Raw genomic sequence first — 54,635 nt, forward strand, 5'->3', positions numbered from 1 at the left:
ACCCACCCGGCGCGGCGCGGCGCGGACAGGAACGCGAAAGCGGTCTGCTCCGCCTCGCTCCGCGTCCTCGCCATGACAGACGCCACAGGGCCTCGCTCGTCCCCGTCCGGACCCGTCCGGACGCCGCCGCCGACGCGGACCCGCCCCCGTACGGCCCGACCCGACGGCAAGGAATCCGTACGGGACGGTGGCGGATATCTGCCGGGGCCGGAACAGATTTCCGGGGTGGCGAGGTTAGGGTTGGGGCCGCAGGGTGCCGTCGGGCGGACCGCGGGCCCGGTGGGCCGGCGGGGCCGGCGCGGGACCCTCACCCTGTCCCCCGACGACGAAGGCTTCATGTCCGCCGCGAACTCCCCGGCCCACAACCTCGACGACGACGACTACCCCGCCTACACCATGGGCCGGGCCGCCGACATCCTCGGAACCACGCCCGCCTTCCTCCGGGCGGTCGGGGAGGCGGAACTCATCACCCCGCTGCGCTCCCGGGGCGGCCACCGGCGCTACTCCCGCTACCAGCTGCGCGTCGCCGCCCGGGTCCGCGCCCTCGTCGACCGGGGCACCCCGGTGGAGGCCGCCTGCCGGATCGTCGTCCTGGAGGATCAGCTGGAGGAGGCGCTGCGGCGGAACGAGGAGATGCGCCGCGGACCGGACGACGGTCCGGCCGAGTGAATATCTGTCGCGGCGGCAGCAGAATTACAGGCCGGGCGTCGCAGGATTTCTTTATTCCCTTCGGGTGAGAATCGAAATGTGTCCCGGCGCTTCGAGTTCGACCGTGTTACCGTGATAGCCGTTGCAGTTTGATTGCCGGAGATTTTTCACGGTCTTCCACAGGGTGATCATCGCGCGACCCGGGATCCGCACGGTGTGGATTCCGGAACTGCCCCTCAGGGAGATTCATATGGCATCTGGCACCGTGAAGTGGTTCAACGCGGAAAAGGGCTTCGGCTTCATCGAGCAGGACGGCGGCGGCGCCGACGTGTTCGCGCACTACTCGAACATCGCCACCTCCGGCTTCCGCGAGCTTCAGGAGGGCCAGAAGGTGACCTTCGACGTCACGCAGGGCCAGAAGGGCCCGCAGGCGGAGAACATCGTTCCCGCCTGACGCTGACGCATACCACGGGCCGGGGCCCGCGCTCTCGGAGCGCGGGCCCCGGCTTTTGTGCGCGCGGGGCTCGGCGAGCGCCCACGGCCACCCCCTCGGCAACCGTCGGCCTCCGGCCTCGGCCGGCGACCGACGCCACCACCTCGGCCACCCCGGCCTCAGCGAGCGCCCGGCACCTCCTCCGTCACGCCGTTCAGCGGGGAGGACGGATCGCTTCCGTACGGGCGGGTGAGTACCTCCAGGCCGTGCCCTGCCGGGTCGCGGAAGTACACTCCGCGGCCCCCGTCGTTGCGGTTGATCCGGCCGGGGTGCCGGCCCGCCGGGTCGGCCTGGACCGGGACGCCGTCCGCCACCAGGCGGGCGAGCACGCCGTCGAACTCCTCTTCGGACACGAGGAACGCGTAGTGCTGCACGGGTACGGGGACGTCGGTGTCGACGGTCGCGAAATCCAGCGTGACGCCGTTCGCGGTCGTCACGGGCAGGAACATCCCGGCCGGTTCCCCGACCTCCAGCCCCAGGATCCCGGCGAGAAAACGGGCGGACCTCTCCCGGTCGTGGGAGAGAACGATGGTGTGGTTGAACTCGACTGACACGGGTCAATGCCTCCACGGGCATCTCCACGGCGCCTCCATGCCTCACCCGGCCGGTGACCGACACGCGATGCCGCGCCGTGGATCGTAGACACCGGCGCCCCGGGACGTCGAGCGGTTTCCGGACGGACGGCTCGCCTCAGGGGTGACCGGCCACCGGCTCGGGCCGGTCCGGCAGGACGTGGGCGGTGAGCCACCGTGCCACGGACGGCGGGAAGGGGGCCGGCAGGCCCAGCACGATGTGGCGGAAGCCGGCGGCGAGGGCCGCGTCGACGGCGTGGCGGGTGCCGGCCGGGTCGGCGTAGTCGACGGGGAGGTGGATCGAACGGGTGAGGGTCGCCGGGTCGCGGCCGATCTCGGCGCAGCAGCGGTCGAGGAGGGCACTGCGGCGGACGGCGTCGTCGATGTCGCCGCCGGGGATGTTCCACAGGTCGGCATGGGCGGCGGCCACCCGCAGGGTGGCCAGGGAGCGTCCGCCGACGAGGATCGGCGGGTGCGGGCGCTGCACGGGTTTCGGGTTGCCGAACGCGCCGGTGAGCCGCACGTGGTCGCCGTGGAAGTCGAAGGGCTCGGTCTCGGTCCACAGGCGCCGGATCACCGTGCACGCCTCCGCGAGGCTCGCCACCGCCCGCTCGGTGTCGTGGAACGGCAGACCGTGGGCCGCGTACTCCCGCCGGGCCAGGGGGTGGCCCGGGCGGGAGCCGACGCCGATGCCGAAGTCGAGCCGGCCGCCGGAGACGATGTCGACCGTCGTGGCGATCTTCGCCAGCATCGCGGGTGGCCGGAAACGGTTGCTGGTCACCAGCACGCCGAGCCGCAGCCGGCGCGTGTGGGCCGCGAGGGCCGACAGCAGGGTCCAGCCCTCGTACGTCGGGCCGTCCGGGTCGCCGCCGATCGGCATGAGGTGGTCGAACAGCCAGGCGTGGTCGATCCCGGGTGTGGCGTCGGCTTCCCGCCACACGCGCAGGACGTCCTGGTAGTCGACCTGGGAGGGGGCGGTGAGGATGCCGAACGTGGGTCGCTGGGCGGGGGGTGACATGGAGGTCGGTCCTTTCGGCGGGGTGCAGGCGGGTGTCAGGGGCGGCGACGGAGGGACGGCGTGAGGAGGGCGGGCGGGGTGTCGGACTTCTCGTGGGCGGCGAGGTCGGTTCCGGGGGCGACGATCGCGTCGACGGCGTCCAGGACGTCGGCGGACAGCACGGTGTCGGCCGCGGCGAGCTGGGCGTGCAGGTGGGCGAGGGTGCGCGGGCCGATGAGGGCGCTGGTCACCCCCGGGTGGGCGGTGACGAACCCGAGGGCCAGCTGGATCATCGTCAGGCCGGCCTCGTCGGCGACCCGGGCCAGCCGTTCCACGGCGTCGAGCCGGGCCTGGTTCGCGGGCACGGTGAGGTCGAACCGGTCGGGCAGGATCCGGGAGCGGTGGGTGTCGACGTCGCGGCCCGCGCGGACCGCGCCCGACAGCCAGCCCGACGCCAGCGGGCTCCACGCCAGCACCCCGAGCCCGTACTCCTCGGCGACCGGCAGGACGTGGGCCTCGATGCCCCGCTGCAGGATCGAGTAGCTGGGCTGTTCGGTGACGTAGCGGCTCAGGCGGTGCTCGCGGGCGGCCCACTGCGCCTGCACGATGCGGTACGCCGGGAAGGTGGAGGAGCCGAAGTAGCGGATCTTCCCGGCGCGCTGAAGGTCCGTCAGGGCCGACAGCGTCTCCTCGTCGCCGGTGGTCGGGTCCCACCGGTGGATCTGGTAGAGATCGACGTGGTCGACGCCGAGGCGGCGCAGGCTGTCGTCCAGGGCGGTGACCAGCCAACGGCGCGAGCTGCCCCGGTGGTTGCGCTCGTCGCCCATCGGCATGGTCGCCTTCGTGGCCAGCACGATGTCCTCGCGCCGCCCGGCGACCGCCTTGCCGACCATCCGCTCCGACTCGCCCTCGCCGTACATGTCGGCGGTGTCGATGAGGTTGATCCCCGCCTCCAGGGCCGCGTCGACGAGGGCCGTCGCCTCCTCCTGTGTGGTGCGGCCGATCGGGCCGAAGTTCATCGCGCCGAGCGCGAGCGAGCTGACCTGCACACCGGTGCGGCCCAAGGTGCGGTACTGCATGACTGTGGTCCTCTGGTCGTGGGGGTGTCTGGGTGTCCGGCGTCTGGGTGTCCGGCGTCTGGGAGAATGAGAAACGGAACGGTGTTCCGGTACGCCCGTCGAGGACGATACGGAACGCTGTTCCGTTTTGGCAAGCGGGTACGGCGGTGACAGGGAGAGGGTTCGACGTGAACGAGAGCGGCAAGGGCGCGGAACCCGCGGTTCCGGCTCCGGCCCGGCGCAAGGACGCCCGGCGCAACAAGGAGGCGCTCCTGGAGGCGGCCGCCACCGTCTTCGTACACAAGGGCGTGGACGCACCGGTGCGGGAGGTCGCGGCGGCGGCGGGCGTCGGCCTGGGCACGATCTACCGGCACTTCCCGACCCGCGCGGAACTCATCATCGCCGTCTACCGCCACCAGGTCGACGCCTGCGCCGACGCCGGCCCCGCGCTGCTGGCGACCGCCGCCAGCCCGTACGCGGCGCTGGCGCAGTGGATCGACCGGTTCGTGGACTTCCTCGTCACCAAACACGGGCTGGCAGGCGTGATGCAGTCCGACAGCGCCGGCTTCGAGGCGCTGCACACCTACTTCCTCGACCGTCTGGTGCCGGTCTGCGCGGCGCTCCTGGAGGCTGCCGCCGACGCCGGAGAGATCCGCGCCGACCTCGACTCCTACGAGCTGATGCGCGGCGTCGGCAACCTCTGCGTCGGCGCCGACACCGACCCCCGCTACGACGCGCGCCGCCTGGTCGCCCTCCTGGTGGCGGGGCTGCGCCGACCGCTCTGAAGCCGAGGTCCCGGCATACGGCGGCGCGACCGACCGCCGGCCGCCTCGCCGTACGGGGCGGATGTGCTCATCCTGGACAGGGGGTCACCCGGTCATCCAGTCACCCGACCGGACACCGGGCCGGACACCGGGCCGGTCATCCGGTACGACGACGAGGCGGCGGGCCATGGGCATCGACGTGACCGTGCGGCGGGAGATCGCGCTGCCGCCCGAGCGGGTGGCCGCGTACGCCATGGACTGGCGGCACGACGCCGAGTGGACGCAGGGCATCCGCCGGGCGGAGCTGACACGGGAGGCGGACGGGGGCGGTTTCGGGACGGGCGCGGAGGTCACCCGGGCCGCCCGGTTCCTCGGGCGCCGCATCGACTACGTCCTGCGCGTCACCGCGTACGACCCGCCGTGGGTGCTGGACATGGAGTCCGTGGTCGCCCCGATGCCGATGCGTGTCACCTACTCCTTCCAGCCGTACCCGGGCGGCACCCTGGCCGCCATCAGGGTGCGCGGCGGGCCGGCCGGGCCGGCCCGCGTACTCGCCGGGCCGATGGCCCGGCAGGTGCGGCGCGCGCTCGGCAAGGACCTGCGGGACCTGGAGCGGCGGCTCACTCGTGACCAGGCCCCTTGATCACGGGCGTCGTCGGCGGTCACCGCCCGCGGCCCGCCCGGGTGTGCCGGGCGGGGCAGGGCCGCGCGGCCGTCCGGCCCCGCTCGCCCTCACCGCCCGGTCACGTCAGCGGTGCTCGGGGTTCTGCGCGTCGGGGCGGCAGCCCGCGTCCCACTGGGTGCGCTGGTTGCCGTGGGCGGGGATGCCGCCGGCCCGCTTGAGCAGGGCCGCCACGTGCATGAGGTTCCAGGTCATGAAGGCGGTGTTGCGGTTGGTGAAGTCGTTCTCGGGACCCCCCGAGCCCGGGTCGAGGTACGACGGACCGGGGCCGGCCGGGCCGATCCAGCCGGCGTCGGCCTGGGGCGGGACGGTGTAGCCCAGGTGCTGGAGGCTGTAGAGGACGTTCATCGCGCAGTGCTTGACACCGTCCTCGTTGCCGGTGATCAGACAGCCGCCGGCCCGGCCGTAGTAGGCGTACTGCCCGGCCTCGTTCAGCAGGGCGGAGCAGGCGTAGAGCCGCTCGATCACCTTCTTCGTCACCGAGCTGTTGTCACCGAGCCAGATCGGGCCGCAGAGCACCAGGATGTCGGCGGCCATCACCTTCTCGTACAGCGCCGGCCAGGCATCGGTGGCGAAGCCGTGCTCGGTCATGTCCGGGTAGACGCCGGGCGGGATGTCGTGGTCCACGGCCCGGACCACCTCAGTGGCCACGCCCTGGCCGTCCATCAGCGCCCGGCTCTTGTCGATCAGCCCCTGGGTGTGGCTGAGCTGCGGCGACGGCTTCAGTGTGCAGTTGACGTAGAGGGCGGTGAGGTCGTCGAACCGGTAGGGGTCGGGGACGGGAACGGTCATGCGGCTGCTCCTTCAACGCGGTCGCTCGGCGCGGGTCTCGGCGCGGGTCTCGGCGCAGCTTCTCGCGCCGCGTCCCTTTTGTCATTGATTGCCCCGCCGTGGTCATCAAGACGTCATTTCTCTCGGCGCCCTTTCTCTCGGCGCCCTTCCTCTCGGCGTCGCTGCGCGGCCCTCACCCGGAGTCGTTTCGCGGCCCTCACCCGGCGTCGCTGCGCGGTCTTCCCCCGGCGGCCTTTCGCGGCCTTCCTCCGGCGCCCCTGTGCGGTTCGCACCGGCGCCGGCCGCCGGCCGCCGAGTCGGCGGCCGGGCCTCACATCCCGCCCATGGAGGACCCCGAGTCCCGCAGCCCCGGCAGCAGCCACTCCTGGAACGGCTCGAACGGCGCGAGCACGGCCAGCACCAGGAAGGCCACGCCCATGACACGGCCCAGCGCCGGGCCCCGGGACCACAGCTTCTCCAGAAAGATCACCACGGAGAGCCCCGCCATCGCCGCGAGGTTCATCATGCCCAGCGGCACCAGGACCACCATCAGCCCGGCGCAGCAGCCCACGCAGTACGCACCGTGGTGGACACCCACCCGCAGATCCCTGACCGGCGGCCGGAAGCCGGCGTAGTGCACCAGGTGGCCCATGGGGTTGCGGCAGTGCCGCAGGCAGACGTGCTTCAGCGGTCCCAGCTGGTAGAGGCCGGCCAGGAGGAAGGCCGCGGACCCGATCCACCGCCCGGCGTCCGGGTGGCCGGCCACCACGTCGCCGGTCAGCGCCAGCACGCCGTACGCGAGCACGCCGAAGGCCGACCAGGCGATCAGATAACCGGTGACGACCTCGCCGGTCCGCAGGGCCCGGCTCCAGCCGGCGGACTGCCGGCCGATCCCGCGCACCCAGGTGATGGCCACCGGCGCCATCGACGGCAGCATCATCGCCGCCATCATCGTGACCCACAGCAGCAGGAACAGCGGGAGCGCCATCCCCATCGTGCCCGGCTCGACCCCCATCTCCCGGGCCTGCCCGGCCGTGAGGACCCACGCGGGTACGGCGATCAGCGAGACGAGGACCCAGGCGACGGCGAGTTCCCGCCTGGGCAGCAGCCCGGCGCCGCCCGCGCTCGGCGCGGACTCTCGACTGGGACGCATGGCGTGCCTCCTACGAGCCTCTCCAGCACACCACGCCATCGGTGCCCCCGCGAATCGGCGGAGACCTCCTCGACGGAATACCCCAGGGGGGTATATGGTTCCTGCTCGTGAGGCCGGGAACACCGGGCTCGCGCACACCACACCGGATGGGGGACGCAGGTCATGGAACACACCGCGCAGCAGGGGACACACGAGAGCCACGAGAACCACGGCGGCCGTGAGGCTCACGCCGGTCGTGACACGCACGGCACCGGCGCGGGCCACGCCGGCCACGGAAGCCACGAGGGCCACGGCCACGACAGCCATGCCCACGCCGACACGCACGCCCACGCCCACGCCCACGCCGGCCATGGCGGCACCTCCTGGGCCATGGCGATGAGGGCCACCCTGCACTGCCTCACCGGGTGCGCCGTCGGCGAGATCCTCGGCATGGTGATCGGCACCGCGCTCGGGTGGGGCAACGCGTCCACCATGGTCCTGGCCGTCGTGCTGGCGTTCGTCTTCGGCTACTCCCTCACCCTGTACGCGGTGGCGCGCGGCGGCCTGGACCTCAGGTCGGCCGTCCGGATCGCGCTGGCCGCCGACACCGTCTCGATCGCCGTGATGGAGCTCGCCGACAACGGCATCATCGCCCTGATACCGGACGCCATGGACGCCCAGCTGTCCGACGCCCTCTTCTGGTGGGCCCTGCTCGCCGGCTTCGCCGTGGCCTTCGCGGTCACCACCCCGGTGAACAAGTGGATGATCGGCCGCGGCAAGGGCCACGCGGTGGCCCACGCCCACCACCACTGACCGCGCCCGGACGGAGAGAGGGCCCCCGCCCGGCACGGGTGACGGCGGGGGATCAGTGGTGACGCGAGGACGTGCCGGTGCCGGCCCCGCCCGCCGGGTGGTAGAGCTCCCGGGCGCGGGCCAGGTCGACCGGCCCGTCCTGCGGCAGATGCAGGAAGAAGCCCAGCTGCCACGCCTGCGCCGTGCCGGCCTGGCGGTTGGGCGGGGTCACCCAGGGCGGGTAGACGCGGAAGGCCCGTTTCCCTCCGGTGCCGTTCGCCGACACGACACCGTGCCGGCGGAGCGCGTCCGGGGGAAGGACGAACTGGCCGAAGTGGTGGTCGTCGCGGGTGCTGATGACGAAGAGGTCGACGGGGTCCGTGACGTCGAAGGGCTGGATGGGCCCGGCCGGGGACCTCTTCCAGACGGTGACGAACTGGCCGGCCTTGGTGGGGGTCGTCCTGGCCGCGCGATACCGGACCGCGAGGCCGTCCAGGGTGAACGTGTGTGCGGCGTACTCGGCGCTCTCGGCCTCGGGCACCGGCAGCGAGCAGACGAACCCGCAGGGGTCGTAGACGAGCGCCTTCGCCGCCATGAGGTCCTGGTGTGCCGGAGCGCCGTCCGACCACGGCTCGGGACGGGGTTCGGCTGGGCGTTCGTGGTCCGTGGTCATGCGCCCACCCTGTCACGACGACTTTCAGACCAGCGGCGCGTCCCGGGGCACCAGCATCACCCGGTGGCGGTTGCAGTGGGCCGCGGCCGAGCCGCTGGGGGCCGTGCCGGGCCGTTCCCCCCGCGGAGCCTGGTGGGCCGGAAGGTTCGGGTGGGCCTGGTGGGCCTGGAGGGCCATGCTCACCAGGCTCAGCAGCAGGTGCACATCGGCATCGCAGTCGAGGTGGACGGTCACCCAACGGGAGCCCGGCAGCAGCCGTATGGCCGTGGAGGCGCGCAGGTCGGCGGCGAAACGGTGGATCGCGGAACCGGTGAGGTGCAGATCGACCTCGTGGTCCGAGTGGAAGTGGACTATCTCGGCGTGCGGGGTGCTCAGCGCCCGGCCCGTGCCGCAGGAGGCCGGACCTTCGGTGAGGTCGCGCCAGGTTTCCAGGTGAGCCATGGCTCGCTCGGCCGGAGTCATGGCACCCATCGTCGCCGCATCACCCCGGCGACACCAGACATTGAGCGAACCGTAACTCGGACGTGAGGCTTCCGCTTAAGCTGTCCCAACCCCGCGCGGGGGAAAGCCTTTTCGGCCGCCTCAGGGTCTCCCCGACGTATCCGGCTCGGTGCCGGGCCCCGGTGCGCCGGTCGCCGGGCTGGGCGTGCCCCCGTGGGACGTCGGCGACCCGCTCCGCTGACGCGAGGGGGTCGGGGCGGTCGTGGGGACCTCGCTAGCGGACGGCGTGCCGGGCGTCGGGACCACCGACGGCGAGAGCGTGGGCCGGGGGGTGTCGACCCCGCCGGAGAACGAGGGCGGCGGGGCCAGCGGCGGTGCCGGAGACACGGGGACATCGGAGCCACGCCCCAGCAGTACCGGTACCGCGACCAGCACCGCCACCACGCAGCCGACCCCCGCCGCCACCGCCGTACGGGCCAGCCTGCGCCGGTGTGCGGCCCGCCGGATCGCCTCGTAGCGGCCGGGCGGCGCGCCCAGGAACTCGGGACGGGGGCGCAGGATCACCGCGAGGGGGTCGTCCCCGGCCGCGAGTTGCTCGGCCGAAGCACCGCCGGGGTGACTCCCCTCACGGAGAGCCGCGTCGGGCAGACCCAGGTCCCCGAAGCCCCCGTCCGGCATACCCCTGCCGGGAAGCCCACCGCCGCTGCCGCCGTCACCACCGAGCCCACCACCGCCGGCCCCACCGTGGCTGGACCTGCCCCCCTCGGCCCCGCCACCGTGGAGTCCGTCGTCGTCGAGGCCGTCATCGTCGAGTCCGTCGTCAAAGCGTGCGGTCAAGGTCTCTCCTCAGGTGTGCGCGGAGCAGTTCCCGGGCCGCGTGGAGGTCGGCCTTGACGGTTCCTTCCTTCCGGCCGGTCAGCACGGACACCTCCCGGATCGGCATGTCAGCGTAGTAGTGCAGGAGGATCGGCACACGCAGTCGCTCCGGCAGCGACCGCACCAGCAGCCGGACCGCGGGATCGGCCTCCTCGCCCTGCGCCCGCACCACCGCCTCGGACCCCGCCCGCCGCACCGCGCTGCGCTCGCGCTCCAGCTTGCGCCAGTGGTCCCGGACGAGGTTCGCCGCCGTGACGTAGAGGAAGCCTCGCGGTTCCTCGACGGATGTCCACCGGGCCCAGAGCCGGGTGAACGCCTCCGACGCGATCTCATGAGCCGTCTCGTCGTCGTCCACCAGCCGACGGCACCAGCCCGCCAGCCGGGGGTAGAGGGCGGCGAACAACTCGGACGCCGCCCTGTCACGGGACCGTTTCAACGTTCTCCAGAATCAACGGGGTTGCGGACCATACTGCTGTCAGGCGACCAGCGCGGCGAACACGATGACGTTGTCCCGGTAACCGACGCCTCCACCGGCCCCCTCGGCGCCACCGGCCCCGGCGCCGCCGGTACGCGTGCGCGGCCCGCCGCAGGTGATCAGGCGGAGCTCGGGCCGGGCCACGTCCCCGTAGACCTCCGCCGTCGGGAAGTCGGCCTTCGCGACCGTCCGGACGGCGGTGACGGCGAACTCCGGTGCGCCGCCGTCGTCCAGGCGGGGCAGGATCCGGTCCCCCGGGCGCAGCCGCCCGAGGTTCTTGAAGACGCCGTCGCCGTAGGCGCCCACCGTGACGTGGCCGAGGATGACGGAGGGGCCGGTCCGGCCCGGCACCGGCGAGTACCGGTACCAGCCCGCCCGGTCGTCGTCGGTGACCGGCGGCACCTCCACCGTGCCGTCCGCCGCGAGCCCGAGGCGCAGCAGCGGGGTGTCGACACCGATGGCGGGGATTCTCAGCCGCACCGGACGCACCGCGCCGGGGCCGCCGGTTGCCCGGTCCGCCCCGGGGGCGGCGGGCGCCGACGGGGACGCGCCGCCGCGCGCGGTCCGCCGGCGGGCCGACGGCTCGACCGTCCCACCGCCGCCGCACCCCGTCAGCAGCACGCCCACGGTTCCCGCCGCCGCGACACCCAACCCGCGCCGGGAGAGCGGGGTCATGCTCCGCTCTCGGACATCCGCCTGCGCCGCCGCACGACGAAGACCAGCGCCCCGCCGGCCGCGACCGCCGCCGCACCGCCGGCCACCGCCCCGCCGCGGGTTCCGTCCGCCGGCCCCTCCGTGGCGACCCCGGTGTCGGGCGCCCCGGACGGCACGACGGCCACCTGCCCCGAGGGGGTGGAGGGTACGGGCGTCGGCACGGCGGTCGGCGCCGTGGTGGGGACGGGGCTCGCCGCCGGGTTCGCCTCGGACGGCACCACGCTCGGCACTGCGCTCGGCACCGTGCTCGGCACCGGGGTGGGCGCCGTCTTCGCCGTCGTCCCCGCCTCCGCCGGGGCCGGCACCGGCCCCCCGTCCGCGACCGCGGTCCCGGCTCCGGCCCCCAGCGCCGCCATCGCCGCGCACACAGCCGCCGCCATTGCCCACGTGGTTCGCCTCATCGGCTCGTTCCCCTTCGCTCGTCTCGTTCCGGCCGCGCTGAACGGCGATCGGACCGACCGCGCTGATCGCGCTGATCACCCCGACCGCGCTGATCGCCGCGGTCGGACCGGCCGCGCCTGATCGCGCAGACCGAGCCCAGAGACGAGCGAGCCCCGAGCCGCGTTGCAAAGAGATGGCAAAGCCCCGCAGCTTGTTCACATAGCTGAATGCTGATCACGTACGCGTCTATTGACGCGGGCACGCCACCCCTCCTACTTTCCGGAGAAAGCGCTTTCCAAGAGCCATCGCGGCACGGCACCCGCATGCCCGCCACCACCCCCTGGAGACGAAGATGCACCTGCGAACGACGCCCCGGCGAACGGCCTGCCTCGCACCGGCCCTCGCGTCCACCGCCCTCCTGGCCGGCACCCTCGTCGCCCTCACCGGCACCACGGCCGAAGCCGCGACCACCGCCTACGAGGCCGAGTCGTCCGCCGCCGTCTGCACCGGCACCATCGACTCCGACTGGTCCGGATACTCCGGCAGCGGCTTCTGCAACGGCACCAACACCGTCGGCGCCTACGCCCAGTTCACGGTGAACGCCCCGGCGGCCGGCACGGCGCAGCTCACCTTCCGCTTCGCCAACGGCACCGCCGGCGCCCGTCCCGCCGACCTGATCGTCAACGGGTCCACGGTGCAGTCCCCGTCGTTCGAGCCCACCGGCGCCTGGTCCACCTGGGCCACGAAGACGGTGTCCGTGTCCCTGAACGCGGGCGGCAACACCATCCGCCTGAACCCCACCGGCTCCGCCGGTCTGCCCAACCTCGACCGCCTCGACGTCGAGACCGGCGGCACGACCACCCCGCCCACCGGCGGCGCGCTCTACGTCGCGCCGAACGGCACCGACGGGGCGGCCGGCACCCGGTCCGCGCCCACCACGCTCACCTCGGCGATCAGCCGGGTCGGCTCCGGCGGCACCATCTACCTGCGCGGCGGAAGGTACGACCACTCCTCCACGATCACCATCCCGCAGGGCAACGACGGCACCTCCGGCGCCCGCACCACCCTGGCCGCCTACCCCGGCGAGACGCCGGTGCTGAACTTCTCCGGCCAGAGCGAGAGTTCGTCGAACCGCGGGCTCCAGCTGATGGCCTCGTACTGGCACGTCCAGGGCATCGTCGTCGAGCGCGCCGGCGACAACGGCATCTACATCGGCGGCAGCCACAACGTCGTCGAGCGGACGATCACCCGCTACAACCGGGACACGGGGCTGCAGCTCGGCCGGATCTCCTCCTCCACGCCGAGCAGCCAGTGGCCGTCCGACAACCTGATCCTCAGCGCCGAGTCGCACGACAACGCCGACTCCGACGGCGAGGACGCGGACGGCTTCGCCGCGAAGCTCACCACCGGCCCGGGCAACGTCTTCCGGTACGCCGTCTCGCACAACAACATCGACGACGGCTGGGACCTCTACACCAAGACGGCCACCGGCCCCATCGGCCCGGTGACCATCGAGTACTCCCTGTCCTACGGCAACGGCACGCTCAGCGACGGCACCGTGAACGGCAACGGCGACCGCAACGGCTACAAGCTGGGCGGCGACGGCATCGCGGTCGACCACGTCGTCCGGCACAGCATGGCCTACAAGAACGGCAAGCACGGGTTCACCTGGAACAGCAACCCGGGCAGGATGGCCGTCTCCGCCAACCTCAGCATCGACAACGCCACCCGCAACTTCTCCTTCGACAACGGCAGCACCGCGGTGTACCGCGACAACACGTCGTGCCGGTTCACCGTCAGCGGCTCCAACGACAAGACGGTCGGCGACGCCGACGGCTCCAACCAGTTCTGGACCGGCTCCAACGGCTCCCGCTGCTCGGCGTACTCGGGTGCCCTCGGCTGGTCCTACGCCTCGGACGGCCACCTGGTCGTGACGCTCGGCGGCAGGCAGATCACGCTGTAGCCCCGCGCCCTCACTCCACCTCGGCCGGTCCCGGCGGCGGCGAAAAAGTCGCCACCCGATTGATCGGACCGGCCGCCGGATCCGTACTCTCCTGTGTTCCGGCCACGAGAACCGTCCCAGTGGAGGCCTGATGCCCGTCACACGCAAGCTGGCAGGATCCGTCCTGGTGGCGGGTGCGCTGACGTTGACCGTCGCATCGCTGGCGTACCCGACGATGCTCGGCGTGCAGAAGACGACGGCCAACAAGGACCGGATCGTCCGCGAAACCCCCTACGGGCCGCTCACCGAGGCCGACCGCGACTTCGTCGTCAAGGTGCGGGCGGCCGGGCTGTGGGAGTACCCGCTCGGGGAACTGGCGATGGAGAAGGGGTCCACGCCGCAGATGAAGGAGGCGGGGGCGCATCTCGTCGTGGGGCACGCGGGCCTCGACGACCTGTGCCGCAAGATCGCGCCCGAGCTGGACATCGACCTGCCCAACCAGGCGAGCCCCCAGCAGCAGCAGTTCGTGGCGACGTCCGCGGCGTTGTCGGGGCGGCAGTTCGACAGCACCGCCGCCAACATCATGCGCGTCACCCACGGCCAGATCTTCCCGGTCATCGCCAAGGTCCGCGCCAACACCGAGAACACCCTGGTCCGGCAGCTCGCCGACCTCGCCAACGACACGGTGCTGGACCACATCACCGTTCTGGAGAAGACCGGCGTCGTCAACTTCGACCAGGTCAACCTCCAGCAGACCAGCCCGCCCAACCTCCCCGCCGACCAGCTCACCCCGCCGCCGCCGCAGCCCGGCTCCCCCATCGTCGTCCTCACCGCGCGCCCGGACCTCAACGTCAACACCAGGTCCCCGGCCCCCACTCCGGCACCGTCGGCGGGCTGAACCCGGCCTCTGTCGACCGGTGTTCGCGGGTGTATCAGCCGGCGGTGCGGACCTCCGCCCCGTTCGTTCGCTCAGGACGCACGCGGCGCCCGTCAGCAGGGAGCAGGTCCTTGGCCCGGCGGTGGGGGAACGGACCGGCGGACCGTCGACCAGGGGGGCGGGTTCGCGGGGCACCGTCGGGCGCCCGCCCATGTCGACGCGCGCCATGAGTTCGGCCACCCGCGCCCACGGAAACGTCCCGCCCGCGCCCCCGCCCGTTGCGGAAGCGGGCGACGCCCTGACCGACGGCGGGCGTGCGCGGCCCGCCGGCTCCGGGATCGGCCCCGGCTCCCCCGGGTGTCGCCCGAGAGGCTTACGGAGTGGTGACGTGGTGTCGTGGCTCGGGGTGCCGGGGGCCGGGGCGGCCTAGCGTGGGGGGATGCGCGTACTGGTCACCGGCGGTGCCGGTTTCATCGGGTCACATGTGGTGGATGCCCTGCGGGAGCGGGGACATGAGGCGGTCGTGTACGACGTGCGGGGTGAGCCGGCGCGGGACGTGCGGGATCCCGCCGCCGTCGCGGAGGCGCTGGACGGCGTCGACGCGGTGTGTCACCAGGCGGCGATGGTCGGGCTCGGCAACGGGGTCGCGGACGCCGCCGAGTACGTCTCGCGCAACGACCTGGGCACGGCCGTACTGCTCGCCGCCATGGCCGACGCGGGCGTACGGCACCTCGTGCTGGCCGGGTCGATGGTCGTGTACGGGGAGGGGCGCTACGAGTGCCCCCGGCACGGTGTCGTCCGGCCTGGGCCGCGTGCCGTCGAGGAGCTGGACGCGGGACGGTTCGAGCCGCTGTGCCCGGAGTGCAAGGAGGACCTGGTGCCGGGGCTGGTCGGCGAGGACGCTCCCGCCGACCCGCGCAACGTGTACGCCACCACCAAGCTGGCCCAGGAGCACCTGGCCGCCGCGTGGGCCCGGTCGACCGACGGCAGCGCGGTCTCGCTGCGCTACCACAACGTGTACGGGCCGCGGATGCCCCGCGACACCCCGTACGCCGGTGTCGCCTCCTTCTTCCGCTCCTCCCTCGCCCACGGCCGCCCGCCCCGCGTGTACGAGGACGGCCGGCAGCGGCGCGACTTCGTGCACGTCCGGGACGTGGCCGCCGCCAACGTGGTCGCGCTGGAGGCGGGGGTCGCGGGCGAGACGCCCGGCGGGGTGCTCGCCGCCTACAACACGGGCAGCGGCGACCCGCACACCGTCGGCGAGATGGCCGAGGCGCTGGCCGCCGCCGCCGGTGGCCCCGCCCCGGCCGTCACCGGGGAGTACCGGCTGGGCGACGTACGGCACATCACCGCCGACTCCTCCCGGCTGCGCGCCGCCTTCGGCTGGCGGCCCGAGGTCGCCTTCGCGGACGGGATGCGGGAGTTCGCCCGGTCCGAGTGACCGGGAGGCGGCTCGTCCGAGTGACGGGGCCGCGCCTCACGCCCGCTGCGCCACCGGCAGGGTCACCTCGAAGCGGCAGCCGCCCGGGATGTTGCGGACGGTGGCGCTGCCCCGGTGGGCCTCCACGATGCCCCGCACGATGGCCAGGCCCAGTCCGGCTCCGGCCGGCGGGGTCCGTGCGTCGGTGCCCCGCCAGCCGGTGTCGAAGACACGGGGCAGGTCCTCGGCGGGGATGCCGCCGCAGCCGTCGGTGACCGACAGGACGACGCCCTCGTCGGAGCTCTCCGCGGCGATCATGACGGTGCCGTCGGCGGGGGTCCGGCGGATCGCGTTGACCAGCAGGTTCCCCAGGACCCGGCTCATCTCCTTGCCGTCCACCTCGACCGGCACCGGGTCCACCCGCTGCCCCACCAGCCGTACGCCGTACTCGCGGGCCAGCGGGTCGACGCCGGCGAGGGCGTCGCCGACCAGGTCGTACAGGGATATCCGGCTGGGGCTGAGCGGCAGGGTGCCCGCGTGGATGCGGGACAGTTCGAAGAGGTCGCCGACCATGTCGTTGAGGCGTTCCACCTCGGTGCGGATCTGGCGCAGATAGCGGTGCGGGTCGGCGGCGACGCCGTCCTCCAGCGCCTCCGACATGGCGCGCAGACCGGCCAGCGGGGTGCGCAGGTCGTGCGAGATCCAGGCGACCAGTTCCCGCCGGGACGTCTCCAGGGCCCGCTCCCGCTCCCGCGACTCGGCGAGCCTGGCGCTGGTCGCCGCCAGTTCCCGGCTGAGCGCGGCCAGTTCGGCGGTGGCGGGCGCGGCCGGCGCGGCGAACTCGCCGTCGCCGAACGACCGTGCCGCGACGGCGAGTTCGCGGCTGCTCGCCACCACCCAGCGGCCCAGCAGCAGCGCGGTGAGGAGAGAGACCACGGCCGCCATCGCCACCACGGTGGTGACGACGGTCAGGTCGTGCGGGGAGAGGAACATCGCCCAGGCGACGGCGAGGGTGCCCGCGAGCATGGCGGTCACGCCCACGGCCGCCACCACGGCCAGCGACGCGGTCAGCGAGCGGCGGCGGACCAGCCGCAGCACGGCCGCGCCGGCCAGACCGGTGGCGGCGGCCCCGGCGAACGCGTAGAGGGCGATGAGGAGGGTGTCGCGCATGCTCAGGCCGCCCCTTCCGCGCCGGCCGGGTCGAAGCGGTAGCCGACGCCCCACACCGTCTGGATGAGGCGGGGGCGGGCGGGATCGTCCTCGACCTTGCCGCGCAGCCGCCGCACGTGGACGGTGACGGTGGACAGGTCGCCGAAGTCCCAGCCCCACACCTCGCGCATCAGGTCCTCCCGGCTGTAGGCCTGTCCCGGGTGGCGCAGGAAGAACGCGAGGAGGTCGAACTCGCGCAGGGTGAGGGCGAGTTCGGTGCCGCGCTTGGTGGCGCGGCGGGCGGCCGGGTCGACGGTCAGGCCGGCCGCGCCCAGCGGCCGGGCGCCGGGGCGGGCCGGACCGCCGTCACGGGGGCGGGTGCGGCGCAGCACCGACTCCACGCGCAGCACCAGTTCGCGGGGGCTGAACGGCTTGGTGACGTAGTCGTCGGCGCCGACCTCCAGGCCGAGGATCCGGTCGTCCTCGTCGCCGCGCGCGGTGAGCATGATGACCGCGACCGGGGCTCCCCGGTCGCGCATCCGGCGGCACACCTCCAGGCCGTCCATGCCGGGCAGCATCAGGTCCAGTACCACCAGGTCGGGCCGGTGGGCGGCGGCGCGGGTCAGGGCCGTCGGGCCGTCGTCGGCGCGGTCGACGACGTAACCGGCGCGGTCGAGGTATCCGGCGACGACCTCGGCGACGGTGGGGTCGTCGTCGACGACCAGGACACGGGACCCCGCGTGCGCCGGGGTGTCCTCGCGGGGCGGCTGGTACGGCTGCTGGTGCATGCCTCCAGCGTCGCACCGTGCCCGCCCGCGCGGGGGACCCTCACGGCGACGTCCGCGTTTCGTAAGGACCGCATGTCCGGATTGCCGGTTTTGCATTCGTAGGGTGAACCCCGTGACGACCTCACCACCGACGCAGGACGTCGACGTCGTGCTGCCCTGTCTCAACGAGGCCGAGGCCCTTCCCTGGGTCCTCGGCCGTATCCCGGACGGCTGGCGCGCGATCGTCGTGGACAACGGCTCCACCGACGGCTCCGCCGACCTCGCCCGCTCCCTCGGCGCCACCGTGGTGCACGAGGAGCGCCGGGGCTTCGGCGCCGCCTGCCACGCCGGGCTGACCGCCGCGACCGCCGACGTCGTCTGCTTCTGCGACTGCGACGCGTCCCTCGACCCCGGGCTGCTGGTGCCCTTCGTGCGGGAGGTGAGCGACGGCGACGCCGACCTCGTGCTCGGCCGGCGGCGCCCACAGGCCCGGGGCGCCTGGCCGGCCCACGCGCGCGCCGGCAACCTCGCCCTCTCCCGCATGCTGCGGCGCCGGACCGGAGTGCGCCTGCACGACATCGGGCCGCTGCGGGCCGCCCGCCGCGACCGGTTGCTCGGCCTCGGCCTCACGGACCGGCGCAGCGGCTATCCGCTGCAGATGGTCGTGCGGGCCGCCGACTCCGGGTGGCGGATCCGCGAGTACGACGTGCCCTACCGGCCGCGCACCGGAAAGTCCAAGGTCACGGGGACGTGGCGCGGGACGTGGCAGGCGGTCCGGGACATGAGCCGGGTCCTCTCCGAGGGGGCGGTCCGGTGAGGCGCCGTGGCGCGCCCGAGTCGTCCTCGCCCCGGCCGCCCTCACCCCGATTGTTCGCGTCCCGATTGTTCGCGTCCCGGTCGTTCGCGTCCCGGTCGTTCGCGTCCCGGTCGTTCGCGTCCCGGTCGTTCGCGTCCCGGTCGTTCGCGTCCCGGTCGTTCGCGTCCCGGTCGTTCGCGGACGGGCCGCCCCCGGGCGGGGCGCCCTCCGTCCCAGTCAACCCGCACCCCACCGAACGGAGCGCCCGATGACCACCTTGCTCGTCATCGCCAAAGAGCCCCTGCCCGGGCGGGTGAAGACGCGGCTGACGCCGCCCTTCAGCCCCGTCGAGGCCGCCGCGCTCGCGGAGGCCGCGCTGGCCGACACGCTCGACGCCGTGGCGGCGGCGCCCGCCGCCCGGCGGGTCCTGGTGCTCGACGGCGAGCCCGGCCCCTGGCTGCCGCCCGGCTTCGAGGTCGTACGGCAGTGCGCGGGCGGGCTCGACGAACGGCTGGCGCACGCGTTCGCGCGCCACGCGGGCGGGCCGGCACTGCTCATCGGGATGGACACCCCGCAGGTCACCCCGGAGCTGCTGACCGTCGGCTTCGCGGACTGCGACGCCTGGTTCGGGCCGGCGGCCGACGGCGGCTTCTGGGCGCTGGGCCTGGCCACACCCGACCCGGCGCTGCTGCGCGGCGTGCCGATGTCGACGGCGCACACCGGCGCCGCGCAGCGCGAGCGGCTGACGGCGGCGGGGCTGCGGGTGCGGGAGCTGCCGTGCCTGCGGGACGTGGACACCGCCACCGACGCCGAGGAGGTCGCCGCGCTGGCCCCGGACGGCCGCTTCGCCGCCCGGCTCGCCGCCCTCGCCGCGCCCGTTCCGGCGGGCCGCCGATGAGCAGCGCCCCCGAACTCACCGTCCCCGCCCCCGCCTGGGCGGCCTCCGACCCGTACGCCACCGCCCTGCGCGCCGGTCGCGGCCCCCTCTTCCTTCGCCGCACCGACGGCTGGCTGCTGCCGCTGGAGGTCGAACGGTGGTGTGCCCGGGCCGACCTGGTGGACCGGGCCGTGCTCGACCGCTGCGAGGGCGCCGTCCTCGACGTGGGCTGCGGCCCGGGCCGGCTGGTCGCCGAGCTGGCGGCGCGCGGCCGTACCGTCCTCGGCATCGACGTCAGCGAGGCGGCCGTCGCCCACACCGAGGCTCTCGGCGGGCAGGCGCTGCGCCGCTCGGTGTTCGACCCGCTGCCCGGCGAGGGCCGCTGGGGCACCGTCCTGCTGATGGACGGCAACATCGGCATCGGCGGCGACCCGCGCGCCCTCCTGGACCGAGCGGCCCGGCTGCTCGCCCCGGGCGGGCTGCTGATCGCCGAGACGGCGCCCGTGGACATCGACGAGCGCGCCCACGTGCAGGTCGTCGACGTCGCCGACGCCGACGCGCCCGACGCCCCGTTCCCGTGGGCGCGCCTGGGCACACCGGCCCTCCTGCGGTACGCCCGCGGCTGGCGGCGGGCCGGTCAGTGGAGCGCCGGGGGACGCTGCTTCGCCGCTCTGCGCACCCGCACCGCCAGCAGCAGCGCCGAACCGGCGAAGAGCACGCCGGTGATAAGCAGCCAGTGGGCGAGGAACGGCTCCGTCGACAGCCCGGACGCCGCCCGGTAACGGCGGTCCACCGAGCCGCTGATCAGCGGCCACCACACCAGGAGCAGCAGCGCGGACAGCGCCGCCGGCACCCGCACGTACAGCGCCCACTCGCGGCGCCGTGCGGCGCCGAAGCCGCGCAGGACGGCCCGGTCGGCGAGCGCGTACACCGGGAGCAGCACGAGGTCGTGCAGCAGCGCGGCGCCGACGAACCACACCGCCACCCCGAACCAGTCGTCGGCGAACAGCCGCACCCCCGCGTACCCGGCGAGCGCGAACGAGGCCGCCAGCAGAAGGATCTGGAAGGGGCTGCCGAGCGGCAGCCGGACGGCGGGCCGCGTCCTCAGCACCTTCAGCGCCCTCTCCTTCAGAGCCCTCGCCCTCAGCACCGTCGTCTTGCGTGCCCTCGTCCTCAGTGCCGTCATCACAGGTCTCCGAAGGTCATCCGGGCCACCCACTTGGTGTTCAGCACCCCGGGCGCGGCGGGCACGATCACCCGGGCCGGGTGGCCGTGGTCGGGGGACAGTTCCTCGCCGTTGACGTGCAGGGCGAGCAGGGAACGCGGGTCGGCGACCTGGTTGGCGCGCAGCGCGGCCCGGCGGAAGGCGCCGCGCCGCTGCAGGGACTCCACCAGGACGTCCGGCGGATCACCGTCGTACCCCACGAGCGCGGCCAGGTCCCGCAGCCGCACCCCGCGCCACCACTGGTCCGAGGTCGACCAGCCCTCGACACAGGCGATCGGCAGCGCCGAGCTGTGCTGGGGGAGCCGGAGCAGATCGGCCCGGCCGAGCCGGACCGTCGCGCCGTCCCGGCCGACGACGACCAGCCGCCACGCCTCGTCGGTGGTCTCGGCCGGCACGATGCCCGCGTAGGCGGCCGTCTTGTTGATCTGGAAGCCGTTCGGGCCGCTGCCCGGCTCGGCTCCGCCGTGCGGGGCGAGCAGCGCGGTGCGCCGCAGCGGACCGTCGAAGTTGCGCCCGACGCTGGTCAGGAACATCAGCAGCGAGCCTCCGCCGACGAACCACAGCGCCCCGCGCCGGGAGACCGTCGGCGGCTCGGGGCGCGGCGAGACGAGATCGCTGTCCCCGTCCGCGCGCCCGGCGGTCCGGCCGGCCTCGGCGGTCGTCCGGACGGCCTGACCGGCCTGACCGGCCTGACCGGCCCGGTCGGACTCGCCGGACTCACCCGCCTGGCTGGACTCTCCGGTTTGGCCGGGCTCTCCGGCTTGGCCGGACTCACCGGTGCGGCCGGACTCGGTGCGCATCCGCCGTACGTTCCGTACCGCCGTCGGCAGCTTCAGCGCCGCGTGCGCGAGGAACGCCGCGAAGAACACCCACGCGCCGTAGAAGTGCAGCGGGTAGAAGGAGCCGGGGAACACGTACTCCAGCTGGACGTTGAGCACGCCGGTCGTGAACTCGAAGAGCGCGCCCCCGACCAGCAGCAGCAGCGACAGCCGCTCCAGCGCGTGGGCGAGGGAGCGGGCCGGGGGCAGGGTGAACAGCCTCGGCACCACCGACCACAGCTTGGCCAGCAGCACCGGGATGAGCACCAGCCCGAGGGTGACGTGGACACCCTGGTTGAGCCGGTACAGCCAGGGCGGGTCGGTCGGCCAGGAGAACAGGTAGAAGCCGAGGACGCCCTTGTCCGGCGTCATGTCGTTCACCGGCGAGAGGTCCGGGTTGTAGGCGGCGTACGAGACGAGCCCGGTCACGAACAGCACGGTGATGCCGACGAGGAGGACGAGCCCGAGCACCGAGGTGAACCAGGGTCCGCGCAGCGGGCTGCGCCAGAAGCCGGGCGAGGTGGGAAGCCGGAGGCGAGGGTCGCGCATGCCTCGACCGTAGGCCGGGAGAGGGCCCGAAAAGCCCCTGCGACCCATGACGAAACGCTGACGTCCGCCGTGTGCGCCACCCATCGGAGCGCCGTCCGCCCTAGCGTGCCGGGTGTGATCCCCACACAGCCACGATCCGGCACAGACACCGACACGACCACCACCACGGGCACCGATCCCGGCACGGGCGCCGGGAAGCGCCCGGGAACCGGTACCGGCGCCCGCTCCGCGCGACGCGACCTGTGGGCCGCCACCGCCGCCGCCCTGCTGGTGACGGCGGCGATCGTCGTCGGCCGGCACATCGAGGACACCGAGCACACCCTCTACGTGCACTGGGCGCCCCTGGCGGCGACGTGGGACCCGCACCTGGGCCCCGGCACCCCGGCCGCCGTCCTGGTGGCCGGGGCCACGATCGCCTACGGCCCCCGGCTGGCCGACCGGCTGCCGTGGCGGGCGCTGCTGGCGGCGGCGTGGGGGACGGCGCTGGCCTGGATCTGGTCGCTGGCCCTGATCGACGGCTGGCACCGGGGCATCGCGGTCCGGCTCACCACCCGGTTCGAGTACCTCCAGGTCGTGCCGGACCGCTGGCGGGACATCCCGGCGACGCTGCGGACCTTCACCGACCACATCCTGATCGGCGCCCCCGACAACTGGCCCGCCCACGTCGCCGGGCACCCGCCCGGCGCCACGCTCACCTTCGTCCTCCTCGACCGGATCGGGCTGGGCGGGGGCGGCTGGGCCGGGGTCTGGTGCGTCACCCTCGGTTCGACGGCGTGCCTGGCGGTGCTGGTGGCGGTCCGGGCGCTGGCCGGCGAGGCGCTGGCCCGGCGGGCGGCGCCGTTCCTGGTGCTGGCGCCGGCCGCGGTGTGGCTGGGCGCCTCGGCGGACGCCTACTTCGCGGCGGTGGCCGCGTGGGCGGTCGCCACGCTCGCCCTGGCGCTCACCCGCCGGTCCGCGGCGTGGGCGGCCCTGTCCGGGCTGCTCTTCGGCCTGACCTGCTACCTCTCGTACGGTCTGACGCTGTTCGCGCTGATCGCCGGCGCCGTCCTGCTGCTGGGCCGGCGCGGTCTGCGCGCCCGGGGCCTCGCCCTGCTGCCGCCGCTGCTGGCCGGGCTGGCGGTCGTGCCGGTGGCGTTCACCGTGGCCGGTTTCTCCTGGTACGAGGGGTACGACACCCTGGTCACCCGCTACTACCAGGGCGCCGGCGGGGTCCGCCCGTACTCCTACTGGGTGTGGGCCAACCTGGCGTGCACGGTGCTGATCACCGGCCTGGCGACCGCGGCCGGCCTGGGCCGCGCGGCCGGCGCCCTGCGCGCCCCCGCGACTCCCGCGGCGCGCCGCCTGGCCGTCCTGACGGGGGCGGCGCTGCTGGCCGTGGTGGCCGCCGACCTGTCCGGCATGAGCAAGGCGGAGACGGAGCGCATCTGGCTGCCGTTCGCGATGTGGCTGCTCCCGGCGGGCGCGTTCCTGTCCCGGCCCCGCGCCTGGCTGGCGGCCCAGGCGGTCGTCGCGCTGCTGCTGAACCACCTGCTGTACACGGACTGGTGACGGGCGGGTGAGCCGCCGTCCACAGCCTGTGGACGAACGTCCGCACCACGGGAACGCACGGCGGCTGACCCGGCACTCCGTCAAGCCCCCTGAAAATCAGGCCTGTTGGTTTTCCCTAAACAACCTTGACCCCTCAACGCGCGCGAACTTACGTTCGGTTGCCCCTTACTGAACGGAGTGCAGCGTGACGTTACGAACCCAGCACGGCACGGCCCGGCAAGGACTGCGCAGCCGAGTCGCCGCCTCCCTCGCGACCCTCGCCCTGGCGGCCCTCTCCCTCACCGGAGCGGCCTCGACCGCCCCGGCCGCCGCCACGGAACCCCTCGCCGCCACCACGAGAGCGCCCGTCGACCTCCCCGGCGTGAACGGTCTGAGCCGGACCGCCCAGGAACGAGCCGTGGCCGGCTACTGGACCCCCGAGCGCACGGCCGAGGCCCTCCGCAACGGCACGCGTGACGACGGCGCCGGCACCCGGGACGACGGCACCCGCACCGCCGCCCGCGCCGCCGCCACCGCTGACGCGCGGGCCCTGGACGCCGGCCCCGGCCTCGACCCGGTCGGGAAGATCCTCTTCAACTACGCCGGCGGCTCACCCGGCTCCTGCTCGGGCACGGTGGTGAACACCCCGGCCGAGACCCTGGTGATCACCGCGGGCCACTGCCTGTACAGCGACGACGGCTGGCACAAGAACATCGCCTTCGTCCCCGCCTACGACGGCACCGAACCGCTCGGCGTGTTCACCGCCTGGAACATCGCCGTCGACCCCAAGTGGAGCACCGAGGAGGACGAGCGCTACGACTACGGAGTCGTCATCACCCACGACAACGCGGCCGGGGAGACGGCGGCCGACGCGGCGGGCGCCTTCGACGTCGCGATCGACCGGGGCACCGTCAACCCCGTGACCATCGTGGGCTATCCGGCGGTGGACGGGTACGACGGACGGCACCAGGAGTTCTGCGAGAGCATCAGCGAGCCCTCCCTGCCGCCCCGCGACGTGATCACCGCCGACTGCTCGAACATGCGGCAGGGCGCGAGCGGCGGGCCCTGGCTGATCGACTACGACCCGGCGGAGGAGATCGGCGACATCTACGGCGTCAACGGCCAGGCCAACGAGGTACTCGTCACCACCTGCAAGTTCACCCAGCGCACCCTGGACTTCGTCGTGCTGATGGACCAGCTCGCCGCCGCCCGGCCCTAGGGTGCTTCCGTCGCGACGCCGCGGAGGTCCGTCGAGAGGACCTCGGCGATGCCTCAGCCGGGTCCAGGGCTGTCCGGTGACGGCACGGAAGGAGCAGCCACATGACCTCCACGCCGCCCCCGGACGAGCCCTCCGACCGGCCCGAGCGGGGCAGGAAGCCCCGGTGGAAGCGGGAGGGCCGGCCCCGGCCCGAGGGCCGGCCCGGCGACCTGTCGGAGTACTGGACGCGGGAACGCGTCGCCCGGGCCCGCCCGCCCCGCACACCCCGGCACCCGCCCGTCCGCCACGCGGACTTCCCACGCGACACCCCGTACCTCCTCGACCCGGCGGCACCGGACCCGTTCCCGCGGGTCCCCCGGCACGGCCGCCCGGTCTGCTGGCTGCTGCCGGCGGACCGGCCGAGCCCGGCGGCCGTACGCCACGGCCTGCGCCGGCTGCTCGCCGCCGAGCTGGGCGAGGACGGCGCAGGCGGGGCCGGGGACCCGGCCGGTCCGACGGACGCCGCGGCGGACCCGGAGCCCTGCCCGGCGTGCGGGCTCCTGCACGGCCTCGTCGCCGGGCACGGGCCGCGACGGGTCCACCTCGGGTACGCGCGGGAGCCCGGGGCGGTGCTGTTCGCCCTGTCCGACACCCCGGTCGGCGTCGCCCTGGTGACGTCCGCCGACGCGGAGGACGAGGACGCGCTGCGCGCCGCCCGACTGGCGGCCCGCCGGCTCGCCCTGGAACGGGCGGCCGAGCGGGGCCGGTGCGGGCCGGGCCGCCCCGGCCGGCCGGCCCACGACCTGGCCTACGTCGCCGTACCGCCGCCGCTGGTCGGGTGCGTGGTCTGGCAGGAGGCGCGGCCGCGGGAGGCGCCGGTCCCGCCCCGCCCCGGCCCCACCCCACGCGCGCCGCGATGAGCCGCCCGCACGCAGGGGACGCCGTGCGGGTGGTGTCCACCTCCACGTCGTGGACGACGCCCCGGTGGACCGGCTCGGCCTGGGCAGCGGCCGTCCCGGCGTCCCGGCGGACGCCACCGGCCCACAGCCCGTGGAGGCCGTCAGGACCCCGGCCTCCCGAACGTTTCCGCGAGCTCACCCGATCCGTTGAAGTCTTCCCCAACAGGCAACCTCAGTAAGGGTTTTACTCCTCTCCCAGGGTGCTCACAGTCATTGTCCGACGCCTCTGACCAAGGCACTCGCAGACGAGGAACCGATGACCAGTCAGCAACACCGCAGGGGAGCAAGGCGCGCGGCGTTCGCCACGGGGGCCGCACTCGCCGTCGTCGCCGTCACCGGGGCCGCCCCCGGCGTCGGCGCCGCCCCGACGTCCAAGCCCTCGAAACCGCAGCTGAAGCTGATCGCCGCGACGCAGTCCGTGACGCTCGACCGCTGGTCGGGGGAGCCCGGGGTCTACCTCGACCTCGGCACCTACCTCACCGTCGACGGGGCACCGCTGGAGTTCCGGGTGACGCGCGCGTCGTACAAGGACCCCGTCGTCGCCCGGCAGATCCTGCGCGACGGCCGGAGGACCACGTCCCGCACCCTGCCCGCGGGCCTGGTGAAGGACTTCAAGGGACTGCCCGGCTTCCTGCAGGTGTCCGTCACGGACGCCGCCGGAAAGGAGGTCGTGAAGACCGCGGGCACCTTCTGCCCGAACAACGCCGCCGGCCGGCTGCGCCCCGACGCGCCGGCCACCTCGCACTACCCGGAGAGCTGCCCGGAGAACCCGTTCACCCTCGGCTCGGTGTGGGGCGTGGAGAAGGGCTGGGCGGCCCGCACCGGCACCGTCGACTACGAGAACCCGGTGGACCTGCCCGCGGGCGAGTACACCGCCAAGGTGTCCGTCGCCAAGAAGTACCGGGACCTGTTCGGCATCCCCGACGACCGGCCCACCATCAAGGTCACCGTCCGCGACGTCGGCGACGGGGACACCGGCGGGGGCAGCGAGGAGGGCGGCACGGCCCCGCTGCGCTCCGCCGCCCGCGCGGACCACGGCGACGCCTCGCACGGCGCACCGCGGGCCGCCGCCCGGCGGCCCTCCGGCCCCGCCCGCGTCCCGGCGAACACCCCCAGGCCGGACCTGCGGTCCCTGCCCGCCTGGGGCATCGCGATCACCGACGGGGAGGACGGCGACGCGCCGGGCCGGGACTACCTCGCCTTCAGCGCGACGGTGTGGAACGCCGGCCCCTCCCCGCTCGTCGTGGACGGCTTCCGCAAGCCCGGCCAGGACCTGATGGACGCCTACCAGTACTTCTACGACGGCAAGGGCAAGCAGGTCGGCTACACGCCCACCGGCACCATGGAGTGGGACGCCCGCGACGGGCACGAGCACTGGCACTTCACCGACTTCGCCGTCTACCGGCTGCTCAGCGAGGACCGCACCAAGGAGGTGCGCAGCGGCAAGGAGGCGTTCTGCCTGGCCAACACCGACGCCGTCGACTACACGGTGAAGAACGCCAACTGGCGCCCGTACAACACCGATCTGTCGACGGCCTGCGGCGAGCAGAACACGATCTCCGTGCGGGAGGTCCTCGACGTCGGCTCCGGTGACACCTACAGCCAGTACCGGCCCGGCCAGTCCTTCGACATCACGGACCTGCCGAACGGCACGTACTACATCCAGGTGACCGCCAACCCGGAGAAGCGCCTGCACGAGGCGAACCTGAAGAACAACGTCTCCCTGCGCAAGGTGGTCCTGGGCGGCACGCCCGGCGCCCGCACGGTGCAGGTCCCGCCGTACGACCTGGTCGACGCGCCGTAGGCGCCGGCCGGTCCGTCACCCGCCCACCCGGACGTCCTTGCGCCGCAGCCACGGCAGCGGCGCCACCGAGGACCCCAGGTACGGGGTGACGCGCACCTCGAAGTGCAGGTGCGGGCCGGTCACGTTGCCGGTGGCGCCGGACAGCCCCAGCCGCTGTCCGGCGCGCACCCGCCGGCCCACGCGGACGTCGATGCGGGACAGGTGGGCGTACTGCGTGAAGTAGCCGTCGCGGTGGCGGACGAGGACCTGGTTGCCGAAGCCGTCGCCGCACGTCGCCGCCCGCACGGTGCCCGGCCCGACGGCGTGCACGGGGGTGCCGGAGTTCACCGCGAAGTCCTGGCCGGTGTGCCGGTGCTTCCACCGGCCGCCCTTCTCGGCGTACCCGGCGGTCAGCCGGTAGCCCCTCACCGGCGCCCGCCAGGAGGCGTCCGAGCGGCCCGACGAGGGCCGGGACCGGCCGGTGGGGCAGTGGCCGGCCCGTCCGTACCGGTCGACGGCGACCGGGTCGCCGCGGTGCCGCTGCACCGCCCACAGCGCGTCCCACAGGCGGGCGCGGATCTCCTTGCGACGCCGTTCGGCGGCCCGCACCTTCTCCTTCGGTGCGCCCGACTCCCGCAGGCGGTCGACGCGTTCGCGCGCCCGTTCGTGCTCGCCGACGGTCCGGGCGGCCGGGCCGGCCGCTCCGACGGCACCCGCCGCACCGGCCGGGCCGCCGGCCACGACGGGGGCGGCGGCGAGGATCACCGACAGCGCGGTGACGGCGACCGTGCGGGGGACTCGGCGGTACGTGCGGTGTTCTCGTCGCATCCTGGGATCATCGGACCGGATGCCGTGCGCACCCGCCCGCCGTCCGCCCACACGCCGGAGATTCCTCCGGGCGGCGCAGCCGTCGGCGCGCCCCGGCGCGCTCCGGGCGGAGGGCCGGCCCGCGAGGTGGCCCGTACGGGTGCGTGGACATGCGGGCGGGCGGGCAGCGGCTTTGACTGGAGACGGCGTGCACACGTCCGGCACGTATCCGACTCTGGAGGCACACCATGCCCGCTCACCGGTCACGCCGGGCCGCGGTCGCTGCCTGTGCGGTGGCGCTCGTCGTCCTCACCGGCTGCTCCGACGACGACAACCAGTCCGACGGGCCGCAGCAGGCGGCCTCCGCCGCGGCCTCCCTGGCCTCGAAGGCGGCGTCGGCGCTGGCGTCGGCGACAGCGGAGGCGGGGCAGCGGTTCGACGAGATCAAGGGCGGTATCGACGTCAAGGACGACGTCCGGCTCGGCGAGGTGACGACCGAGGACGACGGGCACGCGCGGGTGCCCGTGTCCGCCGAGAACACGACCGACGGCGCCAAGACCATCGCCGTCCAGGTCAACTTCACCGACGCCTCGGGGTCCTGGCTGGACACGGTCGTCGTCACCCTCTCCGACGTCGGCGCCGGCGACACGGCCGACGCCACCGCCCGCAGCCACCGCGACCTCAGCGGCGAGAACGGCGTGAAGGCGACCGTGGAGCGGGCCGTCCGTTACTGACGGCCAACCGGACCGCGAGGTTCCCACCCCGGCGGCGCAGGCCCTGAGCGGCCGGCGCAAGTTGACAGGCACATGCACGGGCACAACCATGTGGCCCACACTGTTGCACATTTGACCAATGGGCCCGGTGTTTCTTCTGATCTGACCAATCAGCCCTGGCATTCCTGGCATTGCCAAGATGGGATCCGCATGTCCATAGCGAGACGTGTCACCATGCGACGCCTTCTCGGGGTGAGCGCCGCGTCACTCACCCTGTGCGCCGCCTCCGTCGCCGCCGCCTCCGGAGCCTGGGCCTCCAGCGGGCCCGGCGGGGAGGGCTGGAAGTCCGGCGACGCCTACCGGCCGGGAACGGGAGCGGGCACCGAGACGGGCACCGACCGCTGCCAGTTCTCACTCGACGGCACGCACTTCTTCGACTCCGTCCGCGTCGACGACCAGAACCTGAAGCCGACCTCCGACGGCAAGGTCCACGTGACCGTCCGCGCCGCCGACAAAGCCACCACCTGCACCGCCTCGCTGGCCTCCTACCTGGCCCACGGCGCGGACTTCAAGACCTCCGGCGAGCAGGTGTTCGTCGACTTCGACACGGTGACGGTCGAGCCCGGCGCGACCGGCACCCTCGACATCGCGGTGCCGGACGCCGGCTGCTACGCGCAGATCGACCTGTACCGGGGCGCGGTCAAGTTCGACGGCCGGCACGACGCGAAGGACGGTTACGAGCACGGCGACCTGCCCAAGGGCCCGGACCGCCCGGTCATCAAGGACAAGCTGATCGCGGCCTGGAACGGCGGCACGAAGGACTGCACCGCCGAGCAGCCGCCCACCGAGCCCGAGCAGCCGCCCGCCGAGCCCGAGCAGCCCCCGGCCGAGCCCGAGCAGCCGCCCGCCGACGACAAGCCGTCCGGCACCCCCTCCGAGTCGGCGCCGGCGCCCACCCCCAGCGCCTCCGAGTCCACGCCGGCCCCCGCCCCCACCCCCAACGGCGGCGGCGGGGACCTCGCCGAGACCGGCGGCGGCGACCACACCGCGTTCATCGCGGGCGGTGCCGCCGTCCTCGTCGCGGGCGGCGCGGCCATCGTCGTCGCGACGCGCCGCCGCCGCGCGGCCGGCGCGTAACCCCACCGCGCGACGGACGGTCGCGATCCCGGCGGGCGCCCTCGGCAAAGGGCGCCCGCCGGCTCGTCCGGGACGGCACCCGGCCGTTGCACGAGCGGCCCGACGGCGGTCCCCGGTCGTCCACCCCCACCGTGAACACCGGCCTCTTCCTTTAGCCTTGGGCCCGACGGGGGCTGAGCGGGGAGATCGACATGCAGGCACTGGAACCGGACGATCCGCGCGGCATCGGCTCGTACCGGCTGCTGGGCAGGCTCGGCGCGGGCAGTATGGGCCGGGTCTATCTGGGGCGCAGCGCGGGCGGGCGGACGGTCGCGGTCAAGCTCGTCCATCCGCACTTCGCGCTCGACCGCGAGTTCCGGGCCAGGTTCCGGCGCGAGGTGGAGGCGGCGCGGCGGGTGGGCGGCGAGTGGACCGCCCCGGTGCTGGACGCCGATCCGGACGCCGCGCAGCCGTGGGTGGCGACCGGCTACGTCGCGGGGCCGGCCCTGGCCGACGCGGTCGCCGAGCACGGTCCGCTGCCCGTCCGTTCGGTACGGCTGCTGGGCCGGGGGCTGGCGCAGGCGCTGACGGCGGTGCACGCCGAGGGACTCGTCCACCGGGACGTGAAGCCGTCCAACGTGCTGCTGACCGTCGAAGGGCCCCGGCTGATCGATTTCGGCATCGTTCGAGCCACCGACGGCACCGCCTCCCTCACCGCGACCGGCGCGTCGGTCGGCTCACCCGGCTACATGGCACCCGAGCAGATCCTCGGTGAACGGGTCACCGGTTCCGCGGACGTCTTCTCCCTCGGGGCGACCCTGGCCTACGCCGCGACCGGCGCGGCGCCATTCCCGGGCGACTCCTCCGCCGCGCTGCTCTACAAGGTCGTACACGAGGAGCCCGAACTGGGTTCGCTCGGAGGCGAGTTGCGGGAGCTGGTGGCCGCCTGCCTGGCCAAGGACCCGGCAGCGCGGCCCACTCCCGCCGACATCGCCACGACCCTCTCTGAGGGAACCGGGGCCGGTGGCGGATGGCTGCCGACACCGGTGGTCGAACAGATCGGCCAGGCGGCCGTCGCGCTGCTGCACCTGGAGTCCTCGCCCCCGGCGCACGCGCCCGAGCCCGGTCCGTCGGGTCCGGTCGCGTTCAGCAGCCCCGCCGTCGGCGTCTTCGGCCCGCCGCCCGAGGAGGGCGCGTCCGCGCCGGGCACCGCCCTGCTCCAGCCGTCGGGGCAGGACCCCACCCGGGCGGAGTCCCCCCGCGCAGTGCCGCCCGGGTACGCCGCCGGCGCACCCCAGGCGCCGGCCGCACCGCCTGCCCCGAGCGGCGGCGCCGAGCAGGGGCGCACCGTGCCCGCCGCCGACGCCGGGTGGGGGCCGCCCTCGCCGCACGGCACCCGGTCCGGCCCGCAGCCCGGGACGCGGCCCACGCAGCCACTCCACCCGCCCTTCGCCTCCGCCCCCTCGCACCCGTCCGGTCCGTACGGCGACGGCGTCACGGCCGGCGCGCCGCGGCCCGGCCGCCGCACGAGCCGCACCGTCGCGGTGGCGGTGACCGCCGCCGTCGCCGCCGCCGTGCTGACGGTCACCGGCGTTCTCCTCCTCGACCGGTGGCCCGGACAGGGCGGCGACGCCGGGGACGGCCCCGACGCGTCGCGGTCGTCCTCGTCCGACGACGGCGCGGACGGCTCGCGCGCGCAGCCGTCCCCGCCCGGCACCGGCGCCACCACCTCACCCACCGCCGCCGCCGAACGAGCCGTCACGGTCCCACAGGCCTTCATCGGGACCTGGGCGGGCGACGTCGAGGAGCCCAACGCCTTCTCCGAGCACGTCCTCACCGTCGAGTTCACGGGCGGGAAGCGGAACGAGGAGGTCGCCCGCTCCACCGACCACCTCGCCCTGACCACGGTCGACGTGAAGTGCCACGCCCTCGGCACCCTCGTGTCGGCCACCGACACCTCCATCCGCGTCCGGGAGCGCGTCGACCCCTACCACCCGAGTTCGCCGGGCCAGTGCCTGACGAGCGACGTCGTATGGCTGTTCACGCTTCAGGAGGACGGCACCCTGCGCTACGAACCGGAGGGCGCCGCCCCCGGGCGCCGGGCGGGAACGCTCTCCAGAACGGACCGCTGACGCCGGGCACCGCCCCTCCGCGGAGGCCGGCCTACGGCCCGTAGCCCCCGACCGTGGCCACGTACAGCTCCGCCCAGCGGTCCGCGTCCACGTCCGACGCCACGTCCAGCAGGGCCTGTTCGCGGCCGTCGCCGTGGATCTCGGCCTCACCGGGGTGGCGCCGGCGGTCGACGACGGTCTGGCCGCGGGTGGGTCCGGTCGACAGCGAGACCTCGACGGGCAGCAGGCGGGTGGTGAGCCCGGCCGGGTCGGCGACCGCGCAGACCGCGCCCGCGTCGCCGATGCACCGGCCGGAGTCGTCGGCGTCCGCTCCGGCCGGGCGGTGCAGCAGGAGCCGTCCGGCCAGCCGGGCGCCGGGTTCCGGGCTGCCGTACAGGCGCCGCGCCTGTGCGTCGCTCACCACGACCCGCCGGAACACGTCGAGCGCGTACATCGTGGTCGGCACCCCCGCCCCGAGCAGCACGGCAGCCGCCTCGGGGTCGTGCCACACGTTGAACTCGGCGACCGGCGTGGCGTTCCCGCAGGCGACCGCGCCGCCCATGAACACGATCCGCTCGATGTTGCGGACCACCTCCGGGTGGGTGCGCAGCAGCAGGGCGATGTTGGTGAGCGGTGCCGTCGGGATCAGGGTCACCGGGCGCGGCGCGGCGAGGATCTCCCGCCGCAGGAGTGCCACGGCGTCCACGTCGACGGGGCGGCGGCTCGGCGCGGGCAGCCCGAGGTCGCCCATCCCGTCCAGGCCGTGCCAGGGGGCGACCCGGGGCACCTCCAGCAGCGGCCGCTCGGCTCCCCGCGCGACCGGGATCGCGGGAGCCCCGGCCTGCTCCAGCACGGTCAGCGTGTTGCGGACCACCCCGTCCACACCCGTGTTCCCGGCGACACAGGTCACCGCCCGCAGCTCCAGCCCCGGATGCCGCACGGCGAACAGCAGCGCCAGCGCGTCGTCGACACCGGTGTCACAGTCCATGATCACGGGGGTGGGCAGGTCGTCGGCCATGGGAAGCTCCTTCCGCCGGCCGCGAGCCTAGAACCCCCGGCCCTCACTCCCACAGCGCGTCCCCGCGCGCGGCGACCCGTTCCTCGATACGGCCCAGCAGTTCCCCGGTCGGCAGCACCCCGGGCCGGCGGCCGTCCCGCAGCCGTACGTCGGCCAGGCCGGCCGCCGCCTCCCGCTCCCCGACGACCGCGACGTAGGGCACCAGCCGGGCCGCGCGCACCCGCGCCCCGAGGCTGCCGCCGTCGGCCGGGAACAGCCGCGCCCGCAGCCCCGCCGCCTCGGCGCGCTGCACCAGCTCCCGCGCCCGCTCGTCCTGAGCGCCGGTCACCGGCAGGACCGCCAGCCGCAAGGGCGCCAGCCAGACCGGGAACGCCCCGCCGTGCCGCTCGATCAGGTGCGCGACCGCCCGCTCCACGCTGCCGACGACGCTGCGGTGCACCATCACCGGCCGGTGCTTCGCGCCGTCCGCCCCGACGTAGTGCAGGTCGAACCGCTCCGGCTGGTGGAAGTCGATCTGCACGGTCGACAGGGTCGACTCGCGGCCCGCCGCGTCCGCGATCTGGACGTCGATCTTCGGACCGTAGAACGCGGCCTCGCCCGCCGCCTCCTCGTACGGCACGCCGGACGCGTCCAGCACCTCCCGGAGCAGAGCGGTCGCCCGCCGCCACAGCGCCGGGTCGGCGACGTACTTGCCGCCCTCGCCCGGCAGCGACAGCCGGTGCCGTACCGCGCGGATGCCGAGGTCGGCGTAGGCGCGGGCGATCAGCCGCAGTGCGGCGCCGGCCTCCTCGGCCGCCTGGTCGAGGGTGCAGAAGACGTGCGCGTCGTTGAGGTGGATGGCCCGTACCCGGGTCAGACCGCCGAGCACCCCGGACAGCTCCGCGCGGTACATCCCGCCCAGCTCGGCCAGGCGCAGCGGCAGTTCGCGGTGACTGTGGGGCCGGGAACGGTAGATCAGCGCGTGGTGGGGGCACAGGCTGGGGCGCAGGACGACCTGGTCGCTCCCGCCGAGGTCCATCGGCGGGAACATGTCGTCGCGGTAGTGGTCCCAGTGGCCGGAGAGCTCGTACAGCTCCCGTTTGCCGAGGACCGGGGAGTGGACGTGCCGGTAGCCCGCCTCGCGTTCGACGCGGCGGACGTACTCCTCCAGTTCGTGCCGGACGATCGCGCCGTCGGGCAGCCAGTAGGGGAGGCCGGCACCCATCAGGGGGTCGGTGTCGAAGAGATCGAGTTCGCGGCCGAGACGGCGGTGGTCGTGCATGGTCCCTCCAGGGATCGGGGGGGAGGGCACCGGGGGTGGGGGCGGGAACGCCGAAGCCCCGGGGCACCCGCCCCGGGGCTTCGGTCTGCGCGTTCAGGTGTCAGCGCGCCGCCGGGGTGGTGTCGTCCGGCGTCGTCGTGAGTGACGGGTTGGCGCGCTTCATGAGGGGACCGTAGCGCCGGCGGCGAGCGCGGCGCGAGGGGTTTTGCGGGGGCGGGCGGTAGCGGTGGGCGGGGCCGCGGGCCGCTTACCCCATACGGACCGCAGCGGTGGTGAGGGGGCGGCGGGGGTGGTGCCGTGGGAGGGGGCGCCCCCGCCGGGGAGACCCCCGCACCCCGTCGAGACGCGCCCCCGCGCCGGAGCCCTCACCCGCACCCGCGAGAGCCCCCGCCCGGGAGCCTGACCGCACCCCGCCGTGGAGAGCCCCCCGGCCCCACGGCCCCCGCCAGGAGGCAGCCCCGATGATCCCCCGGATTCTCGACCGTCGTCAGCTGCTGCGCCCCGCCGTCCTGATCGGAACCGGTGCGCTCATCGTCGGCGGGTGCGCGGGGCTGGGCCTGGAGCATCCGGCGACCGCGCCCCCGCCGACCCCGACGGTGGAGTCGTCGTCGCCCGCGCCGCAGGCGAGCGCGGGCAGTGCGCGGGGCGGTCTCACCGACGCCCAGGCGCACGCGGCGCTGATCACCGTGTCCGACCTGGGGGCGCCCTGGGCCCCGACGCGCGGCGCGGCCACCTGGCGGGACGGCCTGCTGAAGGCCACCACCCCGGTCGCCGAGTGCCGACGACTGCTGGACGCGCTGTACACCGACGAGTTGCTGGGCGGCCCCGCCCGCGCGGACATCGCGCTCGACAACGCCGACACCGGTGCCCAGCTGCGCTTCCAGATCGGCGGGCAGAAGCCGCAGGACGTGGACCGGACGCTGGCCTGGCTGGCGACGATGCCGCAGACGTGCGCCCGGTTCACGGCGACCGCGCCGGGCGGCACGGTGCAGGACGTCCGGGTCGAGGCGGCGGCGCTGCCGGAGGTGGGGGACGCGCGTCAGGGGCTGCGCGTCCGGCTGGAGAGCGTGCCGGAGGAGAGCGAGGGCGACGGGGACGCAGAGCCGGTCACCCTCACCCTCGACGTCGCGGCCGTACGGGTCGGCGAGGACGCGTTCGCCCTCACCAACGGGGGGCTCGGCGACGTTCCGAACGAGGCGACCCAGGCGGCCGTCCAGCTCGGGGCGCTCCGCCTCGCGGACGTCCGCAAGCAGGGCCGGGTCGAGGTGTGACGCCCCGGCCTTCCGGGAGGCCCGGGCGCCTCACAAGGCCCGGTGCCTCACGGGACCATGCGCTCCACCGCGTCCTTGGCCTCCTTCAGGCCGGCGTCCGTCAGTTTGCGGTACAGCTTGATCGCCTCGATCTGCCTGCCGTCCCTCGCCAGCGCGGCCACCTCGTCGAGGCGGGGCACCGCTTCCAGCCCGAGGTGCCCGAGCATCAGGTCGATCTTGCGCTCGACGCGGGCCAGGCGGCGCTCGACACGGGCGGCGCGGAAGTCGTTGGCGGTGTAGAGCAGCAGGCCGATGATGACGATCGCGGTTATTTCCATGGCCGTTGATCCTACGGAGGCCGCTCCGGCCGGGCCGGCCCGGCGCGCCCCGGCGCCTCACTCTCCGTACAGGTCGTAGGGGGTCCGGCGTCGGCTCACCACCTCGTGCGCCAGGTCCCGCACCGTCCGCCCCTGGACGAAGGCGCGGGCCCGCAGCCGCACCAGGGCCTCGTCGGCGTCGACGCGCAGCTGGGCCATGACCATGCCGACGGCCTGGTTCATCTCCGCGTGGTCGGCGGCCGACGGGCCGGGCCACAGGCGTGCGCCGTCGGCGTGCCGGGCCAGGGAGAGGAGGACGTCCACGGTGGCGGCGGCCACCGTGTGCGCCACCCGCAGATCACCGCGGGTCAGCGCCCCCGGGACCTCGCAGTACAGGTCGAGCGTTCCCACGCACGGCGTCCGCGACCCCGCTCCCAGGGGCAGGGCGTGAATCGCCCGGATACCGGCCGCCGCCGCCTGCGGGGCGAACAAGGGCCAGCGGGAGGCGTCCCACCCGCCCGTCAGCTCCGTCGCGTGGACCGGCGCGCCGATCGCCGCGGCCCGTACGCACGGGCCCTCGCCGAGGGTGACCTGAACCGCCATCAGCCACTCGGCCCGGGCGTCGCTCGCGCCCAGCAGGAGGGGGACGCCGTCCGCGCTCAGCGCGGTACTCGCGCCGCCGACCGGCAGCAGCCGCACCGCCACGGCGCACAACCGCGCCGGCTCCTCGCCCGGCTCCGCGCCGCGCAGTTCGTCGGCGATGACCTCGCTCACGCGGTCCTGGTCGCGCACGCGCATCACCTCCGGGCGATCGTCGTCCCGGCCCCCGTCCGCGTCTCCGGCTGCCGACCCGCTCTCTACGCGCGCCGCGTACCCCCGTGACCGGCGGTGAAAACGCGACGCGGGCCGGTCAGAGGGGCGGCTGGGCCGGGGACGGGCCCAGGGTCGTGGTGCCCGGCGCGGTGCGGTGGCCGAGCCCGGTGCGGTAGGCGTCGAGGGCGGCCTCGGGGCGGCCGGTGCGCCGCAGCAGGTCACCGAGGAGACGGCACAGGTCGGCGAGGTCACCGGCCGCCCCGGCCCGTTCCAGCAGGCTCAGGGCGCGGACGTAGTGCTCCTCGGCGGCCTCGGTGTCGCGGGCGTCCTCGGCGATGATCCCGAGCAGCCGGTGCGCCGCGGCGGAGTGCACGGCGCCGCGCTCGGAGGTGAGCTGCCCGAGCACCTGCCGCAGGAGGTCCGCGGCCTCCCCCGACCTGCCGCGCCGGTGCAGCACGTCGGCCAGCTCGACGGCGACCTGACTGCTGTACAGCGCCGCCCCCTGCGCGTCCAGCATGGCCTGCGCCTGCCGCAGCTCGGCCTCGGCCTGCCCCAGCTGCCGGTCCTGCGCGTAGACGTACCCGCGCATCCAGTGGCAGTTGGCCAGCTCGGTGCGCAGCTGCAGCTGGCGGTACAGCTCGCTCGCCTTGGCGAGGGAGACGTCGGCCTCGGCGAGCCGGCCCTCGGCGAGCAGGGTGCGGGCGACGGAGCGGTGCATCCGGGCCACCAGGGCGGGGTCCTGGACCCGCGGTGCCAGGGCGAGCGCGAACTCGGCGGCCTGGGCGGCGCGGGCGTGCGCCCCCATGTCCATGTAGGGCCCGATGGCGGAGGCGTACAGCAGCAGCAGCGCGTCGGGGTCGTGCAGACCGCCCCGGTTCAGCTCGTCGAGCGTGGACTCCAGCAGGTACACCGCGTACCGCAGCTCACCCGCGAGGTAGTGGCAGACGGCCCGGCCGCGCAGCGCGGGCACCCGGGCGGGCAGCGGCGCCTCGGCCAGCGCGGCCTCGGCGCGTTCGAAGTGGTCACGGGCGGCTTCGAGGTCGCCGGTGGCGATGCCGCACTCCCCGAGCCCCAGCAGCGCCTCGGCCCGCTCCTCGGCGAGCCCGTGTCCCTCGGCCTCGGTGTGCAGCGCCGTGTACCGCCGGGCCGCCTCCTCCGCCTCGCCGGTGGCGAGGGACTGCCGGGCCTCGGTGAGGCGCAGCCGCAGATCGGTGACGAGGCGGGCGGAGCGGCCGGTCGCCAGTTCCTCGAAGTCCACGCCGAGCCGCTCGGCGATGTGGCGCAGCGCCTCGTCGGAGGGCCGCACCCGGCCGGCCTCCAGCGTGGACACGTAGGCCGGTGTGTAGGCCGGCTCGGCGAGCTGCCGCTGGGTGAGCCCCCGCCCGATCCGTAACCGCTGCACCCGACGCCCGATGACCTCGGGATCGTCCCGCTCTCCCACAGCCCGACTCACCCCAACCCCCCATGGGACTCTTGCCGTTCGGCTCGCACAGCCCCTAGGTTAAACGCTGTATTAACCGTGCTTAACACGGTGCTGTAACAGCTGGGCACCGTGTGCCCGCCGATGTCCCTGTCCCTCCGGCCCCCGGGCCGCCGGATTCGTCGACGTTGCGAGGTCGTCGTGCACGAACGCGCTTCCAACCGCCTCGCCAGAGGCCTGGCCGCGGCCCTCGTAGCGGTGACGACGCTCCTCCTGGCGGCCAACGCCGGCCCGGCCGAGGGCGACCCCGCACCGGCCCACGAGCCCCTCACCCGTCAGGCCCCGGCGCAGCCGTCGCCGCTGGCGGAGTGACCCGGGCGCCGTCGCGTCCGTCGCCCACCGGCTCACCCGCTGACGTCGAGCGCCGTGCCGTACAGCCGGTCCACCGTCAGCCGGATCACCACGCGGCGCTCGGCGACCAGCTGCCGCAGGAAGCCGTCCTCGTCCTGCGGCCTCGCCTCCGGCGGAACCATCCCGAGCAGTTCCCGCCCGACCGCGTCGCCGGCGACCGCCGTCACCTCGGACACCTCTGCCTCCCCCTCGGCCACGGCGAACGACCACACGTCACCTCCCTGCACGTGCAGCGCCGCGCGCGGGTCGCGCCGCAGGTGCGCCGCCTTGGCCCGGCCCGCCGTGGTCGAGAACCGCACGACGCGGGCCGCCGGGTCCCAGCTGTACAGCATGGTGGTCAGATGCGGGTGGCCACTGCGCCTGACGGTGGCGAGCGTGCCGAACCGCTGCCCGCCGAGCAGGTCGGAGAGGGCTTCGTCGGACAGGAGGCGAGGTGCTGGTCCTTGGGTCATGACTGGCCCAACCGCCTTTCCCGGCACGTTATTTCAGCGCGGCGGCGAGGACGGGTGAGGGCGGGCGAGCTCTCTCCTCCCGGCTACGCCTGCGTCTGCAACTGCCGCAACTGGCGGCGTACGTGGTCCAGTGCCCCCTGGCGGCGCCCGGGTACCCGGCCGCGCAGGTCGGCCAGGGCGGGGCCCAGCGCGCGGGCACGGGCGGGGTCGGGTATGCGGCCCCACTGGTGGTGGGCCCGGTCGACGGCCGCCTCCACGGGGGGCGCGTCGGCGGGCTGGCCGGCGGTCAGGCGGGCGTCCGCGACCGCGAGCCAGGTGCGGCAGCTGCGTTCGGCGTCGCCCGCGAACATCGCCAGGTCGGCGCGGACCTCCATCCAGTGCAGCGCCTCGTCCGAGCCGGGGCCGCCGGCGGTCAGCGCGGCCTGTTCCCGGCGGGCGGCCAGCGCGTCGGCCTCGGTGTGCCGGCCCGCCTGCACGGCGGCGGCGATGGCCGCGTGCGGGTCCGGGCACCCGGCCTCCGCCTCGGGCCCGGGCTCCCCGGCCGCCGCGACCCCCGCGGGTCGCGCGACGGCCTGGCCGTGCGGGTGGGCGGGGGCCGTCGCCGCCGCGGCGGGCGGGACTACGGTCCGCCGCACCGGGTGTCCGAGGGCGTGACCCGCCGGTACGCCCCCGGACGGGACCACCGGTACGCCCCCGGACGGGCCCGCCCCGGGCATCCCGCCGGCGCCGCCCGCCGTCAGCACCAGGTCGCCCACCTCTCCCTCGCCCGCGATGCGGCTGAGGGCCAGCTGGTGGAGCTGGTCCAGCGGGGGCCGCACGCCGCTGCGCAGGATCGTCGCGACGGTCCGCATGTACGTCGGGGCGGCGACCGCCCGCCGGCCCGGGGGCGGCGCGATCCGGCCGTAGAGGGCGATGTGGTGGCCGCAGTCGGGGGTGTGGCCGCGCAGCCACGCCCAGCTCTCCGGGTCGGCGTGGAGGTCGACGACGACGGCGGTGGTGCCGGGCGCGCGCAGCCGCAGTTCCTCCCGGAGCCACTGCCAGGGCAGGGCGGTGTACCGGACGGACGCCGGGGTGGTGCGGGCCAGCGCCAGGTGGGGCTGGTGGGCGCGGCGGTCGAGCTGGAGCTGCCCGGTGATGAAGAGGGTCAGCGGACCGGGTGCGGTCGCCGCGGCGCGCAGCCGGGTCAGGACGGCCTGCGGTTCCAGGGGGTCGGCCAGTTCGACGACGTTCGCGGTGTCGGTGCCGGCCAGCACCCCGGGCGGCACCGCCGCGAGCACGGGCAGCACCGACGCGGCGTCCACCAGGCGGCCCTTGCCGACCGGCGAGGCCGCGAGCAGCAACACGGCTCCGGGCACGGTTCCCTGCCCCATGGCTCCTCCCCCCTGTGGATCACGTACGCCAGCACCGTAACCTCTGCGGCTGCGAAGAGGGGCCTCCGGACCGCCAACGGCCACCCGTGAGGGGGTGACACGTCCTCGGCGCCCGGCGGAGTCGGCCCTGCCCCGCGGAGTCGGCCCCGCCCCGCGGAGTCACGGTCGGCCCCGCGGAGTCACGGTCGCCGCCGCGGACTCTGGGTCAGCCCCGCCCCGACCGCCGCACCGCGAAGATCGTCGTGTCGTCGCCCAGCCTGCCGCCGCAGTGCCGCAGCGTGCCGTCGCGGACGAGCGCGACCAGCCGGGACGGCTCGGCGAGGCCGGGGTCGCGGCCGGTGGCGCGGGCCAGTTCCTCGGCCAGGGGGTAGAAGGCGCCGTCCGCGTCGCGGGCCTCGGTCACCCCGTCGGTGAACAGCAGCAGGGTCTCGTCGGGCGCGACGGGCACCCGCCGTACGCGGAACCGCTCCGCGCCGCGCGTCAGTCCGCCGAGACCGATGGGGAGGCGGTCGCCCAGGGGCAGCGGTCGTACGCCGGTGGGGCCGACGACGAGTGGCGGTTCATGGCCGAAGTCGACCACCTCGACGACGTCGGCGGTGTCGCCCGCCCCCGGACCGGCCGGCGGGAACCCCAGCAGGACGGCCGTCGCGAACCGGTCGTCGTCCTCGCGGGCCAGCGCCTCGATGTGCCGCTGATGCCGCCGCATCCGGGTCTCCAGCCGGTCGGCGACCGTGGCGAGGTCGCGCTCGTGGTACGCGGCCTCGCGGAACGTGCCGAGCAGCGCCGCCGCCGTCTCGACCGCGCCGAGCCCCTTGCCCTGGACGTCACCGAGGAGGACGCGGGTGCCGTGGGGGCCGGGCTGGATGTCGTAGAAGTCGCCGCCGACCCGGGCGTCCGCGTCGGCGGCGAGGTAGACGGCCGCGTGCTCCAGACCGCCCCAGGGCGACGGCAGCGGACGCAGCACGGTCCGCCGCGTCGTGTCGGCGATGTCCATCATGTGCAGCATCCGCTGCTCGCCGCGCAGCCGCACCTCACAGGCCAGGACGGACAGCACACCGCCGACCGCGACCAGCGCGAAGTCGCCCGGCCCCGACCGGTACTCCTCGGGCAGGGCCGTGTCGATGCCGAGGAAGGCCGCGAGGGACAGCACGGCGAACGCGGCCGTCGTCCACACCCCGCACAGCGCGGCGGCGATGGCGGAGACGAACACGCACCAGGAGACCATCCGGAAGTTGCCGGTGGTGCTGAAGTCGGCGACGGTGATGGCGACGAGCAGGAGCAGCGGCACCACCCAGGTGACACTGCGGCCCCGGAACCGCAGCAGCTGCTGGCGGCGCAGTACCTCGCGGCGCCGCGGTCGCTGAGGGCGCACCCCGATCGCGTCGACGGTGCGGGCGCCGACCTGTCGTCCGTCGCCTGTCACCAGCCGCAGCCCTCCCGTCTCACCGAGCGCAGCCCTCCGTGCACCGTGGCCTTCGGCTCCCTGCCCAGCGAAGCACGGGGTACGGGGGGCCGCATCCGGGCACCCGACTTGCCTCCGGCCCCGCCCCGGTGTGCTCTGGAAGGCGGGGACGAGGAGACGGAGAGAGGAGCGCGCCATGGCTCATGCGGCACCCGCCCCGGGCAGGCCCCCCGCCCGGACCGGCCGGCCCGGCCCGCCCGCCCGGCGTTCCGGGACCCCCGATGTCTTCGACGAGCGTGTCCACCGCGTCGCGTGGTGGGTGAGCGCCGTCGCGCTCGGACTGATCTACGGGTACTGGGCGGCCGCCAACCGCCGTTCCGGTGGGCCCATCACCGGCTGGAACCTGCTGTTCGGTTTCGTCACCGCGGCCGTGTTCATGCTGCTGTTCCTGGCGGTGCACGTGGTCGCGCCGCGGCTGAGGCGGGAGCTGCACGCCCTGCTGTGGACGGCGTTCACGGGATGCGCGTTCGGGTTCCTCTACAGCCAGAGCGGGGCGAGCGTGCTGCGCTCGGCGGTGATGTCCCTGGCGGTGGCGGCGGCGGCCTTCGCGGTGATGTTCTACCGGTACTACACGCACGAGGACGCGGAGGGCCACCGCATCCGCTGACCCGGCAGGCCGGAGCGCGGTCTACGCCTCCGGGCCCGCGCCCCCTGTGCTGCCTCGCCGCGGCTACGCGTCCACGCGCCGCAGGAAGTCCGCCAGCACCGCGTCGAACGCCTGCGGTCGCTCCAGGTTCGGCAGGTGGGCGCAGCCCGGCAGGACGGCCAGGGTGGAGTCGGGGAGGGCGGCGTGCATGGCCCGCGCGTCCGCGACCGGCGTGTACGCGTCGTCCTCGCCGACCACCACCAGGGCGGGGCAGCGGACGCGGGTGAGCAGGGCGCGGTAGTCGGGGCGGTCGGCGCGGCCGCGCAGGGCGGCGGCCGCGCCCTCGGGGTCGGTGGCGGTCATCATGCGGTGGACGTGCGCCTTGACGTGGGGTTCCGCGTACGGGGCGACCATCTTCTCCAGGACCTCGTCGGCGTAGCCGCGCATGCCTTCGGCGAGCAGCCGGTCGGCCGTGGCGTTGCGGGCCGCCTTGCCGCCGCCGGTCTCGGCCGCCGGGAAGGTGTCCGCGAGGACCAGGCCCCGGACACGGTCGCCGAAGCGGGCGTAGCACTCCATGGCGATCTGGCCGCCCATGGACAGGCCGGCCAGCACGAACGTCTCCACCTTGAGGTGGTCCAGCAGTTCCTCGATGTCCTCGGCGAACCGCGACAGCGGGACCCGGCCCGGTGTGACGGGGGAGGCCCCGTAGCCGCGCAGGTCGGGCGCGACGACCCGGCGCTGCGGGGCGAACGTCTCGATCTGCGGGGTCCACATGGTGCGGTCGAAGGGGTGACCGTGGACGAGGACGAGGGGACTGCGAGGAGCGCGAGGGGTGAGGGGGGCGCGGGCGCCGCGCCCGGTATCCGCACCTCTGTCCTCGTATGCGAGGAAGGGGGTCATGGCGCCGACCCTAGGACGCGGCCCTTGCTCGGTGCAATAGAATCTTTGCCCTCGGTGCAATCCAGGGGGGGCAAGGCATGAGCGACTACCGGCGCATCGCCGACCGCATCGCACAGGACATCGCCGACGGGCGACTCCGGGCCGGCCAACGCCTGCCGCCGCAACGGCAGTTCGCGCGACGCCACCACATCGCGCCGTCCACCGCCGGCCGGGTGTACGCCGAACTGGTGCGGCGCGGACTGGTGGTGGGCGAGGTCGGGCGGGGCACCTTCGTACGGGCCACGCCCGAGACGCCTCCCGGGCGGGCCCTGGTCGAGGCGACCGGCACCGCGGCACCCGTGAACCTGGAGCTCAACTACCCGCTCGTGCCGGGCCAGTCGGAACTGCTCGCCCCCGCGCTGGCGCCGCTGCTGCGCCCGGACGCCCTCGGCGAGGCCCTGCGACCCGCCGCCGCGACCGGCACCGCGGCGGCCCGCGAGGCGGCGGCGGACCTGCTCGCCGTACCCGGCTGGCGACCGCGGCCCGAGCAGCTCCTGTTCACCGGCAACACCCGGCAGTCCATCGCCGCAGCCCTGGCCTCGCTGGTCCGGCCGGGCGGCCGGGTCGGGGTCGAAGAACTGACGTATCCGCTGGTCAAGGAGATAGCCGCGCGGCTTGCGATCAGGCTGGTGCCGCTCGCGGGCGATGCGGAGGGGGTACGGCCGGACGCCGTCGCCGACGCCCATCGCGCGGGCCCGCTGTCCGCGCTCTACCTCCAGCCGGCCCTGCACAACCCGACGACGCGCGCGACCGGCGCCGCCCGGCTGCGGGAAGTCGCCGACCTGATGGGCCGGTTGTCGCTTCCCGCCGTCGAGGACCGCGTCTGGTCCTTCCTCCGCCCGGACGCGGTGCCGCTCGCCGCCCACGCGCCGGCGCTCACCCATGTCGTCGACGGGCTGTCCAAGCGGGTCGCGCCCGGACTGAGCGCGGGCTTCGTCGTCGTACCACCGGACCGGGTGGAGGCGGTGGCCCACGCGGTGCGGTCCGGGGGGTGGGGCGCGGGACGGTTCGCGCTGGAGGCGGCGGTGCGGTGGGCCGGCGACGGGACCGTGGCCCGGCTGGTCGCGGCGAAACGGGCGGACGCCGGGGTGCGCCAGACGTGGACGCGTGACCTGCTCGGCGCGTACGGTGCCCGGACCGACCCGGGGGCGTACTTCGCCTGGTGGGAGCTGCCGGCGCCGTGGCGGGCGGACACCTTCACCGCGGCGGCCGCCGCCCACGGCATCGCCGTGACCCCCGGCACGGCGTTCCCCGTCGACCCGCACCGCACCCCCGACGCGGTCAGACTCGGCCTGGCGTCGGCCCCGCCGGAGCGTCTGACCTGGGCGCTCCGTACGCTCGCCGACATCGTGCGGGGAACGTCCCCCGAGGCCGGCGCCTGACCCGACACCCAACACCGCGGCGCACGCCACCTCGGGCGCCCACATCGGGCACCCCACCGCGGGCACCCCACCGTGAAAACCCACCGTGAAACCCACCACGCGCGAGCGCCTCACCCCAGCCGCGACCCCGCGACCCCTCGACCCCGAGGCCCCTCGGCTCCCCCCACGACACACCGCGACCCCGCCCGCGCCCGGCCCCGCCCCCCCGGGTCAGACCCGCGTCCGCGCCGCCGCGCCCGGAGGGGACGCCGCGTGTGCCGCTCGGCGGCGTCGGGTGCGGGCCAGGACCCGGGGGCGGCGGCTGAGCCAGGTGGCCGCCGCCGCGGTGAGGCCGAGGGCCAGCAGGAGCCAGGACGCGGCGCGCAGGGTCCCGGTGAGGGCGTCGTAGACGGCCGCGGCGGCGGGCCGGTGGGCGGGGTCGGCGAGGTCGGACAGGGTGAGGTGGCGGCCGACGGCCACCGCAAGGCCCAGGAGCGCGCCGCCCAGCGCGGTGCCGAGGGCGGTCGCGGTCACCGCGCGGCGGCGCCGCACGGCGAGCGCGATACCGGCCGCGGCGAGCGCGACGGCGGCCACGGGAAGCCAGAGTCCGGCGAGGTCCAGCACGTGATAACCCTTCCGCAGGGCCGCCAGCTCCCGGGCGTCCAGCACCGCGACGGGGCGGTGTTCGACGGGGACACGGGCAGCGAACGGGACGTTCTCGTCGGCGAGTTGACGTTGCAACGGGGAGGTGACGGCGGCCAGGTCGACGGTGACCGGGCCGGAGCGGCCGTCGTCGTGCAGGGCGGACATCACCGCGGTGTGGGTGGCCGCGTTCCCGGCGTCCCACGCGGCACGGAAGGCGCGGGTCGCGGTGAAGGAGTGCGCGGCGTCCTCGGCGAACGCCGGTGTCAGGCCGGTCTCCCGGGCGATACCGTCCCCGACCGTGGCCGCCACGGCGTCCCGGATCGCCGGGTCGTCGGCCAGCGGGCCCATCGCGGTGACGTACCGGTGTGTGTCCGTCAGGCCGTACGCCGCCCAGGCCGCCAGCGTGCCGAACGGCAGCAGCAGGCAGGCCAGGGCGATCAGGACGGCCGACAGGCCGGTCCGCAGACGGTGCGACACGGTTCCAGGCAAGGCCGCGGGCGGGGCGGGCGCGAGCGGGGTGGGCCGTACGGGTGAGAACCGCTCCGGGTACACCGCGGGGGCCGTCCCCGACGCCGCCCGGACGTGGGGATTCCGTCCTCCGGTGGAGAGTTCACCCGAACGGGTGTTTCCTGGAGATCGGGGAGAAGGAGGCCGATTCATGCGCACCACTCCGGCCCTGCGGATCCTGGCCGCGGCCCTGCTCACCGGGGGCACCTTCGCCGTCGCGGCGGCGGGCACCCCGGCGTCGGCAGCCCCGCCGACCTACGCCGAAGGACTCGGTGGCGGCGGGCTCGGCGGCCAGACCGCCGACCATGGCAAGCGGCCCGTCCGGGGCACCGTCGTATCCCGCACCCCTCTCAACGTGCGGCAGGCACCCACCACCCACTCACCCGTCGTCGACAGGCTCGCGCCCGGCAGTCAGGACCGTGTGCAGTGCATGGTCCGCGGACAGAGCGTGAACGGCAACCCGTACTGGTACTGGCTCGTCCACACCCGGGCGTGGGCCAGCGCCGAGTTCATCGACACCCACGGCACCTGGGTCCCGGCCTGCGCCGACCCGTGCCCGCGGTGGAAGGACGGTCACTGGACCAACTGGGACGACGACTGGGCCGACACCGCCTGGGGCGCCTCGGTCACCGTCTCGCTCACCATCTCGGGCCGCCTCCACGGCACTTCCTGAGCCTCATCGGAATCCGGGGCGGCCGACCCCGGCGGTCCGGTGAGCGGAGGGATGAGGGAAGCGAGGGCCCCGGCGGGCCCGACCCGCCGGGGCCCTCGCACGCCGGCGTCGGACACCGGTGCCGCGCGGGTCGGCGACAACGGGTGTTCCTCGGCCAGGTCCGTCACCGCTCCCCGGCGCAGGGAAACCCTGGTCGATGCCGACTCGGGGCAGGGCAGGGCCGGAAGGTGCAGCCGTTTCGACATGGCGAAGGACGGGACCCTCAGCCCGTCGCCCTGACGTTCGCCTGACGTTCGCGGATACGCGCGCGCGGGCGCGGCTCAGCCCTTGACCGCCGAACTCGCCACGCCCTGGACGAACCAGCGCTGGAAGAAGGCGAAGACGATCAGTACGGGCAGGACCAGCAGCACGCCGAAGGCGAGGATCTGGCCCCAGTCCGGCGGCTGCTGGCCCTGGAAAACGCTCATCTCCAGGGGGAGCGGGCGCACCGACGGGTCGGAGACCATCAGGACCGGCCAGAGGAACGATCCCCACTGGATGAGGAAGGTGAGGATCGCGACCGAGGCGAACACCGGCCTGGACATCGGCACGATGATGGCGAAGAAGGTGCGCCACGGCCCGGCCCCGTCCAGCCGGGCCGCCTCCTCGATGCTCGGCGGGATCTTCCGGAAGAACGTGTGGAACTGGTAGATGGCGAAGGCGTTCGCGACGAACGGCACCGCCTGGATCCACAGCGTGTTGCGCTGGCCGTTGAACATGTAGAACAGCGGCACCGCCACCGACTCGAACGGGATCAGCATCAGCAGCAGGACCAGCGTGAACACCGCGTTCTGGCCGCGCCACCGGAGCCGCGTCAGGCCGTACGCGGCCATGGAGTTGACGAACAGTCCGCCGGTCACCACCACGAACGCCAGCAGCACCGAGACGCCCATGAACTGCCAGAAGTGGCCGGTGCTGTCGGAGCTGAGGCTGTCGAGGACGGCCGTGTAGTTGTCGAACGACAGATGGGTGGGCGCGAATCCGGACAGCCCGCCGAGCACCTCGTCGGACGGCTTGAGGCTGCCGAGGAAGAGATAGAGGGCGGGGAGGGCGAAGAGGAGCGCCAGGCCGCTCAGGACGGTGTAGTCGAGGACGCGGCGGACGGGTGTGCGGGTCATGGCCATGGTGCGGTCGGCCCTCCCTAGGAGTCGTTGTCGGGCCGGACGACACGGCGCTGGACGATCGTCAGGACGAGGACGATCAGGAAGAACACCACCGTGATCGCGGAGGCCTGTCCGATGTTGTTCTGGTCGAAGGCCGTGGTGACGGCCTGGTACATCACGGTGCGCGTGGCGTTCTCGTCCAGACCGCCGCCGCGGATGAGGATGTACACCTGGTCGAAGATCCGGAAGGACAGCACCGAGGTGAGCATCGCGACGAACACCAGCGTGCCGCGGATGCCGGGCAGGGTGACGTGCCGGAACCGCTGCCAGCGGGAGGCCCGGTCCAGCTCGGCGGCCTCGTAGAGCTCCTCCGGTATCTGCTGGAGCCCGGCCAGCAGGATGACCATCTGGAAGCCGACGCCCTGCCACACCGACAGCACGATGATCGAGGCCATGGCGGTGGCGCCGTCGCCCAGCCAGTCGAAGGCGCCCCAGTTCCCGAAACTCACCGCGTCCAGCGCGGAGTTGAGCATGCCCTGGTCGCTGCGGGCGAGGATCAGCCGCCACACCACGGCGACCAGCGCCATCGGGAAGACGACCGGCATGAAGAAGAGCGACCGGAACAGCCCGATGGCCTTCAGCTTGCGGTTGAGCAGGATCGCCAGACCCAGCGCCAGCGCCGTCTGCAGGGGTACGACGACCGCGGCGAAGGTCAGGTTGTTCAGCAGCGCCCGCAGGAACGGGCCGGACAGGTCGGGGTCGGTGAACAGCCGCCGGTAGTGCTCGACGCCGAAGAAGGCGGGCTCCAGGGGGGAGCCGAGGCGGACGTTGTAGAAGGAGAGCACGACGGCGTAGCCGAACGGGATGCCGACGAAGGCGAGCAGCCCGACGACGGCCGGGGCTGCCATCAGCAGCCCGTGCAGCCGGTCGCGGTTCCCGCGCGGCCGGCGTGCGGAGTGCGCGGGGGACGTGCGGGACGCCGGGGTCTGGCGGGCGGTCTGCGCCCGGCCTGGGGCCGCGCCGTGCGCGGGTTCCACGGTTCTCACGGGGAGGGTCCTCTTCCCGGCGGGGCGGACGCGGCCGGCTCTGCGCCGCCGGCCCGCCCCGGCCGTTGGGTCCTGCGGGTTACGGGATCTCGTAGCCGGCGTTGTCGGAGAAGTCCCGGTCGATGGCGCGGGCCGCCTTCTCCAGGGCCGACTTGGGGTCGGTGCCGCCGTAGATGGCGTTCAGTGCCTCACTGAACTTCGCGGTGACCGTGGGGTATCCGGCGGTCACGGGGCGGGTGACGGCGACGCAGGACCGGGTGATGTCCTTGTCGCCGCACGGCTTGGCGAGCTGGTCGGCGAAGAGCTGGAGCGGGCCGCCCTGCTTGTACAGGTCGCTGGCGGCCAGCGCCGACTTGGTGCCGGGCACCGCGCCGTTGGCCTTCGTCATCGCGCCGACGTTGGCGTCGTTGAGGAGGTAGTCCAGGAAGACGCCGGAGGCCTTGGCGTTCTTGGTGCCGGCGCCGATGCCCCAGGCCCAGGAACCCTGCCCGGTCTTCGGGCCGTTGCCGAAGTCCGGCAGCGGCAGCACCACCAGGTCGTCGCCGAGGGCCTCGCTGTAGGCGGGGTACATCCAGTGCCCGACCCAGCTCAGCGCGACCTTGCCCTTGGCGAAGGCGTTGCCGTCGGTGTTCGGGTCGACGTACGTCTTCCAGGACTGGAAGGTCTTCATGGCCGAGACGACGTCCGGGCTGTCGAGGACACCCTCGGCCTTGCCGTTGCGCAGCAGGCCGCCGCCGGCCGACCAGACGATCGGGGAGAAGCCGTAGGTGCCCCACTCGCCGGCCAGACCGTACTGCTCCGATATGTCGAGGACCTTGCCGTCGGCGTCCTTGGCCTTCAGTGCCGTGAGGGCGGCGCCGAACTCCTGCGCCGTCCAGGCGTCGCCCACGCCGGTCGGGTACTTCACCCCGGCCGCGTCCAGCAGCTTCTTGTTGCCGTACATGCCGAGACCGGAGTCGAACATGCCGAGCCCGTAGTGCTTGCCGTCGATCTCGCCCTGCGCCTTGATGGCGTCGGTGGCGTTGGCGAGGGTCTTGACGGAGAGGTGGTCGTCGACCGGGGCGAGCTTGCCGTTGTACACGAAGTTGGCCATCGTCGGGCCGTCGAACTCCAGCACGTCCGGCAGTTCGGAGGCGGCGGTGGCCGTGATGGTCTTGGTGTAGTCGTTCTCGGGGATCAGCTTCAGCTCGGCCTTGACGTCGCTCTGCGAGGAGTTGAACGACTTCACCGCGTTCTGCAGCGCGGCGGCCTCGCCGGCCTGGCCCTGGTGGGCCCAGACGCTGATGGTGCCCTTGCCGCTGCCCTCCTCGGCGGAGGCTCCGCTGCCGCCGCCCGAGCCGCAGGCGGCCAGCGCCGCCAGGGGCAGCAGGGTCAGGGCCGTGAGGGCCGTGCGACGGTACCTTCTGTCTCCGTTGATCATGGTTGGTGCCTCCGTGCGGGGATGAGCGAGGGTGTGCCGGGGGTGCGTGGGGGGAGCCGCGGGACCTGAACTGAACCGGGGCCGCGGAAACCAGGGGGGACTCGCCGGACCTGCCTGGTCCGGGAGGAGCGGGGAGCAAGCGGGCAGGGGAGGGGGAGGAAGCGGGCGAGGGAGGGGGAGGAAGCGGGCAGGGGAGGGGAAGGGAGCGGCGGAACTCGGGAACGGCGAACGGTGGTTACGAGGGCTCCGACGGCGCGGACGGCCGCCGGTTCACGACGCCCCCCGGCGGCCCGGCGGCGCCGTCGTCTCGCGGAGGACGAAGCGGATCGGCATCTCGACGGGGCGGGGCGGCCCGGCGTCCGGGTCGTCGAGCTGTCGCAGCAGCTGCCGGGCGGCCTCCTCGCCCTGCGCCGCGACCGGCTGGGCGACGGTGGTCAGACCGACCACCTCGGACAGCTCGTGGTCGTCGAAGCCGACCACGGAGACGTCCTCGGGGACCCGCAGCCGGTGCCGGCGCAGGGCGCGCAGCGCGCCCATCGCCATCTCGTCGGACTGGGCGAACACGGCGGTCGGCGGATGACGCAGCGCCAGCAGATCGCTCATGGCCCGCTCGCCGCCCTCGACCGTGTAGCCGCCGTCCGCCTCCAGCGCCGGATCGTGCTCGACCCCCGCGTCGGCCAGCACGTCCAGGTAGCCCTGGCGGCGGTCGAGCGGCGTGGTCCAGTGCAGCGGCTCACTGGCCCCGGAGATCATGCCGATCCGCCGGTGCCCGAGGTTCACCAGGTGACGTACGGCGCTCTGCGCGCCGCCCCGGTCGTCGATGCCGATGACGGTGAAGCCGGGCCGGGGCCCGCCGACCGTGGTGGCCAGCGGCACGTCGAGCGAGCGCAGGGCGGCGGCCTCCTCCGGGTCGGGGATCAGCAGGGACAGCACGGCGTCGACCCGCTTGCGGATCGGCAGACTGGTGAAGAAGCGCTTGCGCGCCTCGGGCGAGCCGAGGTTGTAGAGCAGCACGTCGTACCCGGCCGCGCTGAACACCTGCTCGGCGGCGTCCAGCACGGTCCCGAAGAACCAGCGGCCGACGTACGGCACGACGACCCCGATGGTGTGGGTGCGTCCGCTGGCCAGGCTGGAGGCCGAGCGGGAGGCGGTGTAGCCCAGTTCGGCGGCCACCGAGACGATCCGCGCCCGCATCTCCTCCGACACGCCGGGGCGGCCGCGCAGGGCGCGGGACACGGTGGACGCCGAGACGCCGGTGGCCTCGGCGACATCGGTGATGCTGACCGTCACGGGACGCTCCTTGATCGGGTTCGGCCGCGGCGTGAGCGGCGAGTGACGAGACCGTAAACCCGCCCACCCTGTTGCGCAAGCGTTTGCGTTGAGTTTTACTTCGACTTCCCATCAGAAGAGCTCTCACCAGCCAGGAAGCAGCGCACACGTTTGAGTACGATCGCCGGGACCGAGTCCCGGAGTACCCGCGTGCCGTACACCGCGTGCCGCTGCCGGCAGACAGGACCTGTCCATGCGATACGCCCCGCCCGGCCTCTGCGTGAACGACTTCGACCTTCTGCGCGCCCCGGACGGCACCTACACCGTGCTGCACCTGCAAGGCCCGTGGACGACCGAGTTCGACCACCTGCGCATGGAGACGTCGTACGGCCGGGCCACCTCCGCCGACCTGGTCCACTGGGAGCCGCAGGGCACCGCCTTCGGCAACGGGCTGCCGGGCCGCTTCGACCAGCAGGCGGTGTGGACCATGCACGCCTTCCCGCACGGCGACGGCATGGCGATGTACTACACCGGCGTCGCCGGGCTGACCCCGGGCGGCTGGCCGTTGCAGTCGGTCGGCCTGGCCTACTCCGACCGCACCGACGGCACCGGCTGGCGCCGCCACGGCACCGGGCCCGTCGTCGAGGCGGACCCCCGCTGGTACCGCACCGGTGAACGCATGGGCTGGCGCGACCCCTTCGTCGTACGCGACGACGAGTCCGACGGCTGGGTCATGGTCGTCTGCGCCGCCGACGCCTCCCTGCCGGTCGAGGTCAGCGGCTGTGTCGCCTGGGCGACCTCCGACGACCTGGAGCACTGGACCGTCCACCCGCCGCTCCTGTCCCCCGGCGACGTCGACGAGCTGGAGTGCCCGGTGCTCGAACGCCTCGACGACGGGAGCTGGTTGCTGCTCGGCTCGATCGGCGCGACGCGCGGCTTCGAGGCGTGGACCGCCCCGCGGCTGCGCGGCCCGTGGACCCGCCGCGGCCCGCTCGGCCCGACGGGCGCGTACGCCCCGCGTGTCGTCCGCGCCCCCGACGGCTCCCGCGTCGTGCTGCACACCACCCCCCGCCGTATCGGCCTGACCGACGGCGGCGACCTCTGCCGCGGCATGCTCGCCCAGCCCAAGTCCCTCGTCATGGAGAGCGGCGCGGACGGCGACGGCGACGGCGACACCGGCGGTGACAGCACCACGGGCGGGCACGGCACCGGCGGCGGGTCGCCCCGGCTGCACTGGTGGGCGGGGCTGGACCGGTGGCTCGGGGAGCCGACCCACGAGGCCGTCCCGCACGCGGTCGGCGACCTGGACCTCACCGGCCGCACCGAGGTCGTCCTGCGCACCGACGCCCCCGGCGGTGGCCGGCCCGCCCTCACCGTCGGCTGCGACGGCAAGAACCTCTGGGCCACCGGCCCCGACGGCCTCCGCCTCGCCGAGACCGCCCTCACCGAACCGGCCGCCAGACTGCGCGTCCTCACCGTCGGCGAGTACGTGGAGGTCTACGCCGACGGCGTGTTCGCCCTCACCACCCTGTGCTACTCCGGCCACCCCGCCCCGTGGACCGCGCTCACCGACGGGCCCGCCCGCCCGGTCCCCGTCCGCCCCGTCCGCCTGCCCGACCCGCACCGCGACGACGCCTCGGCCGTCTGGCCCGGCCCCCGCTGAGCGGAACCCGCACGGATATCTCCTGGCCCGGCCTCCCGCCGTACGTCTACCGTCACCGCATGTCCACGACCACCCCGGCGACCACCACCCTGTGGCGCCCGACCGGCCCCGAGGAACTCGCGCTCGTCGAGGCGTCCGGCTGGACCGCCTGGCCGCCCCGGCTGCCCGAGCAGCCGATCTTCTACCCGGTGCTCGACGAGGAGTACGCGATCCGGATCGCCCGGGACTGGAACGTGCCCGCGTCCGGCGCCGGGTACGTGACACGCTTCCAGGTGGAGAGCGGGTTCCTCCGGCGGTACCCGGTGCGGCAGGCCGGCGGGAGGACCATCCTGGAGCTGTGGGTGCCGGCGGAGGAACTGGATGAGGTCAACGCGCACATCGTGGGACCCATCGAGGTCGTACGGGAGTTCCGCTGACGTGGCGGACGAGGCGGGCGGGCCGGGCGGGCCGGGCGGGCCGGGCGGGCCGGATCGGCGCGGGCGGCGGCCGGCGCGGGCGGGGTGCGCAGGTGTGCTGCTGGCGGCCGTGAGCGCGGTCGTCGGGTGCCGGACCGCCGACGTCGACGGAGTGACGCCCGTACCGCAGGTGCTGGCGTTCCTGCCCTGGCTGCTGGCGCCGACCGCGCTCGCGCTCGCCCTGTCGCTGCTCGCCCGGTGGTGGACCGGGCTGGTCTGGGGCGTGGCCGTCCTGGGCCTGCTGGCCTGGTTCATCGAGCCGTACGGCGTCACCGACGACCCCGGCGGCAGGCCGGTCGCCGGGCTGCGCGTGCTGACGGCGAACGTGGAGTTCGGCCGGGCCACCGGCTCCCTCCTCGACGCCGTCCGCCGGGACCGGCCCGACCTCGTCTTCGTCACCGAGTGCGAGGAGGGCTGCCGGACGGTCCTGGCCCGCGAGGCGGGCGCCGACTACCCGTACCGGCAGGGCGTGCCGGGCACCAGCTCCGCAGGGTCGCTGATCCTCAGCCGGCACCCCCTCACCCCGGCCGCCACGCTGCCGGGCTCCATGGGCATGCCGGGCGCCGTCGCCGACGTCGACGGCCACGCCGTACGGCTGCAGCTCGTCCACCCCGAGCCGCCGCTGCCCCGTCAGGTGTCGCTGTGGCGGCGGGAACTGGGCCGGGTCCGGGACTTCGCCGCCGGGCAGCGCGGGCCGCTGGTCCTCGCCGGGGACTTCAACGCCTCCCAGGACCACGCCGCGTTCCGGCACATCCTGGACACCGGGCTGCGCGACGCCGCCCGCCTCGTCGGCAAGGACCGGGCGCCGAGCTGGCCGGCCCGCACCACGCCCGCCTTCGGCGCGCAGATCGACCACGTCCTCGTCTCCGCCGACTTCTCCGCCCGCACCGCCCGCTTCCTGACCCTGACCGGCACCGACCATCGCGCGCTGCTCGTCGACATCACCCTCCACCAGCGCGGATGAGCCGGCACGGCCCCGATAATGGGCGTATGTCCCGTGAGTTCGCCATCGGCCTGACCCCTCCCGACTGGCTGATGCGCAACCTGCGGCC

Annotated in this window: 56 protein-coding genes and 1 pseudogene (1 of these 57 running past the window's edge); 27 read left to right on the top strand and 30 right to left on the bottom strand. The window is 74.5% G+C overall.

Annotated elements, in window-relative coordinates; translation table 11 throughout:
• Positions 1–336 precede the first annotated feature (336 nt).
• Together AC3ET3_RS00005 and AC3ET3_RS00010 are read left to right on the top strand one after the other, a co-directional pair.
• Entirely contained in the window at positions 337–669 is a 333-nt protein-coding gene (locus tag AC3ET3_RS00005; protein ID WP_432133682.1) for a helix-turn-helix domain-containing protein, read from the top strand.
• Between the two features lie 229 nt (positions 670–898).
• Positions 899–1,102, top strand: a complete 204-nt coding sequence (locus tag AC3ET3_RS00010; RefSeq protein WP_007383480.1) for a cold-shock protein — start codon at positions 899–901, stop codon at positions 1,100–1,102.
• A gap of 158 nt (positions 1,103–1,260) precedes the next feature.
• Here the strand turns inward: AC3ET3_RS00010 and AC3ET3_RS00015 are convergent, their stop codons facing one another.
• The 3 genes from AC3ET3_RS00015 to AC3ET3_RS00025 form a co-directional block, all read right to left on the bottom strand.
• Positions 1,261–1,695, bottom strand: coding sequence for a VOC family protein (locus AC3ET3_RS00015; protein WP_432133681.1), 435 nt, complete (start codon positions 1,693–1,695; stop codon positions 1,261–1,263).
• Between the two features lie 136 nt (positions 1,696–1,831).
• Positions 1,832–2,731: an LLM class flavin-dependent oxidoreductase gene (locus AC3ET3_RS00020; protein ID WP_432157503.1), complete on the bottom strand. Its 900-nt coding sequence runs from the start codon at positions 2,729–2,731 to the stop codon at positions 1,832–1,834.
• A 35-nt stretch (positions 2,732–2,766) separates the two neighbouring features.
• A complete protein-coding gene (locus tag AC3ET3_RS00025; protein WP_432133679.1) occupies positions 2,767–3,789 on the bottom strand; it encodes an aldo/keto reductase in 1,023 nt (340 codons plus the stop codon).
• 167 nt (positions 3,790–3,956) lie between these two features.
• Between AC3ET3_RS00025 and AC3ET3_RS00030 the strand changes: the two genes are divergently transcribed.
• Both AC3ET3_RS00030 and AC3ET3_RS00035 read left to right on the top strand, forming a co-directional pair.
• Positions 3,957–4,553: a TetR/AcrR family transcriptional regulator gene (locus tag AC3ET3_RS00030; RefSeq protein ID WP_432133678.1), complete on the top strand. Its 597-nt coding sequence runs from the start codon at positions 3,957–3,959 to the stop codon at positions 4,551–4,553.
• Between the two features lie 166 nt (positions 4,554–4,719).
• Complete coding sequence (locus tag AC3ET3_RS00035; RefSeq protein WP_435611391.1) at positions 4,720–5,175, top strand: SRPBCC family protein; 456 nt, start codon at positions 4,720–4,722, stop codon at positions 5,173–5,175.
• A gap of 105 nt (positions 5,176–5,280) precedes the next feature.
• On the opposite strand, the gene AC3ET3_RS00040 is transcribed toward AC3ET3_RS00035, so the two are convergent.
• Positions 5,281–6,006: a flavodoxin family protein gene (locus AC3ET3_RS00040; RefSeq protein ID WP_432133676.1), complete on the bottom strand. Its 726-nt coding sequence runs from the start codon at positions 6,004–6,006 to the stop codon at positions 5,281–5,283.
• Between the two features lie 310 nt (positions 6,007–6,316).
• Positions 6,317–7,138: a DUF2182 domain-containing protein gene (locus AC3ET3_RS00045; protein ID WP_432133675.1), complete on the bottom strand. Its 822-nt coding sequence runs from the start codon at positions 7,136–7,138 to the stop codon at positions 6,317–6,319.
• Between the two features lie 162 nt (positions 7,139–7,300).
• Between AC3ET3_RS00045 and AC3ET3_RS00050 the strand changes: the two genes are divergently transcribed.
• Positions 7,301–7,930, top strand: a complete 630-nt coding sequence (locus tag AC3ET3_RS00050) for a DUF4396 domain-containing protein (RefSeq protein ID WP_435611392.1) — start codon at positions 7,301–7,303, stop codon at positions 7,928–7,930.
• Between the two features lie 52 nt (positions 7,931–7,982).
• Here the strand turns inward: AC3ET3_RS00050 and AC3ET3_RS00055 are convergent, their stop codons facing one another.
• The 6 genes from AC3ET3_RS00055 to AC3ET3_RS00080 form a co-directional block, all read right to left on the bottom strand.
• The gene (locus AC3ET3_RS00055) at positions 7,983–8,582 is read right to left on the bottom strand and encodes a MepB family protein (protein WP_435611393.1); all 600 of its coding nucleotides are present in this window, start codon (positions 8,580–8,582) and stop codon (positions 7,983–7,985) included.
• 24 nt (positions 8,583–8,606) lie between these two features.
• Positions 8,607–9,044 carry a luciferase domain-containing protein gene (locus AC3ET3_RS00060; RefSeq protein ID WP_432133672.1) on the bottom strand — a complete coding sequence of 146 codons (438 nt, stop codon included), beginning with the start codon at positions 9,042–9,044 and terminating at the stop codon, positions 8,607–8,609.
• A gap of 120 nt (positions 9,045–9,164) precedes the next feature.
• Complete coding sequence (locus AC3ET3_RS00065) at positions 9,165–9,860, bottom strand: hypothetical protein (RefSeq protein WP_432133671.1); 696 nt, start codon at positions 9,858–9,860, stop codon at positions 9,165–9,167.
• Positions 9,844–10,335, bottom strand: a complete 492-nt coding sequence (locus AC3ET3_RS00070) for an RNA polymerase sigma factor (RefSeq protein WP_432133670.1) — start codon at positions 10,333–10,335, stop codon at positions 9,844–9,846. The genes AC3ET3_RS00065 and AC3ET3_RS00070 overlap by 17 nt, the downstream gene beginning before the upstream one ends.
• A gap of 39 nt (positions 10,336–10,374) precedes the next feature.
• Positions 10,375–11,049: a class F sortase gene (locus tag AC3ET3_RS00075; protein ID WP_432133669.1), complete on the bottom strand. Its 675-nt coding sequence runs from the start codon at positions 11,047–11,049 to the stop codon at positions 10,375–10,377.
• Positions 11,046–11,489, bottom strand: a complete 444-nt coding sequence (locus AC3ET3_RS00080; RefSeq protein WP_435611394.1) for a sortase-dependent protein — start codon at positions 11,487–11,489, stop codon at positions 11,046–11,048. The genes AC3ET3_RS00075 and AC3ET3_RS00080 overlap by 4 nt, the downstream gene beginning before the upstream one ends.
• Before the next feature lie 332 nt (positions 11,490–11,821).
• Here AC3ET3_RS00080 and AC3ET3_RS00085 point away from each other — a divergent pair, with 332 nt between their 5' ends.
• The 3 genes from AC3ET3_RS00085 (at position 11,822) to AC3ET3_RS00095 (ending at position 15,729) form a co-directional block, all read left to right on the top strand.
• Entirely contained in the window at positions 11,822–13,432 is a 1,611-nt protein-coding gene (locus AC3ET3_RS00085; protein WP_435611395.1) for a right-handed parallel beta-helix repeat-containing protein, read from the top strand.
• Between the two features lie 130 nt (positions 13,433–13,562).
• Positions 13,563–14,309, top strand: coding sequence for a DUF4142 domain-containing protein (locus AC3ET3_RS00090; protein WP_432133666.1), 747 nt, complete (start codon positions 13,563–13,565; stop codon positions 14,307–14,309).
• A gap of 418 nt (positions 14,310–14,727) precedes the next feature.
• Positions 14,728–15,729 (top strand): NAD-dependent epimerase/dehydratase family protein, encoded by a 1,002-nt coding sequence (locus AC3ET3_RS00095; RefSeq protein WP_432133665.1) that lies wholly within the window; start codon positions 14,728–14,730, stop codon positions 15,727–15,729.
• A gap of 36 nt (positions 15,730–15,765) precedes the next feature.
• Here the strand turns inward: AC3ET3_RS00095 and AC3ET3_RS00100 are convergent, their stop codons facing one another.
• Both AC3ET3_RS00100 and AC3ET3_RS00105 read right to left on the bottom strand, forming a co-directional pair.
• Entirely contained in the window at positions 15,766–16,878 is a 1,113-nt protein-coding gene (locus tag AC3ET3_RS00100) for a sensor histidine kinase (protein WP_435611396.1), read from the bottom strand.
• Between the two features lie 2 nt (positions 16,879–16,880).
• A complete protein-coding gene (locus AC3ET3_RS00105) occupies positions 16,881–17,645 on the bottom strand; it encodes a response regulator transcription factor (RefSeq protein ID WP_432133663.1) in 765 nt (254 codons plus the stop codon).
• A gap of 103 nt (positions 17,646–17,748) precedes the next feature.
• On the opposite strand from AC3ET3_RS00105, the gene AC3ET3_RS00110 reads away from it, so the two are divergent.
• From AC3ET3_RS00110 to AC3ET3_RS00120, 3 genes are all read left to right on the top strand, one after another.
• Positions 17,749–18,441: a glycosyltransferase family 2 protein gene (locus AC3ET3_RS00110; protein ID WP_432133662.1), complete on the top strand. Its 693-nt coding sequence runs from the start codon at positions 17,749–17,751 to the stop codon at positions 18,439–18,441.
• A gap of 247 nt (positions 18,442–18,688) precedes the next feature.
• Positions 18,689–19,318, top strand: a complete 630-nt coding sequence (locus AC3ET3_RS00115) for a TIGR04282 family arsenosugar biosynthesis glycosyltransferase (RefSeq protein WP_435611397.1) — start codon at positions 18,689–18,691, stop codon at positions 19,316–19,318.
• A complete protein-coding gene (locus tag AC3ET3_RS00120) occupies positions 19,315–20,079 on the top strand; it encodes a class I SAM-dependent methyltransferase (protein WP_435611398.1) in 765 nt (254 codons plus the stop codon). Before AC3ET3_RS00115 ends, AC3ET3_RS00120 begins: the two co-directional genes overlap by 4 nt.
• A 403-nt stretch (positions 20,080–20,482) precedes the next feature.
• Here the strand turns inward: AC3ET3_RS00120 and AC3ET3_RS00125 are convergent, their stop codons facing one another.
• Positions 20,483–21,889, bottom strand: a complete 1,407-nt coding sequence (locus tag AC3ET3_RS00125) for a molybdopterin-dependent oxidoreductase (protein WP_435611399.1) — start codon at positions 21,887–21,889, stop codon at positions 20,483–20,485.
• Positions 21,890–22,129: 240 nt separating this feature from the next.
• Between AC3ET3_RS00125 and AC3ET3_RS00130 the strand changes: the two genes are divergently transcribed.
• The 3 genes from AC3ET3_RS00130 (at position 22,130) to AC3ET3_RS00140 (ending at position 25,534) form a co-directional block, all read left to right on the top strand.
• Entirely contained in the window at positions 22,130–23,437 is a 1,308-nt protein-coding gene (locus tag AC3ET3_RS00130) for a hypothetical protein (RefSeq protein ID WP_432133734.1), read from the top strand.
• Between the two features lie 184 nt (positions 23,438–23,621).
• Positions 23,622–24,635 (top strand): trypsin-like serine peptidase, encoded by a 1,014-nt coding sequence (locus tag AC3ET3_RS00135; protein WP_432133658.1) that lies wholly within the window; start codon positions 23,622–23,624, stop codon positions 24,633–24,635.
• A gap of 101 nt (positions 24,636–24,736) precedes the next feature.
• Complete coding sequence (locus AC3ET3_RS00140) at positions 24,737–25,534, top strand: hypothetical protein (protein ID WP_435611400.1); 798 nt, start codon at positions 24,737–24,739, stop codon at positions 25,532–25,534.
• Positions 25,535–25,574: 40 nt separating this feature from the next.
• Here the strand turns inward: AC3ET3_RS00140 and AC3ET3_RS00145 are convergent.
• Positions 25,575–25,712: pseudogene (locus tag AC3ET3_RS00145) on the bottom strand (hypothetical protein); the annotation flags it as partial.
• A gap of 117 nt (positions 25,713–25,829) precedes the next feature.
• Here AC3ET3_RS00145 and AC3ET3_RS00150 point away from each other — a divergent pair.
• On the top strand, positions 25,830–27,377 hold the full coding sequence (locus AC3ET3_RS00150) for a lysyl oxidase family protein (RefSeq protein ID WP_432157493.1): 1,548 nt from the start codon (positions 25,830–25,832) through the stop codon (positions 27,375–27,377).
• A gap of 15 nt (positions 27,378–27,392) precedes the next feature.
• On the opposite strand, the gene AC3ET3_RS00155 is transcribed toward AC3ET3_RS00150, so the two are convergent.
• A complete protein-coding gene (locus AC3ET3_RS00155) occupies positions 27,393–28,184 on the bottom strand; it encodes a M23 family metallopeptidase (RefSeq protein ID WP_435611401.1) in 792 nt (263 codons plus the stop codon).
• 227 nt (positions 28,185–28,411) lie between these two features.
• On the opposite strand from AC3ET3_RS00155, the gene AC3ET3_RS00160 reads away from it, so the two are divergent.
• From AC3ET3_RS00160 to AC3ET3_RS00170, 3 genes are all read left to right on the top strand, one after another.
• A complete protein-coding gene (locus tag AC3ET3_RS00160; protein ID WP_432133654.1) occupies positions 28,412–28,897 on the top strand; it encodes a hypothetical protein in 486 nt (161 codons plus the stop codon).
• Positions 28,898–29,086: 189 nt separating this feature from the next.
• Positions 29,087–30,013, top strand: a complete 927-nt coding sequence (locus AC3ET3_RS00165) for an LAETG motif-containing sortase-dependent surface protein (protein WP_435611402.1) — start codon at positions 29,087–29,089, stop codon at positions 30,011–30,013.
• Between the two features lie 191 nt (positions 30,014–30,204).
• Positions 30,205–32,124, top strand: a complete 1,920-nt coding sequence (locus AC3ET3_RS00170; RefSeq protein WP_435611403.1) for a serine/threonine-protein kinase — start codon at positions 30,205–30,207, stop codon at positions 32,122–32,124.
• A 31-nt stretch (positions 32,125–32,155) separates the two neighbouring features.
• Here the strand turns inward: AC3ET3_RS00170 and AC3ET3_RS00175 are convergent, their stop codons facing one another.
• A complete protein-coding gene (locus AC3ET3_RS00175) occupies positions 32,156–33,121 on the bottom strand; it encodes a nucleoside hydrolase (protein ID WP_432133651.1) in 966 nt (321 codons plus the stop codon).
• A 43-nt stretch (positions 33,122–33,164) separates the two neighbouring features.
• Positions 33,165–34,382 (bottom strand): threonine--tRNA ligase, encoded by a 1,218-nt coding sequence (thrS, locus tag AC3ET3_RS00180; protein ID WP_432133650.1) that lies wholly within the window; start codon positions 34,380–34,382, stop codon positions 33,165–33,167.
• A gap of 461 nt (positions 34,383–34,843) precedes the next feature.
• Between thrS and AC3ET3_RS00185 the strand changes: the two genes are divergently transcribed.
• Positions 34,844–35,653: a hypothetical protein gene (locus AC3ET3_RS00185; RefSeq protein ID WP_432157490.1), complete on the top strand. Its 810-nt coding sequence runs from the start codon at positions 34,844–34,846 to the stop codon at positions 35,651–35,653.
• 47 nt (positions 35,654–35,700) lie between these two features.
• Here the strand turns inward: AC3ET3_RS00185 and AC3ET3_RS00190 are convergent, their stop codons facing one another.
• From AC3ET3_RS00190 to AC3ET3_RS00200, 3 genes are all read right to left on the bottom strand, one after another.
• Positions 35,701–35,970, bottom strand: a complete 270-nt coding sequence (locus AC3ET3_RS00190) for a ribosomal protein L7/L12 (RefSeq protein ID WP_432157489.1) — start codon at positions 35,968–35,970, stop codon at positions 35,701–35,703.
• A gap of 57 nt (positions 35,971–36,027) precedes the next feature.
• Positions 36,028–36,747: a GAF and ANTAR domain-containing protein gene (locus AC3ET3_RS00195; protein ID WP_432133647.1), complete on the bottom strand. Its 720-nt coding sequence runs from the start codon at positions 36,745–36,747 to the stop codon at positions 36,028–36,030.
• Positions 36,748–36,859: 112 nt separating this feature from the next.
• Positions 36,860–38,203 (bottom strand): tetratricopeptide repeat protein, encoded by a 1,344-nt coding sequence (locus AC3ET3_RS00200; RefSeq protein WP_435611404.1) that lies wholly within the window; start codon positions 38,201–38,203, stop codon positions 36,860–36,862.
• Between the two features lie 180 nt (positions 38,204–38,383).
• Here AC3ET3_RS00200 and AC3ET3_RS00205 point away from each other — a divergent pair, with 180 nt between their 5' ends.
• A complete protein-coding gene (locus AC3ET3_RS00205) occupies positions 38,384–38,554 on the top strand; it encodes a hypothetical protein (protein ID WP_432133646.1) in 171 nt (56 codons plus the stop codon).
• 32 nt (positions 38,555–38,586) lie between these two features.
• Here the strand turns inward: AC3ET3_RS00205 and AC3ET3_RS00210 are convergent, their stop codons facing one another.
• The 3 genes from AC3ET3_RS00210 to AC3ET3_RS00220 form a co-directional block, all read right to left on the bottom strand.
• A complete protein-coding gene (locus tag AC3ET3_RS00210; RefSeq protein WP_432133645.1) occupies positions 38,587–39,045 on the bottom strand; it encodes a PPOX class F420-dependent oxidoreductase in 459 nt (152 codons plus the stop codon).
• 83 nt (positions 39,046–39,128) lie between these two features.
• Positions 39,129–40,400 carry a hypothetical protein gene (locus tag AC3ET3_RS00215; protein ID WP_435611502.1) on the bottom strand — a complete coding sequence of 424 codons (1,272 nt, stop codon included), beginning with the start codon at positions 40,398–40,400 and terminating at the stop codon, positions 39,129–39,131.
• A 220-nt stretch (positions 40,401–40,620) separates the two neighbouring features.
• Positions 40,621–41,793 carry a PP2C family protein-serine/threonine phosphatase gene (locus AC3ET3_RS00220; protein WP_432133731.1) on the bottom strand — a complete coding sequence of 391 codons (1,173 nt, stop codon included), beginning with the start codon at positions 41,791–41,793 and terminating at the stop codon, positions 40,621–40,623.
• Between the two features lie 220 nt (positions 41,794–42,013).
• On the opposite strand from AC3ET3_RS00220, the gene AC3ET3_RS00225 reads away from it, so the two are divergent.
• Positions 42,014–42,484 (top strand): hypothetical protein, encoded by a 471-nt coding sequence (locus tag AC3ET3_RS00225; protein WP_432133644.1) that lies wholly within the window; start codon positions 42,014–42,016, stop codon positions 42,482–42,484.
• Between the two features lie 63 nt (positions 42,485–42,547).
• Here AC3ET3_RS00225 and AC3ET3_RS00230 read toward each other — a convergent pair whose 3' ends face one another.
• The gene (locus AC3ET3_RS00230) at positions 42,548–43,363 is read right to left on the bottom strand and encodes an alpha/beta fold hydrolase (RefSeq protein ID WP_432133643.1); all 816 of its coding nucleotides are present in this window, start codon (positions 43,361–43,363) and stop codon (positions 42,548–42,550) included.
• A gap of 77 nt (positions 43,364–43,440) precedes the next feature.
• Between AC3ET3_RS00230 and AC3ET3_RS00235 the strand changes: the two genes are divergently transcribed.
• Positions 43,441–44,784 (top strand): aminotransferase-like domain-containing protein, encoded by a 1,344-nt coding sequence (locus AC3ET3_RS00235; protein ID WP_435611405.1) that lies wholly within the window; start codon positions 43,441–43,443, stop codon positions 44,782–44,784.
• 210 nt (positions 44,785–44,994) lie between these two features.
• On the opposite strand, the gene AC3ET3_RS00240 is transcribed toward AC3ET3_RS00235, so the two are convergent.
• Positions 44,995–45,885, bottom strand: coding sequence for a hypothetical protein (locus AC3ET3_RS00240; protein WP_432133641.1), 891 nt, complete (start codon positions 45,883–45,885; stop codon positions 44,995–44,997).
• A gap of 181 nt (positions 45,886–46,066) precedes the next feature.
• Here AC3ET3_RS00240 and AC3ET3_RS00245 point away from each other — a divergent pair, with 181 nt between their 5' ends.
• A complete protein-coding gene (locus AC3ET3_RS00245; RefSeq protein ID WP_432133640.1) occupies positions 46,067–46,588 on the top strand; it encodes an SH3 domain-containing protein in 522 nt (173 codons plus the stop codon).
• 320 nt (positions 46,589–46,908) lie between these two features.
• Here the strand turns inward: AC3ET3_RS00245 and AC3ET3_RS00250 are convergent, their stop codons facing one another.
• The 4 genes from AC3ET3_RS00250 to AC3ET3_RS00265 all read right to left on the bottom strand — a co-directional run bounded on the left by AC3ET3_RS00250 (position 46,909) and on the right by AC3ET3_RS00265 (position 51,486).
• Positions 46,909–47,751, bottom strand: a complete 843-nt coding sequence (locus tag AC3ET3_RS00250; protein WP_432133639.1) for a carbohydrate ABC transporter permease — start codon at positions 47,749–47,751, stop codon at positions 46,909–46,911.
• A 17-nt stretch (positions 47,752–47,768) separates the two neighbouring features.
• A complete protein-coding gene (locus AC3ET3_RS00255; protein WP_432133638.1) occupies positions 47,769–48,776 on the bottom strand; it encodes a carbohydrate ABC transporter permease in 1,008 nt (335 codons plus the stop codon).
• Positions 48,777–48,855: 79 nt separating this feature from the next.
• A complete protein-coding gene (locus AC3ET3_RS00260; protein WP_432133637.1) occupies positions 48,856–50,196 on the bottom strand; it encodes an ABC transporter substrate-binding protein in 1,341 nt (446 codons plus the stop codon).
• A gap of 270 nt (positions 50,197–50,466) precedes the next feature.
• A complete protein-coding gene (locus AC3ET3_RS00265) occupies positions 50,467–51,486 on the bottom strand; it encodes a LacI family DNA-binding transcriptional regulator (RefSeq protein WP_432133636.1) in 1,020 nt (339 codons plus the stop codon).
• Positions 51,487–51,718: 232 nt separating this feature from the next.
• On the opposite strand from AC3ET3_RS00265, the gene AC3ET3_RS00270 reads away from it, so the two are divergent.
• The 4 genes from AC3ET3_RS00270 to AC3ET3_RS00285 form a co-directional block, all read left to right on the top strand.
• Positions 51,719–53,128, top strand: a complete 1,410-nt coding sequence (locus AC3ET3_RS00270) for a glycoside hydrolase family protein (RefSeq protein WP_432157486.1) — start codon at positions 51,719–51,721, stop codon at positions 53,126–53,128.
• Positions 53,129–53,187: 59 nt separating this feature from the next.
• The gene (locus AC3ET3_RS00275; protein WP_432133634.1) at positions 53,188–53,544 is read left to right on the top strand and encodes a hypothetical protein; all 357 of its coding nucleotides are present in this window, start codon (positions 53,188–53,190) and stop codon (positions 53,542–53,544) included.
• 94 nt (positions 53,545–53,638) lie between these two features.
• Positions 53,639–54,547, top strand: a complete 909-nt coding sequence (locus AC3ET3_RS00280; protein ID WP_435611406.1) for an endonuclease/exonuclease/phosphatase family protein — start codon at positions 53,639–53,641, stop codon at positions 54,545–54,547.
• 26 nt (positions 54,548–54,573) lie between these two features.
• Positions 54,574–54,635: the 5' portion of an FUSC family protein gene (locus AC3ET3_RS00285; protein ID WP_435611407.1), read on the top strand. It continues 1,927 nt past the right edge of the window; 62 of the gene's 1,989 nt are visible here — the first part of the coding sequence; its start codon is at positions 54,574–54,576; the stop codon falls past the right edge of the window.

Source organism: Streptomyces sp. bgisy159 (assembly GCF_057707805.1).

Coding starts and splice junctions, on each gene's coding strand:
- AC3ET3_RS00025 (WP_432133679.1), bottom strand. CDS start 3,789: ATGCAGTACCGCACCTTGGGCCGCACCGGTGTGCAGGTCAGCTCGCTC.
- AC3ET3_RS00175 (WP_432133651.1), bottom strand. CDS start 33,121: ATGGCCGACGACCTGCCCACCCCCGTGATCATGGACTGTGACACCGGT.
- AC3ET3_RS00155 (WP_435611401.1), bottom strand. CDS start 28,184: ATGCGACGAGAACACCGCACGTACCGCCGAGTCCCCCGCACGGTCGCC.
- AC3ET3_RS00160 (WP_432133654.1), top strand. CDS start 28,412: ATGCCCGCTCACCGGTCACGCCGGGCCGCGGTCGCTGCCTGTGCGGTG.
- AC3ET3_RS00210 (WP_432133645.1), bottom strand. CDS start 39,045: ATGACCCAAGGACCAGCACCTCGCCTCCTGTCCGACGAAGCCCTCTCC.
- AC3ET3_RS00230 (WP_432133643.1), bottom strand. CDS start 43,363: ATGACCCCCTTCCTCGCATACGAGGACAGAGGTGCGGATACCGGGCGC.
- AC3ET3_RS00170 (WP_435611403.1), top strand. CDS start 30,205: ATGCAGGCACTGGAACCGGACGATCCGCGCGGCATCGGCTCGTACCGG.
- AC3ET3_RS00100 (WP_435611396.1), bottom strand. CDS start 16,878: ATGCGCGACACCCTCCTCATCGCCCTCTACGCGTTCGCCGGGGCCGCC.
- AC3ET3_RS00035 (WP_435611391.1), top strand. CDS start 4,720: ATGGGCATCGACGTGACCGTGCGGCGGGAGATCGCGCTGCCGCCCGAG.
- AC3ET3_RS00075 (WP_432133669.1), bottom strand. CDS start 11,049: ATGACCCCGCTCTCCCGGCGCGGGTTGGGTGTCGCGGCGGCGGGAACC.
- AC3ET3_RS00055 (WP_435611393.1), bottom strand. CDS start 8,582: ATGACCACGGACCACGAACGCCCAGCCGAACCCCGTCCCGAGCCGTGG.
- AC3ET3_RS00195 (WP_432133647.1), bottom strand. CDS start 36,747: ATGCGCGTGCGCGACCAGGACCGCGTGAGCGAGGTCATCGCCGACGAA.
- AC3ET3_RS00045 (WP_432133675.1), bottom strand. CDS start 7,138: ATGCGTCCCAGTCGAGAGTCCGCGCCGAGCGCGGGCGGCGCCGGGCTG.
- AC3ET3_RS00120 (WP_435611398.1), top strand. CDS start 19,315: ATGAGCAGCGCCCCCGAACTCACCGTCCCCGCCCCCGCCTGGGCGGCC.
- AC3ET3_RS00090 (WP_432133666.1), top strand. CDS start 13,563: ATGCCCGTCACACGCAAGCTGGCAGGATCCGTCCTGGTGGCGGGTGCG.
- AC3ET3_RS00185 (WP_432157490.1), top strand. CDS start 34,844: ATGATCCCCCGGATTCTCGACCGTCGTCAGCTGCTGCGCCCCGCCGTC.
- AC3ET3_RS00270 (WP_432157486.1), top strand. CDS start 51,719: ATGCGATACGCCCCGCCCGGCCTCTGCGTGAACGACTTCGACCTTCTG.
- AC3ET3_RS00125 (WP_435611399.1), bottom strand. CDS start 21,889: ATGCGCGACCCTCGCCTCCGGCTTCCCACCTCGCCCGGCTTCTGGCGC.
- AC3ET3_RS00235 (WP_435611405.1), top strand. CDS start 43,441: ATGAGCGACTACCGGCGCATCGCCGACCGCATCGCACAGGACATCGCC.
- AC3ET3_RS00115 (WP_435611397.1), top strand. CDS start 18,689: ATGACCACCTTGCTCGTCATCGCCAAAGAGCCCCTGCCCGGGCGGGTG.
- AC3ET3_RS00245 (WP_432133640.1), top strand. CDS start 46,067: ATGCGCACCACTCCGGCCCTGCGGATCCTGGCCGCGGCCCTGCTCACC.
- AC3ET3_RS00165 (WP_435611402.1), top strand. CDS start 29,087: ATGTCCATAGCGAGACGTGTCACCATGCGACGCCTTCTCGGGGTGAGC.
- AC3ET3_RS00150 (WP_432157493.1), top strand. CDS start 25,830: ATGACCAGTCAGCAACACCGCAGGGGAGCAAGGCGCGCGGCGTTCGCC.
- AC3ET3_RS00225 (WP_432133644.1), top strand. CDS start 42,014: ATGGCTCATGCGGCACCCGCCCCGGGCAGGCCCCCCGCCCGGACCGGC.
- AC3ET3_RS00105 (WP_432133663.1), bottom strand. CDS start 17,645: ATGCACCAGCAGCCGTACCAGCCGCCCCGCGAGGACACCCCGGCGCAC.
- AC3ET3_RS00095 (WP_432133665.1), top strand. CDS start 14,728: ATGCGCGTACTGGTCACCGGCGGTGCCGGTTTCATCGGGTCACATGTG.
- AC3ET3_RS00010 (WP_007383480.1), top strand. CDS start 899: ATGGCATCTGGCACCGTGAAGTGGTTCAACGCGGAAAAGGGCTTCGGC.
- AC3ET3_RS00260 (WP_432133637.1), bottom strand. CDS start 50,196: ATGATCAACGGAGACAGAAGGTACCGTCGCACGGCCCTCACGGCCCTG.
- AC3ET3_RS00080 (WP_435611394.1), bottom strand. CDS start 11,489: ATGAGGCGAACCACGTGGGCAATGGCGGCGGCTGTGTGCGCGGCGATG.
- AC3ET3_RS00140 (WP_435611400.1), top strand. CDS start 24,737: ATGACCTCCACGCCGCCCCCGGACGAGCCCTCCGACCGGCCCGAGCGG.
- AC3ET3_RS00085 (WP_435611395.1), top strand. CDS start 11,822: ATGCACCTGCGAACGACGCCCCGGCGAACGGCCTGCCTCGCACCGGCC.
- AC3ET3_RS00275 (WP_432133634.1), top strand. CDS start 53,188: ATGTCCACGACCACCCCGGCGACCACCACCCTGTGGCGCCCGACCGGC.
- AC3ET3_RS00050 (WP_435611392.1), top strand. CDS start 7,301: ATGGAACACACCGCGCAGCAGGGGACACACGAGAGCCACGAGAACCAC.
- thrS (WP_432133650.1), bottom strand. CDS start 34,382: ATGCACGACCACCGCCGTCTCGGCCGCGAACTCGATCTCTTCGACACC.
- AC3ET3_RS00250 (WP_432133639.1), bottom strand. CDS start 47,751: ATGGCCATGACCCGCACACCCGTCCGCCGCGTCCTCGACTACACCGTC.
- AC3ET3_RS00060 (WP_432133672.1), bottom strand. CDS start 9,044: ATGACTCCGGCCGAGCGAGCCATGGCTCACCTGGAAACCTGGCGCGAC.
- AC3ET3_RS00040 (WP_432133676.1), bottom strand. CDS start 6,006: ATGACCGTTCCCGTCCCCGACCCCTACCGGTTCGACGACCTCACCGCC.
- AC3ET3_RS00020 (WP_432157503.1), bottom strand. CDS start 2,731: ATGTCACCCCCCGCCCAGCGACCCACGTTCGGCATCCTCACCGCCCCC.
- AC3ET3_RS00005 (WP_432133682.1), top strand. CDS start 337: ATGTCCGCCGCGAACTCCCCGGCCCACAACCTCGACGACGACGACTAC.
- AC3ET3_RS00190 (WP_432157489.1), bottom strand. CDS start 35,970: ATGGAAATAACCGCGATCGTCATCATCGGCCTGCTGCTCTACACCGCC.